The 57,671-nt window shown below is 63.5% G+C and carries 47 protein-coding genes and 1 pseudogene (2 of these 48 running past the window's edge); 22 read left to right on the top strand and 26 right to left on the bottom strand.

The window, feature by feature from the left end; all coding sequences use genetic code 11:
• From HV765_RS05230 to HV765_RS05215, 4 genes are all read right to left on the bottom strand, one after another.
• Positions 1-864, bottom strand: the 5' portion of a protein-coding gene (locus tag HV765_RS05230) for a porin (RefSeq protein WP_054421839.1). It extends 207 nt beyond the left edge of the window; the window shows 864 of its 1,071 coding nt (coding positions 1-864); its start codon is at positions 862-864; the stop codon falls past the left edge of the window.
• 350 nt (positions 865-1,214) lie between these two features.
• A complete protein-coding gene (locus HV765_RS05225) occupies positions 1,215-2,516 on the bottom strand; it encodes a TRAP transporter large permease (protein WP_054421841.1) in 1,302 nt (433 codons plus the stop codon).
• Entirely contained in the window at positions 2,509-3,009 is a 501-nt protein-coding gene (locus HV765_RS05220) for a TRAP transporter small permease (RefSeq protein WP_175169027.1), read from the bottom strand. The genes HV765_RS05225 and HV765_RS05220 overlap by 8 nt, the downstream gene beginning before the upstream one ends.
• A 7-nt stretch (positions 3,010-3,016) precedes the next feature.
• Complete coding sequence (locus HV765_RS05215) at positions 3,017-3,991, bottom strand: TRAP transporter substrate-binding protein (protein WP_054421845.1); 975 nt, start codon at positions 3,989-3,991, stop codon at positions 3,017-3,019.
• Between the two features lie 279 nt (positions 3,992-4,270).
• Between HV765_RS05215 and nudC the strand changes: the two genes are divergently transcribed.
• The 3 genes from nudC (at position 4,271) to HV765_RS05200 (ending at position 9,396) form a co-directional block, all read left to right on the top strand.
• A complete protein-coding gene (nudC, locus tag HV765_RS05210; RefSeq protein WP_054421846.1) occupies positions 4,271-5,041 on the top strand; it encodes an NAD(+) diphosphatase in 771 nt (256 codons plus the stop codon).
• Between the two features lie 137 nt (positions 5,042-5,178).
• Positions 5,179-5,688: a winged helix DNA-binding protein gene (locus HV765_RS05205; protein WP_054421848.1), complete on the top strand. Its 510-nt coding sequence runs from the start codon at positions 5,179-5,181 to the stop codon at positions 5,686-5,688.
• A gap of 81 nt (positions 5,689-5,769) precedes the next feature.
• Positions 5,770-9,396, top strand: a complete 3,627-nt coding sequence (locus tag HV765_RS05200) for a hydantoinase B/oxoprolinase family protein (protein WP_175169026.1) — start codon at positions 5,770-5,772, stop codon at positions 9,394-9,396.
• Between the two features lie 57 nt (positions 9,397-9,453).
• Here the strand turns inward: HV765_RS05200 and HV765_RS05195 are convergent, their stop codons facing one another.
• Positions 9,454-10,488 (bottom strand): C45 family autoproteolytic acyltransferase/hydrolase, encoded by a 1,035-nt coding sequence (locus HV765_RS05195; RefSeq protein WP_175169025.1) that lies wholly within the window; start codon positions 10,486-10,488, stop codon positions 9,454-9,456.
• Between the two features lie 168 nt (positions 10,489-10,656).
• Between HV765_RS05195 and glnH the strand changes: the two genes are divergently transcribed.
• From glnH to glnQ, 3 genes are all read left to right on the top strand, one after another.
• Positions 10,657-11,409 (top strand): glutamine ABC transporter substrate-binding protein GlnH, encoded by a 753-nt coding sequence (gene glnH, locus HV765_RS05190; protein ID WP_054421854.1) that lies wholly within the window; start codon positions 10,657-10,659, stop codon positions 11,407-11,409.
• Between the two features lie 83 nt (positions 11,410-11,492).
• On the top strand, positions 11,493-12,149 hold the full coding sequence (gene glnP / locus HV765_RS05185; protein WP_054421856.1) for a glutamine ABC transporter permease GlnP: 657 nt from the start codon (positions 11,493-11,495) through the stop codon (positions 12,147-12,149).
• Positions 12,146-12,874, top strand: coding sequence for a glutamine ABC transporter ATP-binding protein GlnQ (glnQ, locus tag HV765_RS05180; protein WP_082386948.1), 729 nt, complete (start codon positions 12,146-12,148; stop codon positions 12,872-12,874). Before glnP ends, glnQ begins: the two co-directional genes overlap by 4 nt.
• Positions 12,875-12,949: 75 nt before the next feature.
• Here glnQ and HV765_RS05175 read toward each other — a convergent pair whose 3' ends face one another.
• The 4 genes from HV765_RS05175 to HV765_RS05160 form a co-directional block, all read right to left on the bottom strand.
• A complete protein-coding gene (locus HV765_RS05175) occupies positions 12,950-14,161 on the bottom strand; it encodes an aminotransferase class I/II-fold pyridoxal phosphate-dependent enzyme (RefSeq protein WP_175169024.1) in 1,212 nt (403 codons plus the stop codon).
• Positions 14,158-15,840 carry a hydantoinase B/oxoprolinase family protein gene (locus HV765_RS05170; RefSeq protein WP_054421860.1) on the bottom strand — a complete coding sequence of 561 codons (1,683 nt, stop codon included), beginning with the start codon at positions 15,838-15,840 and terminating at the stop codon, positions 14,158-14,160. The genes HV765_RS05175 and HV765_RS05170 overlap by 4 nt, the downstream gene beginning before the upstream one ends.
• Before the next feature lie 10 nt (positions 15,841-15,850).
• Positions 15,851-17,950: a hydantoinase/oxoprolinase family protein gene (locus HV765_RS05165; protein ID WP_175169023.1), complete on the bottom strand. Its 2,100-nt coding sequence runs from the start codon at positions 17,948-17,950 to the stop codon at positions 15,851-15,853.
• A gap of 194 nt (positions 17,951-18,144) precedes the next feature.
• Positions 18,145-18,864: a FadR/GntR family transcriptional regulator gene (locus tag HV765_RS05160; RefSeq protein WP_054421862.1), complete on the bottom strand. Its 720-nt coding sequence runs from the start codon at positions 18,862-18,864 to the stop codon at positions 18,145-18,147.
• Between the two features lie 340 nt (positions 18,865-19,204).
• On the opposite strand from HV765_RS05160, the gene HV765_RS05155 reads away from it, so the two are divergent.
• The 3 genes from HV765_RS05155 (at position 19,205) to HV765_RS05145 (ending at position 22,157) form a co-directional block, all read left to right on the top strand.
• Positions 19,205-20,215 carry a TRAP transporter substrate-binding protein gene (locus tag HV765_RS05155; protein WP_175169022.1) on the top strand — a complete coding sequence of 337 codons (1,011 nt, stop codon included), beginning with the start codon at positions 19,205-19,207 and terminating at the stop codon, positions 20,213-20,215.
• A gap of 57 nt (positions 20,216-20,272) precedes the next feature.
• A complete protein-coding gene (locus HV765_RS05150; protein ID WP_206543665.1) occupies positions 20,273-20,782 on the top strand; it encodes a TRAP transporter small permease in 510 nt (169 codons plus the stop codon).
• A gap of 61 nt (positions 20,783-20,843) precedes the next feature.
• Positions 20,844-22,157: a TRAP transporter large permease gene (locus HV765_RS05145; protein ID WP_054421863.1), complete on the top strand. Its 1,314-nt coding sequence runs from the start codon at positions 20,844-20,846 to the stop codon at positions 22,155-22,157.
• A gap of 100 nt (positions 22,158-22,257) precedes the next feature.
• Here the strand turns inward: HV765_RS05145 and HV765_RS05140 are convergent, their stop codons facing one another.
• The 5 genes from HV765_RS05140 to HV765_RS05120 form a co-directional block, all read right to left on the bottom strand.
• Positions 22,258-24,552, bottom strand: coding sequence for a RelA/SpoT family protein (locus HV765_RS05140; RefSeq protein WP_054421865.1), 2,295 nt, complete (start codon positions 24,550-24,552; stop codon positions 22,258-22,260).
• Between the two features lie 22 nt (positions 24,553-24,574).
• Positions 24,575-24,778, bottom strand: a complete 204-nt coding sequence (gene rpoZ / locus HV765_RS05135) for a DNA-directed RNA polymerase subunit omega (RefSeq protein ID WP_006219679.1) — start codon at positions 24,776-24,778, stop codon at positions 24,575-24,577.
• A 44-nt stretch (positions 24,779-24,822) separates the two neighbouring features.
• Positions 24,823-25,455: a guanylate kinase gene (gmk, locus tag HV765_RS05130; RefSeq protein WP_082386951.1), complete on the bottom strand. Its 633-nt coding sequence runs from the start codon at positions 25,453-25,455 to the stop codon at positions 24,823-24,825.
• A 116-nt stretch (positions 25,456-25,571) separates the two neighbouring features.
• Positions 25,572-26,501 (bottom strand): c-type cytochrome, encoded by a 930-nt coding sequence (locus HV765_RS05125; RefSeq protein ID WP_175169021.1) that lies wholly within the window; start codon positions 26,499-26,501, stop codon positions 25,572-25,574.
• A complete protein-coding gene (locus HV765_RS05120; RefSeq protein ID WP_054421871.1) occupies positions 26,498-27,199 on the bottom strand; it encodes a c-type cytochrome in 702 nt (233 codons plus the stop codon). Before HV765_RS05120 ends, HV765_RS05125 begins: the two co-directional genes overlap by 4 nt.
• A gap of 229 nt (positions 27,200-27,428) precedes the next feature.
• On the opposite strand from HV765_RS05120, the gene HV765_RS05115 reads away from it, so the two are divergent.
• On the top strand, positions 27,429-28,199 hold the full coding sequence (locus tag HV765_RS05115; protein WP_054421873.1) for an SDR family oxidoreductase: 771 nt from the start codon (positions 27,429-27,431) through the stop codon (positions 28,197-28,199).
• Between the two features lie 110 nt (positions 28,200-28,309).
• Here HV765_RS05115 and HV765_RS05110 read toward each other — a convergent pair whose 3' ends face one another.
• The 3 genes from HV765_RS05110 to HV765_RS05100 all read right to left on the bottom strand — a co-directional run bounded on the left by HV765_RS05110 (position 28,310) and on the right by HV765_RS05100 (position 31,701).
• The gene (locus HV765_RS05110) at positions 28,310-28,909 is read right to left on the bottom strand and encodes a C40 family peptidase (protein WP_054421875.1); all 600 of its coding nucleotides are present in this window, start codon (positions 28,907-28,909) and stop codon (positions 28,310-28,312) included.
• 217 nt (positions 28,910-29,126) lie between these two features.
• The gene (locus HV765_RS05105; RefSeq protein ID WP_175169020.1) at positions 29,127-31,286 is read right to left on the bottom strand and encodes a TonB-dependent receptor; all 2,160 of its coding nucleotides are present in this window, start codon (positions 31,284-31,286) and stop codon (positions 29,127-29,129) included.
• A gap of 61 nt (positions 31,287-31,347) precedes the next feature.
• The gene (locus HV765_RS05100; RefSeq protein WP_175169019.1) at positions 31,348-31,701 is read right to left on the bottom strand and encodes a hypothetical protein; all 354 of its coding nucleotides are present in this window, start codon (positions 31,699-31,701) and stop codon (positions 31,348-31,350) included.
• Between the two features lie 153 nt (positions 31,702-31,854).
• Here HV765_RS05100 and HV765_RS05095 point away from each other — a divergent pair, with 153 nt between their 5' ends.
• Together HV765_RS05095 and HV765_RS05090 are read left to right on the top strand one after the other, a co-directional pair.
• The gene (locus HV765_RS05095; RefSeq protein ID WP_391567747.1) at positions 31,855-33,354 is read left to right on the top strand and encodes an AMP nucleosidase; all 1,500 of its coding nucleotides are present in this window, start codon (positions 31,855-31,857) and stop codon (positions 33,352-33,354) included.
• A gap of 131 nt (positions 33,355-33,485) precedes the next feature.
• Complete coding sequence (locus HV765_RS05090; RefSeq protein ID WP_254600452.1) at positions 33,486-35,048, top strand: amino acid permease; 1,563 nt, start codon at positions 33,486-33,488, stop codon at positions 35,046-35,048.
• Between the two features lie 84 nt (positions 35,049-35,132).
• Here the strand turns inward: HV765_RS05090 and HV765_RS05085 are convergent, their stop codons facing one another.
• Both HV765_RS05085 and HV765_RS05080 read right to left on the bottom strand, forming a co-directional pair.
• Entirely contained in the window at positions 35,133-36,050 is a 918-nt protein-coding gene (locus HV765_RS05085) for a LysR family transcriptional regulator (RefSeq protein WP_175169018.1), read from the bottom strand.
• Between the two features lie 145 nt (positions 36,051-36,195).
• Complete coding sequence (locus HV765_RS05080; RefSeq protein WP_175169017.1) at positions 36,196-37,128, bottom strand: YicC/YloC family endoribonuclease; 933 nt, start codon at positions 37,126-37,128, stop codon at positions 36,196-36,198.
• Between the two features lie 109 nt (positions 37,129-37,237).
• Between HV765_RS05080 and rph the strand changes: the two genes are divergently transcribed.
• A complete protein-coding gene (rph, locus tag HV765_RS05075; protein WP_054421880.1) occupies positions 37,238-37,972 on the top strand; it encodes a ribonuclease PH in 735 nt (244 codons plus the stop codon).
• Between the two features lie 99 nt (positions 37,973-38,071).
• Here the strand turns inward: rph and HV765_RS05070 are convergent, their stop codons facing one another.
• Both HV765_RS05070 and HV765_RS05065 read right to left on the bottom strand, forming a co-directional pair.
• Positions 38,072-39,454 carry an MmgE/PrpD family protein gene (locus HV765_RS05070; RefSeq protein WP_175169016.1) on the bottom strand — a complete coding sequence of 461 codons (1,383 nt, stop codon included), beginning with the start codon at positions 39,452-39,454 and terminating at the stop codon, positions 38,072-38,074.
• Positions 39,455-39,471: 17 nt separating this feature from the next.
• Positions 39,472-40,632, bottom strand: coding sequence for an acyl-CoA dehydrogenase family protein (locus HV765_RS05065; RefSeq protein WP_054421889.1), 1,161 nt, complete (start codon positions 40,630-40,632; stop codon positions 39,472-39,474).
• Between the two features lie 222 nt (positions 40,633-40,854).
• On the opposite strand from HV765_RS05065, the pseudogene HV765_RS05060 reads away from it, so the two are divergent.
• Positions 40,855-42,294 (top strand): annotated as a pseudogene (locus HV765_RS05060) (methyl-accepting chemotaxis protein); the annotation flags it as partial.
• A 165-nt stretch (positions 42,295-42,459) separates the two neighbouring features.
• Here HV765_RS05060 and HV765_RS05055 read toward each other — a convergent pair.
• A complete protein-coding gene (locus tag HV765_RS05055; protein WP_254600451.1) occupies positions 42,460-44,313 on the bottom strand; it encodes an EAL domain-containing protein in 1,854 nt (617 codons plus the stop codon).
• A gap of 258 nt (positions 44,314-44,571) precedes the next feature.
• Between HV765_RS05055 and rdgB the strand changes: the two genes are divergently transcribed.
• The 5 genes from rdgB (at position 44,572) to ntrC (ending at position 50,798) form a co-directional block, all read left to right on the top strand.
• A complete protein-coding gene (gene rdgB, locus HV765_RS05050; protein ID WP_175169015.1) occupies positions 44,572-45,195 on the top strand; it encodes an RdgB/HAM1 family non-canonical purine NTP pyrophosphatase in 624 nt (207 codons plus the stop codon).
• Positions 45,196-45,231: 36 nt separating this feature from the next.
• Positions 45,232-46,452, top strand: coding sequence for a radical SAM family heme chaperone HemW (gene hemW / locus HV765_RS05045; RefSeq protein ID WP_175169014.1), 1,221 nt, complete (start codon positions 45,232-45,234; stop codon positions 46,450-46,452).
• Positions 46,453-46,636: 184 nt separating this feature from the next.
• Complete coding sequence (gene glnA / locus HV765_RS05040; protein WP_054421897.1) at positions 46,637-48,049, top strand: type I glutamate--ammonia ligase; 1,413 nt, start codon at positions 46,637-46,639, stop codon at positions 48,047-48,049.
• Between the two features lie 191 nt (positions 48,050-48,240).
• Positions 48,241-49,305, top strand: coding sequence for a nitrogen regulation protein NR(II) (gene glnL / locus HV765_RS05035; RefSeq protein ID WP_046804936.1), 1,065 nt, complete (start codon positions 48,241-48,243; stop codon positions 49,303-49,305).
• A complete protein-coding gene (gene ntrC, locus HV765_RS05030; protein ID WP_175169013.1) occupies positions 49,305-50,798 on the top strand; it encodes a nitrogen regulation protein NR(I) in 1,494 nt (497 codons plus the stop codon). The genes glnL and ntrC overlap by 1 nt, the downstream gene beginning before the upstream one ends.
• A 100-nt stretch (positions 50,799-50,898) precedes the next feature.
• Here the strand turns inward: ntrC and HV765_RS05025 are convergent, their stop codons facing one another.
• Complete coding sequence (locus tag HV765_RS05025) at positions 50,899-51,813, bottom strand: LysR family transcriptional regulator (RefSeq protein WP_175169012.1); 915 nt, start codon at positions 51,811-51,813, stop codon at positions 50,899-50,901.
• 171 nt (positions 51,814-51,984) lie between these two features.
• Here HV765_RS05025 and HV765_RS05020 point away from each other — a divergent pair, with 171 nt between their 5' ends.
• From HV765_RS05020 to HV765_RS05010, 3 genes are all read left to right on the top strand, one after another.
• Positions 51,985-52,683: a pirin family protein gene (locus HV765_RS05020; protein ID WP_175169011.1), complete on the top strand. Its 699-nt coding sequence runs from the start codon at positions 51,985-51,987 to the stop codon at positions 52,681-52,683.
• Positions 52,684-52,792: 109 nt separating this feature from the next.
• Positions 52,793-53,698, top strand: coding sequence for a pirin family protein (locus HV765_RS05015; protein WP_175169010.1), 906 nt, complete (start codon positions 52,793-52,795; stop codon positions 53,696-53,698).
• A gap of 85 nt (positions 53,699-53,783) precedes the next feature.
• Complete coding sequence (locus HV765_RS05010) at positions 53,784-54,761, top strand: Bug family tripartite tricarboxylate transporter substrate binding protein (RefSeq protein ID WP_175169009.1); 978 nt, start codon at positions 53,784-53,786, stop codon at positions 54,759-54,761.
• A 108-nt stretch (positions 54,762-54,869) separates the two neighbouring features.
• On the opposite strand, the gene HV765_RS05005 is transcribed toward HV765_RS05010, so the two are convergent.
• The 3 genes from HV765_RS05005 to HV765_RS04995 form a co-directional block, all read right to left on the bottom strand.
• Positions 54,870-55,646, bottom strand: a complete 777-nt coding sequence (locus HV765_RS05005) for an ABC transporter ATP-binding protein (RefSeq protein WP_175169008.1) — start codon at positions 55,644-55,646, stop codon at positions 54,870-54,872.
• Positions 55,647-55,651: 5 nt separating this feature from the next.
• Positions 55,652-57,322, bottom strand: a complete 1,671-nt coding sequence (locus tag HV765_RS05000; RefSeq protein ID WP_054421912.1) for an ABC transporter permease — start codon at positions 57,320-57,322, stop codon at positions 55,652-55,654.
• A gap of 116 nt (positions 57,323-57,438) precedes the next feature.
• Positions 57,439-57,671 carry the 3' portion of a Fe(3+) ABC transporter substrate-binding protein gene (locus HV765_RS04995; RefSeq protein ID WP_054421913.1) on the bottom strand. It continues 811 nt past the right edge of the window, so the window shows 233 of its 1,044 coding nt (coding positions 812-1,044); its start codon lies beyond the right edge, outside the window; the stop codon is at positions 57,439-57,441.

The raw sequence follows: 57,671 nt of genomic DNA, 5'->3' as shown, positions 1-57,671 counted from the left end.
ACCGGCGCCGGTGATGGCCCAGCGCGGGGTGGCTTGCCACGTCACGCCGGCGAAATAGCCGTTGTCTTTGCGGTCCAGGCTGGCGGTGGTGGTGCCGCCCATGACGGCGTTGACCCAACCCGTTTCATCGCGGCCGTTGTAGTAGCCGGCGAACACCTTGGCGCTATCGAACTGGTAGGACGCGTTCAAGTTCCACACGCGCTGGCGCAGGTCGGAATTGCCGCCGTCATAGGTCTGCTGGTACGCCGCGCCCAGGCCGAGCTTGCCGACCATGTAGCGCAGGCTGGCGCCGTATTGCTGGCCGGCCTTGTGGTCTTCCCAGCTTTCGCCGTTCGCCCACGACAACGCCAGCGACAGGTCGCCAATGGTGTTGGCGTACTTGGTCATGTTGTTGGTGCGCACGCGCGACATGGCGGCGGGCAGCCAGGCGTTCTGGTCGTAGTTGCCGACGGTCAGCGGGTCGAAGTAGTCGGCCAGCAGGTCGAACATCGGCGTGTTCTGCAGACCCAAGGTCAACTGGCCGATGTTGCCGCCGTCCAGGCCAACGTAGGCCAGGCGGCCAAACGTCTTGCCGGTGGCCGACGAATTGCCGTTCTGCATGTTGAAGCCGTTTTCCAGGCGGAAGAAGGCACGGTTGCCGTTGCCCAGGTCTTCCGAGCCGCGCAGGCCCCAACGGCTGTTGGAGATAGCACCGTTTTCCATCGAGACGCGGCTGCCGTCCTGGCCAACGCTGCCGGCGCTGGTGCTCAGGTAGCGGATGCTGACGTCGGCAATGCCGTAGAGCGTGACGCTGGTTTCGGCGGAAGCGGCGCCGGCTGCCAAGCCGAGACCGGCTGCGGCGAGCGTAAGGGTGATGCGTTTCACTGAGGACTCCTCCTGTGTAGCTGTTTTTGGTTGCTCCAGGCTTGTGGCCCGGTCTGTTGCGCCTGGCGGATCGTCGGACGCTGGGCCTTTGCACCGACGCTTTGAATAAGCGAGGGGTCCGGAGCGTAGGCCCAATAGCGGTAATTGCAGGGTCGACTGCGCCAAAGTGGTGCAACGGATTAGCGCCAGGGGATTCTAAAAAAGTTACGGGTTGTGTAGTACCAATTTTTTTTTGGCGTTTTCCCTGGTTTACAGATCCTCAAAACCGCGCCGTGTGCGGAACAATGGCGCGATTGTTCCAAAAAAAACCCCGGTCCAGGACCGGGGTTTGTGGGTGTTGCCCAAGCGCTTTACAGCGTCATGTGCAAAGGCAGCCACGTTGCAATGCCGGGCACCACATAAAGCAGCAGCACGGCAAGAATCATCAGGAAAAACATGGGCAGCGAGGCGCGCGCAATGTAAGGCAGCTCGCGTCCGCTCATGCCCGACAGCACGAACAGGTTGAAGCCGACAGGCGGCGTGATCTGTGCCATTTCCACCACGAAAACGATGAAGATGCCGAACCAGATCAGGTCGATACCGGCCGCTTGCACGGTCGGCAGCAGCACGCCCATGGTCAGCACGACAATCGAAATGCCATCCAGGAAGCAGCCCAGCACGATGAAGAACACCATCAGCGCCATGATCAGGCCGAACTGCGACAAGCCCAGTCCGCCGATCCATTCCGCCAGCGCGCGCGGCAGGCCGATATAGCCCATCGCCAGCGTCAGGAACTGCGCACCCGCCAGAATCAGCGCAATCATGCAGTACAGGCGCGTCGCGCCCAGCAGCGATTGTTTGAACGTTGAGAGGTTTAGCGAGCCTTGCAGGCCGGACAGGATCAGCGCACCCACCACACCCACCGCCGCCGCTTCCGTGGCGGTGGCGATACCGGTATAGATTGAACCCAGCACGGCGCCAATCAGCAGCATCACGGGAATCAGGTGCCGCGATTGCGACAGCTTCTGCATGAACGACATGCCGGGGTCCGCCTTGGGCACCTGGCCAGGGTTGCGGATCGCCCACCACGCGATATAGCCCATGAACAGCAAGGCAAGCAGAATGCCCGGCACGATGCCGGCGATGAAGAGCTTGGCAATCGACACGTCTGCCGCCACGCCGTAGACGATCATGATGATCGATGGCGGAATCAGCAGGCCCAGCGTACCGGCGCCCGACAGCGTGCCCAGGATCTTATCCTCGGGGTAGCCACGGCGCGTCAGTTCGGGGATGGTCATCTTGCCAACCGTTGCGCAGGTGGCGGCTGACGAGCCCGACACGGCCGCAAAAATGGCGCAGCCGATCACGTTCGTGTGCAGCAGCCGGCCCGGCAGGCGGTTCAGCCAGGGCGCCAGGCCCTTGAACAGATCCTCTGACAAGCGGGTGCGGAACAGGATTTCGCCCATCCACAGGAACAAGGGAAGGGCGGTCAGCGTCCAGCTGGACGACGCGCCCCAGATCGTGACGGCCATGGCGTCGCCCGCCGGGCGGCTGGAGAAAATCTCCATGCCGATCCAGGCCGTGCCTGCCAGCGTCAGGCCAACCCAGACTCCGCAGCCCAGCAGCGCAAAGATCGAGACGACCAATAGGGTAATGACGAGAAGTTCATTCATGGGTTTGCTGCGAAGTAGCGGCGGACAGGCCGCGCGCACGCCGGACCAGTTCGTCGATAAGAGCGATCAGGAACAAGACCGTACCCACCGCCATCGTGATCTGGGGAATCCAGAGCGGCGTGGCGTCGTTGGACGTGGAGATGTCGTTGAACAGCCAGGAGTCATACGTCAGCTTGACGCTGAAGAAGGCGAAGGCGGCGGCGAGCAGGCAGCCGACCGCCAAGGCGAAAATGTCCAGCCGGCGGCTGCCAGCGGGGGACAGCGAATTCAACAGCAGCGTCACGCGGATGTGTTCGCCGTGCTTGAACGTGCTGGCCAGCGCCAGGAAGCCTGCGGCGGCCATGAAGTACCCGGCGTAGGCGTCGGTGCCCGGAATATTGAAGCTGAGCTGGCGGGCGATGATCGCCGCCAGCACCGACACCAGCACGCCAATCGTGCACAAGCCGGCCAACAGGCCGGCCGCGCCGTAAAGACCATCTAGAAAGCGGCGCATGGCGATATCACTGCTTCTTATAGGCATCGATCATGGCTTGGCCGTCGGCGCCCGCCTTCTTCAGCCAGTCATCAAGCATGCGCTTGCCGATAACCGACAGGCCTTCCTTCAATTCCACGGTGGGCTTGATGGTTTCCATGCCGTTCTTGGCCAGCTCTTCCTGATACCACTTGTTCTTTTCCTGCGACAGCTTCCAGCCGCGTTCCTCGGCTTGCGCACCGGCCTTCTTCAAGGCGGCTTGGGTCGCGGGGTCCAGCGCATCGAAGGCCTTCTTGTTCACGATGATGGCGTTCTTGGGCAGCCAGGCCTGCGTGTCGTAGAACTTCTTGATGTATTCGTAGGTCTTGGTGTCGTAGCCGGTGGAGGCCGACGACATGTACGAGTCGATCACGCCCGTTGCCAGCGCCTGCGCCAATTCAGCCTGCTGCACCGTCACCGGTTGCGCGCCGACCAGTTCGGCAATCTTGGCCGTGACGGGGCTGTACGCGCGCCACTTCAGGCCCTTCATGTCGCTGATCTGCTTGATGTCCTTGTTGGCGAAAATGCCTTGGGGTGGCCACGCCACGGCGTACAGCAGCGTCATGCCTTGCGAAGCCAGCTTCTTTTCCAGGAACGGCTTTTGCGCTTGATACAGCTTGAACGACGCTTCGTAGCCGGTGGCCAGGAAGGGCAGGCCGTCCAATTCGTAGATCGGGTCTTCGTTGGCGAAGTTGGTCAGCAGGATTTCGCCGATCTGCGCCTGGTTGCCTTGCACGGCGCGCTTGATTTCCGGCGCCTTGTACAAGGACGCGTTGTTGTGCAGCTGAATCTTCAGCTTGCCTTCAGACAGCGTGTCGACGTCCTTGATGAAGGTCGTCAGGTTCTCAACGTGGAAGTTGCTTGCCGGGTAGGCACTGGGCAGATCCCATTTGGTTTGAGCCTGTGCGCCCGCGCTGAACGCCAGGATGATGCTGCCAGCCAGCAGCGAGATTTTCTTGTACATGGATGGGTCCTTCTTTGCGAATGATGAAGACGGGTTGTGCCCGATAGGCATTGCGAAAGAGACTGCTGCGCGCGTGACGCGCTGCCGAAAAGCCGTCACATTCTATGTTGCTGTGCGGTAACAGGGCGCGGGAAATCGCGTGTTTACGGGTAATTCCTAGGAACGTCTGTTGTTCATTGGTTGAAGGTTCAAAGTTCACGGTAACCCTCGCGGGGACACATTCAAGCGCACATTTTTCTTCTAACATTGCGAAGTCAAAAACGCAGTGCAGAGGCCCTTGTGAATTTCGTTTTCCGCCGTGATGAATTGCTGGTCGAAGAAGCGTCCAGCGTGTTGCCGGATACGGCGTTGTGCGAACGCATCGGCTTGGCGCCCGCCGCCTTGCAACGTGTGTCCATGACCCCGGATTCGCCGTACCGCACCGTGCACGTCGAGCCCGGCATCGAAGCGCCCGAGGGTTACGCATTCAAGAAGCTGCGTTCCTTGTTTGGTGTGTTCGACGACGAACGCATGGCGCTGGCGGGCCGGGCGTATCAGATTTCGGAATGGGCGCGCACGCACCGCTTTTGCGGCGCTTGCGGCACGCCCACCGAACGCGTGTCGCACGAGTTCTGTCTGCGTTGCCCGTCTTGCGGTTTTTCGGCATACCCGCGCATTTCGCCTGCGATGATGGTGCTGATCCGCAAGGGCGACAGCATTCTGCTTGCCAAACACACCACCACCGCCACGGCGCGCTACACGGCGCTGGCGGGTTTCGTCGAACCCGGCGAAAGCATCGAGCAGACCGTGCACCGCGAAGTCTATGAAGAGGTCGGTCTGAAGGTCGGCAACCTTCAATACTTTGGCAGCCAGTCGTGGCCGTTCCCGCATTCGCTGATGGTGGCGTTCACCGCCGACTACGTATCGGGCGATATCCGCGTGCAGGAAGACGAAATTGCCGACGCGCGCTGGTTCGGCCCGGGCGACCCGATGCCCGACATCGCGCCGCGCATCTCGATTGCGGGCTGGCTCATCGGCGCCAACCTGCCGATGGGCTGGTCGGTGCCTTAAGCGCGCGCAAACGCCGCAAAACGCTAGGGGTATTCCCTCGAAAGAGGGCATTTCGGCCGTCTTCGACTAATTTTGTATGGATGAAGTATTCATAAATTATTAGTATTTCGCTCAGATAATTTTGGCGAAAGCGTGTCATGAGCCCTACGTTGATTGCCTCGTCCGCCCACTTGGCGGGCGGTAGCGCGCCCGATCTTTCCGAAGTTGAATTCGGGCTGATGATCGCCAGCCATGCCTTTGACCGCTGGACCGTGCGCTGCATGGCCGCGGCCGGGCTGCCCGACCTGACACCGACAGACGTGATGGTGTTTCACCACGTCTATCACCGGCAGCGCGCCAAGAAGCTGGCCGATATCTGCTTCACCCTTAACGTCGAAGACACCCACATCGTCAGCTACGCGCTGAAGAAGCTGGAGCGCCTGGGCGTGGTCAAGGGCGAACGCAGCAGCAAGGAAGTGTTCTACAGCGTCACGCCCGAAGGTGCCGCCGTGCTGAAGCGCTATGGCGACATCCGCGAGCAATGCCTCACCGCCGGCCTTGATGGGCCGGGCGGGGGCGGGCTGGATTTCAGCCGCCAGCTGGCGCACACCTTGCGCGCATTGTCCGGCCTATACGACCAGGCGGCCCGGGCGGCAACCTCTCTCTGATTCCCATTCGGGCACGGCCCCGTTTACCTGCAACTGACCGCGGCGCGACGCGTCGTGGCCGTTCGTTCTCAAGGACTACGCATGAAGAAGTGGCAATTCTGGATTGATCGTGGGGGTACCTTTACCGACATCGTGGCGCGCCGCCCCGATGGCACGACGACGACGGCGAAGATGCTGTCCGAGAATCCCGAGCAGTACCGTGACGCAGCGGTTGCCGGCATCCGCAAGCTGCTGGGCGTGGCGCCGGGCGAGCCCGTACCTGCCGACCTGGTCGAATGCGTGAAGATGGGCACGACGGTTGCCACCAACGCCTTGCTGGAACGCAAAGGCGAGCGCACGTTGCTGGTGACGACGCGTGGCTTTCGCGACGGCCTGCGCATTGCGTATCAGAACCGGCCGCGCCTGTTCGACCGCAACGTCATGCTGCCCGAAATGCTCTACGAGTCGGTCGTTGAAGCCGATGAGCGGGTGGCGGCCGATGGCGAAGTCATCCGCGACCTGGACGAAGCGGGCCTGCGCGCCGGCATGCAGTCGGCCTATGACAGCGGCATCCGCGCGGTTGCCATTGTGTTCATGCACGCCTGGCACGCCACGGCGCACGAACAGCGCGCCGCCCGCATCGCACGCGAAGTGGGCTTCACGCAGGTGTCGGCCTCGCACGAGGTCAGCCCCCTGATCAAATTCGTGTCGCGTGGCGACACGACGGTGGTCGACGCGTACCTGTCGCCCATTCTGAAGCGCTATGTGGACCAGGTGGCGGGCGAATTGCCGGGTATCCGCCTGATGTTCATGCAATCCAGCGGCGGCTTGACCGACGCGCATCGCTTCCGCGGCAAGGATGCCATTCTGTCTGGCCCGGCCGGCGGTATCGTCGGCATGGTGCGGACCAGCGAAATCGCCGGGTTCCCGAAGGTAATCGGCTTTGACATGGGCGGCACGTCTACCGACGTATCGCACTACGCGGGCGAATTCGAACGCGAATTCGAAACGCAAGTCGCAGGCGTGCGCATGCGCGCACCGATGATGAGCATTCACACGGTGGCGGCGGGCGGCGGGTCGATCCTGCATTTTGACGGCGCACGCTTGCGCGTCGGCCCCGATTCGGCGGGCGCCAACCCTGGCCCCGCCTGCTATCGCCGTGGCGGCCCGCTCGCCGTGACCGACTGCAACGTGCTGTTGGGCAAGATCCAGCCCGACTTCTTCCCGAAGGTGTTTGGCCCCGACGCCAATGAAGCGCTGGACCGTGATGCCGTCGTGGAACGCTTCTCGGCCATGGCCGACGAAGTGCGCGCCGCCACCGGCCGCGAGATGACGTCGGAACAACTGGCCGAAGGCTTTCTGGAAATCGCCGTGGGCAACATGGCCGAGGCCATCAAGCGCATCTCGGTGCAGCGCGGCCACGACGTCACTGAATATGCGCTGACCGTGTTCGGCGGCGCGGGCGGGCAGCACGCCTGCCTGGTGGCCGACGCCTTGGGCATGACCACCGTCTTCGCGCATCCGCTGGGCGGCGTGTTGTCGGCTTATGGCATGGGCTTGGCGGACCAGACGGACATGCGTCAGAAGACCGTTGAAAAGGTGCTGGACGCCGACTTGATGGGCGTGTTGCAAGACGAACTGGACACGCTCGCCGGCCAGGCCGTGGGCGAATTGCGCCGTCAGCACGTGCCCGAAGCCGACATCAGCGTGCAGCGCCGTCTGCATCTGAAGTATCGCGGCACGGACACGGCGCTGGAAGTGGCGTTTTCCGATCTGGATCAGGCGCGCCGCGACTTCGAATCCGCCTATCGCCAGCGCTATTCGTTCCTGATGCCCAACCGCGAACTGGTGGTGGAAACCATTTCGGTGGAAGCCACGGGTGGCGGCGAGCGCGTGAGCGAAGCCAGCGTCTCGCGCACCCGCGAGGGCGCCTTGGCGCCGCGCCGCGTGGTCAGCATGTACAGCGCGGGCGAGTGGCGCGACACGCCCTTGTATGTGCGCGAAGACATGGCGGGCGGTGACGTGGTGGCAGGCCCCGCCATCATTTCCGAGCCCAACCAGACGACCGTGGTTGAACCCGGCTGGCAGGCGGAATTGACGCAGCAGGATCACTTTGTGATCCGCCGCGTGGAAGAGCGTGCCGAACGCCGTGTGGTCGGGACGCAGGCGGACCCCGTCATGCTCGAGGTGTTCAACAACCTCTTCATGTCGATCGCTGAACAGATGGGCTACCGCCTGCAAAACACGGCGTACTCGGTCAACATCAAGGAACGCCTGGATTTCTCGTGCGCCATCTTTGATGCCCAGGCCCGCCTGATCGCCAACGCGCCGCACATGCCGGTGCACTTGGGGTCGATGGGCGAATCGGTGCGCACGGTCATGAACGCCAACGCCGGCCGCATGATGCCGGGCGACGCGTACGTGGTGAACGACCCGTATCACGGCGGCACGCACTTGCCTGACGTCACCGTCATCACGCCGGTGTTCGACCATGCCGGACGCGAGATCCTGTTCTATGTGGGCTCGCGCGGCCATCACGCCGATATCGGCGGCACCACACCGGGCTCCATGCCGCCGGATTCCAAGACGGTGGAAGACGAAGGCGTGCTGTTCACCAACTTCCAGCTGGTGAAGAACGGCGAATTCCGTGACCAGGCCGCGCGTGACATTCTGGGTTCGGGCCGCTGGCCCGCGCGCAATCCGGATCAGAACATTGCCGACATGCATGCGCAGATCGCCGCCAACGAAAAGGGCGTGCAAGAGCTGTTGCGCATGTGCGACCACTTTGGTCTGGATGTGGTGCGCGCCTACATGGGACACGTGCAAGACAACGCCGAAGAGGCCGTGCGCCGCGTCATCTCGGTGCTGAAAGACGGCAGCTACGAGTACCCGCTGGACAACGGCGCGGTGATTCGTGTGGCGGTAACCGTGGATACGCAGGCGCGCAGCGCGGTGGTGGACTTCACCGGCACGTCGGCGCAGCTGGACAACAACTTCAACGCACCCGGCGCCATCGCCGTGGCGGCGGTGTTGTATGTGTTCCGCACGATGGTCAATGACGACATCCCGCTGAACGATGGTTGCCTGGTGCCGCTGTCCATCATCGTGCCGGAAGGCTCGATGCTGCGCCCGAACCCGCCGGCCTCGGTGGTGGCGGGCAACGTGGAAACGTCCATGTGCATCGTCAACGCGCTGTATGGCGCGCTGGGCGTGCTGGCGGCCAGCCAGGGCACGATGAACAACTTCACGTTCGGCAACGCGCGCCACCAGTACTACGAAACCATCTCGGGCGGTACGGGCGCAGGCCCGGTGCGCATCGACGCGGCAGGCCCGCATGACGAAGGTTTCGCTGGCACGTCGGTGGTGCAAGCCCACATGACGAATTCGCGCCTGACGGACCCCGAAGTGCTGGAGTTCCGTTTCCCGGTGCGCCTGGAATCCTACGAGATCCGCAAGGGCTCGGGCGGCGCCGGCCGGTATCCGGGCGGCGAGGGCGGTGTGCGCCGCATTCGCTTCCTGGAAGACATGACGGCCGCCATCCTGTCCAACAACCGCCGCTTCGCACCGTTCGGTTTGGCGGGCGGGCAACCCGGCGCGATGGGCCGCAACACGATCGAACGCGTTGACGGCACGGTCCAGGAGCTGGGTCCGCAAGATAGCGCCCAACTGCATCCGGGCGACATCTTCGTGATCGAAACCCCGGGCGGCGGCGGCTACGGCGCGGCGTAATCCGCGCAGTCGCTTGCGGTCATCATCCAAAAGGCCCGTCTGATCAGGCGGGCCTTTTCAATCCGGGTCCGACATCACATCCAGCGCGATATCGGCCATGGTCTTGCGGTCATATACCCGCAAGGTCACTTCCTCATCCCGAATCTCGAACACCGCCGTCGCCAGCGTGTTTTCGCCGTCGGGGTCCTTCTCGTCCGTACGCAAGATGGGCAACGCGCCCAACTTATCGTGCAGCGCCGCCAGCAAATCGCTGCTTCCCGTTTCGGGCGACCACCCGTCTACGATCCCTTCGATCCGGTTCTGCCGCTCACGCGACGATTCGGTGATGATCTGCGCTTGCCCCCGGGTCTTGCCATGCACCATGTGGTTCGCATGCCCATACCGCGTGCCGATTTCCAGCACCGACACACTGCCGGGCGTGACTTCAGCGCTGATCAATCGGGGCTCTGTCGCGCTGCCCAAGGTGTGATGAAACCCCCCTGAATGTGGCAGATCCTGCAATAGCGAAATCGCCTGATCCAGCGTCGTGCAGTCCAACACCGCGCGCGCCAAAAACATACGCGGCACGCCGGGATGGCGTTGCCGCGTGCGCAGGTTGTTGATGGTTTGAACGAGACCGGCGCGGTTGGCGCCGAACGTATGGCCGGGTAATGAGCCCGGGTAATAGAAGCTGAGATAGCCGGGTCCGTCTTCCAGCGCCACGTCCACCAGGTGGCAGCGGCCATACAGATACGGGTCGCCGTCTTCGTTGTGGCCAATCCAGCGGGAGCCATCCGCCGCTTTCAATGCCACGGTGGTGCAGCCGTCTGTGGTGCTGTGCAGCAAGTCGCCCCGGCAATTCCACAGCAGCACGTCTTCGATCGGCATGCGTAAGCCGTCGGCCAGCCCTTCGAGTTCTTCCCAGATCTCTGGCAGCGCGGCTTGCGCCTGCTGGCCCAGTTCGGCCACATAAGGGTGGCCGCGCCAGCGGCGCAACGCATCCCACGTGCTGCTTTGATTCAAATACACCGACATCAGCGGCCGCGCCAACTTGCCCAGCGCCTGACCCACCTGACGCCGGTTTCCGGCAATGCGTACATATTTGTAGGGCATGGGGATTCTCCGGGGTGTCATGGGGATTGTAATTTTTCTAAGCTCTGCCGGGTGGGGACGGATGCAGTAAGATCGCCAGTAAGTTGCACCGGAGACCCCGGCGCAACCCAGGAATCATGCCCCTACAACAACCCCGGGGTGCCGGACGGTCCCCAAGAGGAGAGTTTCATGATCAAACGTAAAGTCGCCGCCGCCTTGGTCGGCCTGTCCGTGGCCATGTTTGGCGCCGCCTCCGGCGCCCAGGCCCAAGGCAAGGAATTGGTGGTGGCCACCGATACCGCTTTCGTGCCGTTCGAATTCAAGCAGGGTAATACCTATGTGGGGTTCGACATTGATCTCTGGGCAGCGGTCGCCAAGGAACTCAACCTGAAGTACAAGCTTCAGCCGATGGACTTCAACGGCATCATCCCCGGCCTGCAAACGAAGAACATCGACGCCGCGCTGGCGGGCATCACGATTCGCGACGACCGCAAGAAGGTCATCGACTTCTCTGACCCGTACTACGAAAGCGGGCTGGCCATTCTGGTCGGCGACAAGAACACCGACATCAAAGACGCCAAGTCGCTCTCCGGCAAGACGGTCGCCGTCAAGACCGGCACCGCCACGGTCGACTTCCTGAAGGCCCAGGTGCCGGACGCCAAGCTCAAGCTGTTCCCGAACATCGACAACGCCTACCTTGAACTGGCCACCGGCCGCGTCGATGCCGCCGTGCACGACACGCCCAACGTCCAGTACTACGCCAATACGGCGGGCAAGGGCCGCGTGAAGGTGGTGGGCTCGGTCAAGAGCGGCGACTTCTACGGCATCGCTTTCCCCAAGGGCAGCGAACTCGTTCCGCAAGTGAACAAGGCGCTGGCCACCCTGAAGGCCAACGGCCAGTACGACGCCATCTACGAAAAGTGGTTCGGCAAGAAGCCGTAAGCTGACGGATTCTGCTGTGCATTCGGGGCCGTCCGGTGGACGGTCCCGCCATTGCAAGGCGCAATGGCGCCAGAGGGGGAATCGTGGAGTTTGACTGGACCGTTATTGAAGGCGCGTTACCCAATCTGCTTGAGGGTACGCTGATGACCATCAAGATCACGTTCTGGGGTTTGTTCGGCGGCTTTCTATTGGGGGCGCTGTCGGGCGTCACTCGCGCTTACGGGCACCCCATCTTGTCGGGCATCGCGCAGGTCTATGTGGCGATCATCCGTGGCACTCCGATCGTCGTGCAGGTGATGTTCATCTACTTCGCCTTGCCGCTCTTGGCCAACATACGCGTGGATGCGGAATGGGCCGCCATCGTTACCCTCATCATCAATTCGGGCGCCTACATTTCCGAAATCGTGCGCGGCGCGCTGCTGTCCGTGCACAAGGGCTTGAAGGAAGCCGGGCAGGCGATGGGGCTTCCCTTTCACAAGATCCTGTTCCACATCATCGGGCCGGTGGCGTTTCGCCGCATGATCCCGCCGCTGGGCAACCAGTGCATCATCAGCCTGAAAGATTCCTCGCTGTTCATCGTGATCGGCGTGGCCGAGCTGACGCGTCAGGGCCAGGAAATCATGGCCAGCAACTTTCGCGCCGTTGAAATCTGGTCCGCTGTCGCGATCATCTACCTGATCCTGACGGGGCTGATGGCGTTGAGCCTGCACCTGGTGGAAAAGAGGATGCGCATACTATGAGCATGGTTGAATTTCACAACGTCACCAAGCACTTCGGCGAGTCCATGGTGCTGAACGGCATCTCGCTGAACATCGATGCGGGCGAAGTCGTGGTGGTGGTCGGCCCCTCGGGGTCCGGCAAATCCACCTTCCTGCGTTGCATCAACGTGCTGGAAACCATCAATGATGGCGACTTGCTGGTCGACGGCCTGAGCGTCAAGGGCGATGCCGCGCAAGTGCGCGAGATCCGCCGTGAAGCGGGCATGGTGTTTCAGCAGTTCAACCTGTTTCCGCAGATGACCGCGCTGGAAAACGTCATGTTCGGCCCCGTGCACACGCGCGGACAAGGGCGCGACGAATCCCGCGAGCTGGCCAAGGCGCTGCTGAACAAGGTGGGCTTGGCCGAACGCATGAACCACTATCCGGCCGAACTTTCCGGCGGGCAGCAGCAGCGCGTGGCCATTGCCCGGGCGCTGGCCATCAAGCCCAAACTGATGCTGTTCGATGAACCCACGTCGGCGCTGGACCCGGAGCTGCGCCACGAAGTGCTGAAGGTGATGCGCGACCTGGCGGAAGAAGGCATGACGATGGTCGTCGTCACGCATGAAATGGAATTTGCCCGCAAGGTGGGCAGCCGCTTGATCTTTATCGATGCGGGCAAGATTGCGCACGATGGCCCGCCCGCCGAACTGCTTAGCAATCCGCCCAGCCAGCGCTTGAAGGATTTCCTGCAACACGTGAAGTGATGCGCTCGCGCACATGAAAAAGCCCTGTATCTCGATGGATACAGGGCTTTTGCCTGAGGGCCGCGACGATGCGCGTCAGGCAGGCTGCAACGCCTTCACCGCCGTTTCGATGGCCGCCAACGCCTCGGATAAGGCTTCACGGCTGGCGGCGAACGACAGGCGGAAGTAGGGCGACATGCCGAACGCCGCGCCCGGCACCACCGCCACGCCACCGCTTTCCAGCAGATACGTCGCCACGTCCACATCCGTGTGCAGCACCTTGCCGTCAGGCGTCTTTTTGCCGATCAGGGCCGAACATTCGGGATACGCATAGAACGCGCCCAGCGGCGCCTGCGCCAGCGTCAGCCCGTTGATACGGCGCAGCCCCGCAACGGTCAGTTCGCCGCGCGCCTGATATTCTGCACGGCTGGTGGTGACGAAGTCCTGCGGGCCGTCCAGCGCCTGGATGGCCGCGGCTTGCGACACGCCGCTGGCGCTGGTGGTGCTTTGCGACTCCAGCTTGTTCAACGCCGCGATCAGCCCGCGCGGCCCGGCCGCATAGCCTAAACGCCAGCCGGTCATCGCGTAGGCTTTGGACACCCCGTTGATGATCAGCAGCCGCTCGCGCAATTGCGGGCATGCTTTTCCGAACGACACGAAGGGCGCATCGCTTAACAGCACGTGCTCATAGATCTCGTCAGAGATGATCAGCACGTCCGGGTGCGCATCCAGCACGCGGCCCAGCGCTTGCAGCTCGGCTTCGCTATACAGCGCGCCCGTCGGGTTGCACGGCGAATTCAGAATGAACCAGCGCGTGCGCGGCGTGATGGCCGCTTCCAATTGGGCGGGCGTCAGCTTGAAGCCTTGCGAAGGCGGGCAGGGCAGCACGACGGGCACGCCGCCGTGCAGGCTGACCATGTCGCTGTACGACACCCAGTACGGCGCGGGAATCACGACTTCGTCGCCGGCTTCCAAGGTGGCGAGCCAGGCGTTGAACAGCAGTTGCTTGGCGCCATTGGCCACCGTGATTTCATCCGCCGCATAGTCCAGCCCGTTTTCCCGCTTGAACTTGCGGACGATGGCGGCGCGCAGCTCCGGGCTGCCGGCAGGCACGGTATAGCGCGTCCAGCCCTGGCGCATGGCCTCGGTGGCGGCGTGCTGAATGTGGTCTGGCGTGTTGAAGTCGGGTTCGCCGACGCTTAAGTCGATGATCTTGCGGCCTTCCGCGCGTAGCGCGCGGGCCCGCGCCGACACCGCCATGCTGGGCGAGGTCGGCAGATCCCGGGTTCGTTGATTCTCATACTTCATTGGGTTGCCTCGGTGTTGAGCTGTTCGGGCGTCAAGCCGTAGTGCTTCAGCAGGCCCGCTTCGTCGATGTAGCCATTGGCCAGGTCATGGCGCAACGCATCTCGGTCCCGCTTGGCGGGCGCGCCGAAGCCGCCTCCGCCAGGAAGTTCCAGCACCAGGCGCTCGCCGGGCGGCACATGCTGCGTGCCTTTGCCGCGCAACACCGTGCCGTCGCTCAGCGACACCTTGCCCGGTTCGCCTGACAAGCCGCCGGCGCGGCCGCGTGCGGGGTTGCCGATGCGGTCGAACATGGCGTTGAAGCGGAAGACGTAGCCTTCGCGTGGGCCCAATTCCATCACCTGGCCCAAGCCGCCGCGGTATTGGCCGGCGCCGCTGGAGTGTTCACGCAGTTCCTTGCGCCAGACGACAATCGGGCCGGTCTGTTCGGTGGCTTCGGCCGACATGGCGTGCACGCCGCTGGGAAACGCGGTGGACGACAGGCCGTCCAGCGTCGGGCGTGCGCCCGTGCCGCCGCTGTTGAACATCAGGATTTCGGCGGGAGGCAAACCAGAATCGGCTTGTGCGGGGCGCGCACTGACGTGCAGGTTCCACAGCGCGCCCGAGCCCTCGGCGGGTATGCGTTCCGGCAGGAAGTGGTGCAGGGCGCCCAGTACCAGATCGGGCACAAAGTGGCCCAGCACGTGGCGCACGGCGACCGGGCTGGGGCGCTGCGCATTCAAGATGCAACCTTCGGGGGCGGCCACCGAGAACGGCGCGAGCGATGCGGTGTTGTTGGGCACCTCGGGGGCAATCACGCATTTCAAGCCGTAGCACGCGTAGGCCTTGGCGTAGGCCAGCGGCACGTTGATGCCATACGTGCTGGCGGGCGACGTGCCGGCAAAATCAGCCAGCAGGCCGTCGCTGCCTACCTCCAGTTCCACCTTCAACGTCACCGGCTGGTCGTAGCCGTCCAAGGTCATTTCGTTTTTGTACTTGCCGCGCGGCAGCGCCGCGATGCGTTCCAGTGTGGCGGCCAGACTGCGTTCCAGGATGAAGCCGCCGATGCCTTCCAGATCGCTCAGCTCGAACTCGTCCATCATCTCCATCAGGCGGCGATGGCCGGTGTCGTTGCACGCGGCCAGGGCGTACAGGTCGCCCACCACCTTGTCGGATTCGCGCACGTTGTTGCGCAGAATGTTGACCAGATCGCGATTGATGTCGCCACGCACGGCGAACTTCATGATCGGCACGCAAATGCCTTCCTCGTAGACTTCGCGCGCATCCGGGCCGAAGCCGCGTCCGCCCACGTCGACCACGTGCGCCGTGGCGGCGAAGTAGCCAATCAGCTGTCCGTCACGAAACGACGGCGTGACGACGGTGAAGTCGTGCAGGTGGCCTGTGCCTTTCCAGGGGTCGTTGGTCAGGTAGACGTCGCCTTCGAAGATGTTCTCCGGGCCGATGTCGGCAATGAAGGTGGGCACGGCGTCGGCCATCGTGTTGACGTGGCCCGGCGTGCCAGTGACGGCCTGGGCCAGCATGCGCCCCTGTTGGTCGAAAATGCCCGCGGACAAGTCACCCGCTTCGCGCACGCTGGTGCTGAATGCGGTGCGGATCAGCGCCAGGGCTTGTTCTTCCACGACCGAGATCAGGCGGTTCCACATGACTTGCATGTGGATGTTCTTCAGGTTGTCGGTGCTCATGGCCGGCTCCTTAAGCGGTGGCGGCGGCGCGCTTGCTCGACACGAGCAGGCAGCCGTCGGCTTGGACGATGGCTTCGAAAGACGACGTGATCAGCGTGGACGTTTCACGTTCCACCACAATCGCCGGCCCCGCGATACGCGCGCCGGCCGCCAGGCCTTCGCGCTCGACGATGGCCGCATCGACCATTTCGCGCAGCTTCGCGTCAAAGATGCGGCGCTGCCCCACGGCGGGCGCGTCGGCATTGGCCTTGACCAGCGTCAGGCGCTGCACGGGCGGCAGCGGCGAGCTGGCTTTGACGGCCCAGCTGATGGCTTCGATATCCAGGCCGTCAATTGGGCGCCCGAAGTAGCGGGTATACGCGGCTTCGAAGTCGTCACGCAGTTGTGCCACGTCTTGCTCCGAGAACTGCGTCGTGCGCAGCATCACGGGAATTTCCCAGCCCTGGCCCACATAGCGCATATAGACCTTGGCTTCGACAACCGGCGTCTCGCGTGAATCGCCTTGCAGCGCGAAGGTCATCGCTTCGTCCTGCAATTGCGCCAGCAGGTGGTTGACGGCGGCGCAATCAAAGCGGGTCAGCCGGAAGTTGGCGCTGCGTACGCTTTCATAGCCAAACGGCGAACGCAAAAAGCCAATGGCGGAGCCCACGCCCGCGCCGGGCGGCACCAGGAAGCGGTCGATGCCGGTTTTCTCGCACAAGCGCGCTGCGTGCAGCGGGCCTGCGCCGCCAAAGGTGATCATTGTGTACTTGGAAATTTCGCGGCCGCTTTCCACGGTGTGCACGCGCGCCGCGTTGCTCATGTTCTCGTCAACGACTTCGGCAATGCCGTAGGCGCCGTCTTGCGCCGAGAGTTCAAGCGGCTGTGCGACTTCATTCAGCACCGCAGTCTGGGCGAATTCGGTGGATAGCGAGATCGACCCGCCCGCGAAATTGTCGGGGTCCAGGCGGCCGAGCAGCAGGTCGGCATCGGTGACGGTGGGCAGATTGCCGCCGCGGCGGTAGCAGGCGGGGCCGGGTTCGGACCCTGCGCTATGCGGGCCGACGCGAATTTGGCGCATGACGTCCAGCCCGGCAATCGACCCGCCGCCCGCGCCAATCTCCACCATTTCCACAACCGGAATGGAAATCGGCATGCCGCTGCCTTTCTTGAAGCGGTAGGTGCGCGCGACTTCGAACGTGTTGGCGGTCTTGGGCGTTTGCTCGTCGATCAGGCAGATCTTGGCGGTGGTGCCGCCCATGTCGAAGGACAGCACAGAATCCAGCGCGTAGCGCGCGGCAATGTGCGCCGCGAAAATCGCGCCGCCGGCGGGGCCGGATTCCACCAGCCGCACGGGAAAGCGCGATGCGCTGTCCACTGAAATGATGCCGCCGCCAGAGTGCATGATGAAGACGGGGCAATCGGCGCCGGCTTCATGAATCTTCCTCACCAGCCGGTCCAGATAGGACTGCATCAGCGGGCGCACGTAAGCGTTGGCGCAGACGGTGTTGAAGCGTTCGAATTCACGCAGCTGGGGCGAGACTTCGGACGAGATCGAAATCGACACATCCGGCAGGCGGCGGCTGAGCACCTCGCGCATGCGCTGTTCGTGCGCGTCGTTCACATAGGCGTGGATGAAACCGATGGCCACGCTGTCGTAGCCGCCGGCTTCGATTTGCTCGGCCAGTGCTTGCATGTCGGCATCCGACGGGGCGATCAGCACACCGCCCGCGGCGTCGATGCGTTCGCGCAGCGTCAGGCGGTCGCGCCTGTCGATCAGCGCCGGGGGCAGCTTGATGTCCAGGTCATATTGTTCGAAGCGGCTTTCCGAGCGCATTTCCAGCACGTCGCGAAAGCCTTCGGTCGTGATGAAGGCGGTGTGCGCGCCGCGCCGTTCGATCAGGGCGTTGGTGGCCAGCGTGGTGCCGTGGATGATGATGCCGATGTCCGACAAGGCGATGCTGGCGTCTTTGGCCACGTCGCGCAGCCCCTGGACGATGGCGCGCTCGGGCGCTTCGTAGTCCGTCAGAACTTTTGTTGAATACAGCTTGCCGGCGATTTCAAGAGCCACATCGGTGAAGGTGCCCCCGATATCGACCCCCACGCGTGCTTTCTGTTGCGGTGTTGACACTGCTTTCTCCTGGAAAAACAAGGAAATACGGCCATGGCGCCGGGTGCGAGATTCCCGGGCTGGATGGCAAGAGCAGACACTAAAGCGGCGATACGTATGATGGGGGTTGTCATACAGGTGGTCAATCAGGGATTTTCCGGCAGCCGAAAAAAAACAGCCTTGCGGCCGTTTGCAGGGGTGTCGGGTGCGGGGCTTCAGCGCTTGGCCGCCAACTGCTTGCGATAGCGCGCCACGCTTTCCCCAAGGTGCCGCGCCATGGCGGCCCGCGCGGCGCCCGGGTCGCCACGCATGATGGCGGCCATGATCACGCCGTGCTCGCGCGCGGTGCGTTTTTCGTAGTCGCGCAGCTCTTGTTCGGACTTGCCGCCGTGCTTGATCTTCAGATCCAGCATGACGTCTTTGACCGCGGATTCAAGCAGATGCGCGAAGTGGGGGTTGTTCGATGCGCGCGCAATCGCCAGATGGAAATTGAAGTCTGCCTGCACGGCAGCGGCGCGGTCGCTTTCGGCGGCATTGAACTCGTCGAAGGCCTGGACGATATCGGCCATATTGGCCGGCGTGCGGCGTTCTGCGGCCAGCCCAGCGGCTTCCACTTCAAGGCCGACCCGCACTTCCATGATGTGCAGCGCCCAGCGGCTGTCCGCCGGGGGCTGGATGTCGAAGCTGATGGGCGGGTCATGATCTTCCGTGACGAACACCCCCAGCCCGGGGCTGCTGACCACCCGGCCGCCCAAACGCAGCGACGCCATGGCTTCGCGGATAACGGTGCGGCTGACCTTGAATTCCTTGCACAGCGCCTGCTCGGAAGGCAGCCGTTGCCCGGGCCGGTAAACCTGCGTATCCAGCCGTTCGGATAGCGTCTGGATCACGACGTCAGTCAAGCGTGTGCGGGGCTTCTTGGGCGTGTTGTTCAAATCGCGGATTCCGTGTTGGATCGAGGGGCGAACCTTCCGTCTGGGTAAGGCGGATGTCTCGCATTGTAGGTGGCCCAAGGTTGTCATATGGGTGCGTGTAATCCCTATGCCTGGGTATGCCGTTCATGGTGGTGCGCCAATTCGCCATTATGCTGCTAATACGCACTATATGCGGGCTAAGTGCAGTGCATAAGTGTCTAAAACTGCACCATCTTGGAGGCCGTAATTTTGAGTTGTATGACGGCACCTGTATGAATACAATGAACTGCGAGTCGCGTTCAGCGCGCTAAACGGCAGCTTGGAAACAGTATCTTCGTCAGACCACTACAAGGGGATTTCCATGCAGTTCTTACGCAAGCTCTTGGTGACGGCGGCCTGCGCCTGCCCGATGGTTGCGGCCTCTGCCGCCACGACATGGACCATGGCTTCCGGTTATCCGGAAAGCAGTTTCTTCACGCAAAACATTCGTCAGTTCATCAAGGAAGTCGAAACCGAAAGCCAAGGCCGGCTGAAGGTGGACTTGCGCTCCAACGACACGCTGGTCAAGCACGACGCCATCAAGCGCGCCGTGCAAGCCGGGCAGATCCAGGCCGGTGAAATCCGCTTGGGCGTCTATGGCAACGAAAATCCGATGTACATCCTGGATGGCTTGCCGAACATTTCCGCGAACTACGAAGAAGCCGCGTTGCTGACTGAAGCGCAGAAGCCGTACTTCGACAAGCTGCTGGGCAAGAACGGCTTGCGCGCCATCACCTATGTGGCGTGGCCAGGGCAGGGCTTCTTCACCAAGACGCCCGTTTCCGCACCTGCCGATTTCAAGGGCAAGAAGCTGCGCATCTATTCGCAGCCGACGCAGAAGATGGGCCAGATGCTGGGCTTCCAGGCGACCATTTTGCCCTTTGCCGAAGTGGCGCAAGCGTTTGCTACCGGCTTGATCGACTCGCTGTTCACCAGCGCGCAAACCGGTATCGACACCCAGGTGTGGGACAACTGCAAGTACTTCATGTACACGGGCACGCTGCACAACAAGAACGTCGTCATCATCAACGAACGGGCGTTCCGTGCGTTGGAGCCAGATGTGCAGAAGATCGTTCTGGCGGCTGGCGAACGCGCCACCAAGCGCGGCTTTGAAATGAGCCGCAAGGCGGGCGAAGACACCGTCGAGACGTTGCGCAAGAACGGCATCACCGTGACCCAGGCCGGCCCGGAAGTGCAGAAGGCCTTGGCCGACGTGGGCCAGGCCATGGTCGCCGATTGGCGCAAGAGCGCCAGCCCCGACGAGCAGAAGGTGTTGGACAACTATCTGGCGGCCAAGGCTGCCCAGGCGCCAGCCAAGACGGCCGCCAACTAGCGGCTGGCGGGGCCGCGCGCCCCGCCTTTTCTGCATCTTCGGGAGCGGTACAAGATCATGTTGAGAAAATTTCTTGACGGCCTCTACACGCTTAGCGGCGTGCTGGCCGCGGCATTTCTGGCGGGCATCGCCATCAGCATCATCGCGCAGATCATCGGCCGCGCGCTGGGCTATACGGTGGACTCCACCGAAATCTCGGGGCTGTTCATGGCGGCCTCCACCTTCCTGGGCCTGGCCTACACCTTCCGCGACGGCGGCCACATTCGCGTCGGCCTGATCGTCAGCCGCCTGACCGGCGGAACGCGCAAAGTGGTTGAACTCTGGTGCTGCCTATCCACCGCGCTGTTGATGGGCTACATCGCGTGGCAGGCCGTGCTGTTCGCGTGGCAGTCCTTCGAGTTCGATGACATCAGCCCCGGGCTGCTTGCCATTCCGTTCTGGATTCCGCAATCGGCATTGGCGGCGGGGCTTGTGATCCTGACGATTGCACTGCTTGACGCGGCCCTTGCCGTCGCACGCGGCGAAGAGCCGGGCTACGACAAGAACAGCGAGGCGGCGTTGGAATAACGCGCCGGGCGACATGGCTGGTTGCGTTGCGCCGGCCTTCACTTCCTATGCAGGAACAAGCATGGATCAATATTCGACTCTGATCGCATCCGGGGCGTTGCTGGTGGTATTGCTGGTGCTGTTGGCCAGCGGCGTCTGGGTGGCGATTTCGTTGTTGGCGATGGGCGTGGTGGGCTTGGCGGTGTTCACCGACGCGCCCGTGGGATCGCTGATCGTTTCTTCAATGTGGGACGCGAGCTGGGGCTGGCCGATGACGGCCTTGCCGCTGTTCATCTGGATGGGCGAAATTCTGTTTCGCACGCGGCTGTCTGAAGACATGTTCAAAGGCTTGGGGCCGTGGGTCAGCTGGCTGCCCGGGCGCTTGCTGCACGTGAACATTCTGGGCTGCGGCATCATGGCGGCGGTGGCGGGGTCGTCCGCCGTAACGTGTGCAACGGTTGCGCGCATGAGCCTGCCCGAGCTGAAGAAGCGCGGGTATGACGAAGGCATGATGATCGGCACGTTGGCGGGTTCCGGCACGCTGGGGCTGATGATTCCGCCGTCGATTATCATGATCGTCTACGGCGTCACGGCCCAGCAATCGGTGGCGCGTTTGTTCATGGCGGGCATTCTGCCGGGGCTGCTGCTGATCGCGTTGTTCATGGGCTACGTCATCGTGTGGTCGCTGCTGAACCCGTCCAAGGTGCCGCCGCGTGATCCGGCGCTGAGCTTCGGCGCCAAGCTGTGGAACTCGCGCCGGCTGATCCCGGTGGGCCTGCTGATTGCGGCGGTCATTGGCGTCATCTACGGGGGCTTGGCGACGCCGACGGAAGCGGCAACGGTGGGTGTCGTCGGCGCGATGGTGCTGGCCAAGCTGGGCGGCACGTTGTCGCTGAAAAGCCTGGGCGAAAGCCTGATGTCGGCGATGAAGATCTCTTGCATGATCTCGTTCATCGTGGCGTGCGCGGCGGTGTTGTCGATCTCGGTGGGCTTCTTGAACATTCCGCAGGTGTTGGCGGCCAAGGTCGAAAGCATGGCGCTGTCGCCCTATATGTTGCTGGCGGTGCTGACGGCGTTCTTCCTGGTGCTCGGCTGCTTCCTGGAAGGCATTTCGATTCTGGTGCTGAGCAGCGCGGTGATTCTGCCGATGGTGCAGGCTGCGGGTATCGACCTGATCTGGTTCGGGATCTATATCGTCATCATCATCGAGATTGCGCAGATCACGCCGCCACTGGGGTTCAACCTGTTTGTGCTGCAATCCATGACGGGCAGGGATATTTGGCAGGTCACCAAGGCGTCGATTCCCTTTTGCCTGCTGCTGGTGATCGCGATCGGGCTTATCACGGTCTTCCCGGGCATCGTGACGTACCTGCCGAATTTGATGTCACAGCGTTAACGCTGTTCGCCACCTCATAACGCTGTTTGTCACGTCATAAAAAAGGGCGCCCCGCGAGTTTCCTCGCGGGGCGCTTTTTTTGGTGCCGATCAGAGCAAGATCAGCCTTTGACGCGGACGATCTTCTGCACTTGCGGCACGTGCCGGATGGCGCGGATGACTTGCGCCAGATGCTTGCGGCTGTCGACCTGAATGGTCAGGTGCAAGGACACGGTGGACACGGCATCGTCGTGCATCGTGACGTGCATGATGTTGGCATCCGCCGCGGTGACTTCCGCCGCCAGACGCCCCAGCACGCCACGTTCGTTGCGCGTGATGATGTCCAGGCGCGTGGCCAGGTGTTTGGCGGTGTGCGCGTCCCAACCCACGTTGATCCAGCGTTCCGGCTCGCGCAGGCGCTGGCGCAGGGCGACGGGGCAGTCGGCGGTGTGTACCACCAGACCATGGCCCATGCGCATGCCGGCAACGATAGGGTCGCCGGGCAGGGGGCCGCAGCAAGGCGCCAACTGCACAGCCTGGCCTTCATTGCCCTGGATCAGAATGGGTGCGCTGCGCGCCGACGTCAGCTCGTCCACCGCGGCAGCGGTGGTGGCGACAAGCTGATGCTCAGGCGCGAAACGCCGTGCGACCACGGCCGCCAAACGCTTGCCCAAGCCGATATCAGCCAGGATTTCCTCGCGTGAGCTGGCGCCGGTGCTGCGCGCAAGCTTTTGCCAAGCGGGGTCGTCGGTGGCCGGCATCGGCATGTGCAGTTCTTGCAATGCCTGGCTAAGCAAGCGCTCGCCAAACGCCACCGATTCTTCGTACTTGACGGTACGCAGATAGTGGCGAATTTCGGAACGCGCGCGGCCGGTGCGCACATAGTTAAGCCATTGCGCGTTCGGACGCGACGCCGGCGACGTGACGATTTCAACGGTGTCGCCGCTATTGAGTTCGGTGCGCAACGGCACGAACTCGCCATTGATCTTTGCCGCCACCGCCTGGTTGCCGATGTCGGTGTGAATCGCATAGGCGAAGTCCACCGGGGTGGCGCCACGAGGCAGCGAAATGATCTTGCCGCGCGGCGTGAACACGTAGACCGCGTCCGGGAACAGATCGACTTTGACGTGCTCGAGGAATTCGCCGGAATCGCCCGTCTGGCTTTGAATGTCCAGCAGCGATTGCAGCCATTGGTGCGTGCGCTTTTGCAGGTCGTTCAACGTCAGGTCGGCGCCCTTGTACAGCCAGTGCGACGCCACGCCTTCTTCGGCCACATGATGCATGTCGCGCGTGCGGAACTGGAATTCCACCGGCGTGCCGTAGGGGCCGACGAGCGTCGTGTGCAGGGACTGATAGCCGTTCACCTTGGGGATGGCGATGTAGTCCTTGAACTTGCCCGGCACCGGACGATAGAGCTGGTGCAGCGTGCCCAGCGCCAGATAGCATTCCGGCAGCGTGTGCACGATGACGCGGAAACCGTAGATATCCAGCACGTCGGAAAACGACTTCTTCTGGTCAACCATCTTGCGATAGATGCCATAAAGCGTTTTCTCGCGGCCGGTGACTTCGGCTTCGATGCCGGCAGCGGGCAATGACGCCCGCACCGAATCGGCGATTTTGGTGATGACCTCGCGGCGGTTGCCGCGCGCGGCCAGCACGGCCTTGTACAGCACCTGATAGCGGTTCGGATGCATCGCCGCAAAACACAAGTCTTGCAGCTCGCGGAACAGCAGGTTCAGGCCGAGCCGGTGCGCGATGGGCGCGTAGATGTCCAGCGTTTCGCGGGCGATGCGCCGGCGTTTTTCGGGATTGACCGCGTCCAGCGTGCGCATATTGTGCAGGCGGTCGGCCAGCTTGATGAGGATGACGCGCACGTCGCGCGCCATCGCCAACAGCATCTTGCGGAAACTCTCAGCTTGCTGCTCGGCCTTGGTGGCGAAGTCCAGGCGGTCCAATTTGGACAGCCCGTCGACCAGCTCGGCCACTTCAGGGCCGAAGCGTTCCGCCAGCTCGTGCTTGGCAATGCCCTGGTCTTCCATGACGTCATGGAGCAGGGCGGCCGACAACGCGTTGACGTCGAGCTTCCAGCCTGCGCAGATTTCAGTGACGGCGATGGGATGCGAGATGTAGGGCGAACCGCTGGCGCGGAATTGGCCCAGATGCGCCTGATCCGCGAAGCGATAGGCTTCGCGCACGCGCTCTACATCTTTCTTGTCGAGATAGCTGCCGATGATTTCGGTCAGCGGCGCCAGCGATGCAACCGGCGAAGCGGTTGCGTCCGCCGCTTCTTGCGCGGCGACGGACGGTGGCGTAGGGAGATTTTTGTCTTTCTTGCCCGTGCGGCGCCCAAGACGGGAGCCGGCACGTAGTGCGGCAAGCAGACCAGATGAAGCGTACTTCAGCCCGGGAAAAGCCATGCTTGCCGCCCCCCGGAGACTATCAGGTGGGAACTTTACGCAGCATTTCCACGCCGGTTAGGCCGCCCGCGATTTCGCGCAGAGCAGTGACCGTGGGCTTGTCTTTGCTGTCCAGGCGCGGGGCATGGCCTTGCGCCAACTCGCGGGCGCGATACGTCGCGGCCAGCGTGAGCTTGAAACGGTTAGGGATTTGATTCAGACAGTCTTCGACAGTAATGCGAGCCATTAGGACACCTGGTGCTGATGGATGATAGGGAGAATGCGTTCGGCTCAGTGTTCGGCCGGGATACCCAGTTGTGCGAACAACTCGGCATGGCGGGCGGCCTGAGACGAAAAGCGCAGCCTTGCGGAACTGACGATTTGCATCAGTTCCGACAAGGCCACGCTAAATTCTTGATTAATAATAACATATTCGCATTCAGGCGCGTGGGCGATTTCGCCGCCCGCAGCCATGAGCCGGCGCGCGATCACTTGGGGCGCATCCTGGCCCCGCGCCTTCAACCGGCTTTCGAGTTCTTCGATCGACGGGGGCAGCACGAAAATGCCGATGGCGGCGGGGAAGCGCTGCTTCACCTGACGCGCGCCTTGCCAATCGATCTCGAGCAATACGTCGCGGCCCTCGCGGGTAGCCAGGTCGATGCGGTCGCGCGGCGTGCCGTAGAAATTGCCGTGGACTTCCGCCCATTCCAGCAGGTTCTGCTCGTCGCGCATGCGCTTGAACTCGTCAACTGACACGAAACGGTATTCACGGCCGTCTTCTTCGCCCGGACGAGGCGCGCGCGTGGTGCAGGAAATGGAGAGTTCGATGGAGGGGTCTTGCTGGAGCAAGGCCTTCACCAGGCTGGATTTGCCCGCGCCGCTGGGCGCGACGACCATGAAGACGTTTCCGGGGTTGGCGTACATGAAGTTGACCGGCGTGTGATGCTAAGACCGGAAGTCTAGCAAATCGCGCGGCGCGGCAGGGGGAAAACCCGCTGTCCGGCCGCGCGATTTTTATGTGGCTGAGCGGGCGAACCCCGTCAGCCAGCGGGTTTGGCCGCGGTTTGAAGCAGCTTTCCGCCAGGCGGCGGCGCATCGCTGCCGAGCAGGTGGCCGTTGACCTCGATGCCGTACAGCGAGTCGTCCGAGTCGTGATATTTCTCTCGGGTGGTCGCCACTGAATCCTTGTAACGCGGGTCTTGCGGGCGTTCATGCGCGTTCATGAAGTAGGCCACGTCCCAGGCTTCCTGGTCGCTCAGCATGCCGGCTTGGCCCAGCGGCATATTGGCTTTGATGAAGCCGGCCGCGTTGCCAATCTGGTGCATGCCCGCGCCCCAGTTGAATGAGTCGGCGCCCCACAGCGCGGGAAAGACCCAGTGTTTGCCGTTCTTCTGGCCCTGGCCCTCGGCGCCGTGGCACACCGCACAGTACTGCGCATAGACCTCGCTGCCGCGCACGTAGTCGGCCTTTTGCGCGGGCGCCGGCAGCTTGCGGTAACCCTGGCCTTCCAGCACGACGCCCGTTGGCGCTTTGCTGGCCAGCCAGAACATATAGCTTTGCAGCGCCGTCAACGTCGGGTCGTCAGCAGCAGGCGCCTTGCCGTTCATGCTGAACCGAAAGCACCCTTGCAACCGTTCGGCCAGCGTGTTGACGTGCTCGTTCTTGGCGCGATAGGCGGGGTACAGCACATAGGCCGCCCACATGGGCGCGGAGTCCGGCCGGCGGCCGGCGTCCAGATGGCAACTGGCGCAGGTGAGATCGTTGCCAACGAACTTGCCCGCCTTTTGCGGCGTGTGCAGGAAGATTTGCTCGCCTTGCCGGACGATCTTGCCGAATTCAGTGTCGGGCAAGGACGCGGCGGAGGGCGGGGTGAAAGCGGGGCGGGGCTCGGCGGCAAAGGCCGGCGCGGTGCAGGCAATCATGGCTGCAATACAGGCCGTGCCTGGACGGAAGCGGGGAAGGCGGATCATGGCTTGGCTCCGTCCGTGGAAGGGGTTTGCGCGGCAAGCAGGTCGGCGGCTTTGGGCAGGCCGGCGTAGTAGGCGGAGACGGCGTCGATGTCGGCGTCGGACAGACGGGTGGCGACCGCGGGCATCAGCCCCAATGGTCCCGGCGGCCGTTGCCCTTGCTGCCATGCGCGCAATTGGCCCGCGATATACGCCGCAGGCTGTCCGGCCAGACTGGGGAAATTCTGGCCGACGCCGATGCCGCCAGGTCCGTGGCACTGATTACAGGCTGGGACGTTTTTGTCCCAGGCGCCGCGTGTGGCCAGCCACGCGCCCGTGTCGGCGGGCTTGACGGGATGCATGGCCGTGGCGGCCAGCCGGTCAATGTTCAACGGCGAGGGCAAGCTGGCGTAGTAGCTCGCCACGGCTTGTTGCTGCGCGGGGTCCAGCGCTTTGGCGGTTGCCGCCATCACCGGGCTGACACGCGAACCGTTGGCCATGGCTTCGAGTTGTTCTGACAGGTATTTGGCGCCCAGGCCGGCCAATTGCGGGAAGCCGGCGGCGGGGTTGCCTTCGCCCTGCGCACCATGGCAGGTGATACAGGCCGGCGCGCCGTTCGCGCCTTGCGTGCTGATCTGTTTGCCATCTGGCGCGCCTTGGGCGCTAGCGCCTGTGGCGAACAAGGCGCTGAGCACCAGCGCGGGGAGGGACCGTGGGGTCATGGCTTGCCTGCTCCGATTTGTTATTTGATTTTGGGTAATAAGCTAATGCCCACAAATTATATAAAGACTTGTGACAGATCAACGCGAAATCCGCCGCTGGATGGTGCACATCCGCGTTTCTTTTGCTTGCGAGTAGCGGGAACATTTGTGTCTTTGCTGGAAGGTTTGCTTGCAGCATCGCCGGAATGATTGCGGTAGCATCTCGCCGATTGATAACAAGGAGAATCCGATGCATTCGAACGAGATCGAGCCACCGCGCGTGGCGTTGGTAACCGGGGCCGGTACCGGAATTGGGCGTGCAGTGGCGCTGGAGTTGCTGGCGCAGGGCTATCGCGTCGTGTTGGCGGGGCGCCGTCGCGAGCCCCTGGAAGCGACCCGGACGGCAGCCGGCGAAGATGGTGTGCGCGCCTTGGTGGTGCCCACCGATGTGTCCGACGAAAATGCCGTTCGCGATCTGTTCGACACGGCGCAGCGTGAATACGGGCGCCTGGATGTGCTGTTCAATAATGCCGGCCGTGGCGCACCCGCCATGCCGATCGAAGAACTGCCGGTGGCGGTGTGGCGCGAAGTCGTCGACACCAACCTGACCGGCATGTTCCTGTGCGCCCAAGCCGCCATCCGCGTGATGAAGGCGCAGACGCCGCAAGGCGGCCGCATCATCAACAACGGTTCGATTTCGGCGCACGCACCGCGCCCGTTCTCTATTGCCTACACCGCCACCAAGCACGCGGTGACCGGGCTGACCAAGTCGATTTCACTGGATTGCCGGCCCTACAACATTGCTTGCGGGCAGATCGATATCGGCAACGCCGCGACCGATATGACCGAGCGCATGGCGGCGGGCATTCTGCAAGCGGATGGCAGCACCAAGGTTGAGCCGCGCATGGATGTGGCGCACGTCGCGCAAGCGGTTGCCGCCATGGCCCGCCTGCCGCTGGAAGCCAACGTGCAGTTCATGACGATCATGGCGACGAACATGCCCTTCGTGGGCCGGGGCTGAACGCGCGAAAGCCTGCCTGGGAATGTTCCCTTGGCAGGCTTCGATGCCCCCATCGCAAGGCGCCCGGCAGGCGCCTTTTTTTTCGCCGCGACGACAGCCTGGACGACGCTTTAAGGCGTAGCTTGAGCCAGCATCTGGCCCGGCTGTTGCGTATCCAGGTAACGCCGCGCGCCGACATAGCGCTTGGTCCAATAGGGGTTCTTCATTTCGTCGACGCGCACCTTGGTGCCGCGGCGCGGCGCGTGGACGAATTTGTTCTGGCCGATGTAGATGCCAACGTGCGACGTGACACCACGGCCGCGCGTGGCGAAGAACACCAGGTCGCCAGGACGCAGCTGGTTCTTGTTCGACACGGATTGCCCTTCGCTGCGCTGCGCGCGCGCGGTGCGGGGCAGTTCCAGGCCGGCGATTTCGCGGAATACATACAGCACCAGGCCGCTGCAATCGAAGCCTTCGGCGTCGTCGCCACCCCAGCTGTACGGGGTGCCGATGGCGTCCAGGCCGGCTTGCACGACACGTTCACGCAATGTGGGAACGGTGGGCTCTTGCGCCAGGCGCAGGCCGCTGAGCGACGGGCGGGCTTGCTCTGAGGGAATGGATGCCTGGGCGGCGCCGGGTATCCAGGAGAGGGTCAGGGCCAGAATGGGCGCTGACAGAAATACGGGAATGCTGAAATTGGCAATTCGGACTTTTCGCGTGGGCGGCGTCATTACGTCACTTCAAGAATCGGAGTGGGCGGCATGGCTTTGCCTGAGGGGGCAAGCCGGCGGAAAGGGGCGTTGCCAGGGCGTAATAAGCCCTGGAAGCTGCCAAATTATAGTGGAATAAAGTTTCATTACATTTGTAGTGCAATGCAGCATTATTCGGCCGATTTCGTTACGCCGCCCCTAGGGAGCGACGTAACGGACGCAGCAAAAATCGTCGGGATCAGAAGCTGCCGCGCAAACCGACCATCACGGCGCGCCCGCCTTCTGGGGCAATATCGCGCAAGACGGAGGTGGCGTAGCGGATGTCCTGATTCGTGAGGTTGATGCCGCGCACGTAGGCTTGCCATTGCACGCCGGTCATCTTGAACCGGTAGCCGGCATTGGCGTCCAGGCTGTAGTAGCCCGCCGTTGACGTGTCGTTTGCCGGATGGTCATGCTGGGCGAACGCCTTGGACACGCTGACCCCGGCGCTGAACGGCCCGTACCCGTAGTCCAGCGCCACGCGCAGGCGCAGCGGAGGAATGCGTGGCAGCGACCGGCCCGTGTCGCGGTTGCGAGAGACCGTGTAGTCGCCCGACAGCCCCAGGTCCAGCGCATGGCCATCGCGTTGCAGGATGCGCGTCACGTTTTCCGCTTCCAGCCCGTAGAGCCGGGCCGAGACACCCTGGTAGCGCGCTTCTGGCAGCGCGCCGTCGCTGCTGGCGGCGACGACATCGCCATCATCATTGCGATAGCGCCCGGTGTTGGTTTCCGCCAGGTAATTGGCGAAGCTGCTGTAGAAGACGCCCACGCTGCCGTGATCGGTGTCGTTCTTGTATCGCAATGACAAGTCGCCCGACCAGGCGCGTTCCTCGCCCAGATTCTGGTCGCCGACCAGGTATTGGCCGGTCGCCGCGTGGGGGCCGTTGGCGTACAGCTCGTAGAACGTGGGCGCGCGTTCGGTGTAGGCGGCGTTGGCGGCCAGCGACCACAGCGGCGTCAGCTTGTAGATGCCGCCCAGCGAAAAGCTGCCTGCATTGAAGCTGCGGCGGCCGGAATCGTCAAAGCGGTCGTTGCCGCCCGCGGCCGGGCTTAAACGCGTGTGGTCCATGCGGGCGCCAGCCGACAAGGTGAGCCGATCGGTCAGCGTCCATTCTTCCAAAGCGAACAGGGCGGCGGAATCGGTGTCGGTGGTGGGCACCAGCGCTTCGTCGCCCAAGGCCGAAAAGCGCGTCTGGCCCAGTTGCAGGCCAACGACCCCATGCAGCGGCCCGATGTCGGCGTGGCGGGCTTCGATGCGCGCTTCATAGCCCCGGTTCTTGATGATCGTGCCCGTTTCGCCGTCTTCGATTTCCTTGTGCTGGTAATCGGTATAGGCGAAGTTCAGCTTGACGCTGGTGAACAGGCCATCCAGGTCGCGCAGCTCGCCTGCCAGGCCGACGCGTTCCTGGTGCATTTTGATGCGCACGTCCGATTCGGCAACCGAACCATAGTTGGCGTCGTAGCCGCTGTAAGACAAACCACCGTAGCCATGTTCCCCCGTCCACGACATCCCAATTGCGCCGCCGCTGGCTTCACCGTCGCTATTGGGCAAGCGGCCTTGGGGCTGATCGGCGTCCGGGCCGTCTTCGGCGCGTTGCTGCGCGGTGCGGGCATAGCGGGGGATGCGCAGCGTGCCGGTCTTGCGGCCGAACACGTCGGCGTGCAGGGCGAAGGTGCCGTCGCCGCCTTCCAGTTGCACGGCGCCGTTGCGGTCATTATTGGCGCCGCCGTAGCTGCCGCCCACATCGCCATGGATGCCGTCGATGGGTTCGGTGGGAATGCGGTTGTCCAAGGTGTTGACGACCCCGCCGATGGCATTGCCGCCATAGAGCAATACAGCAGGGCCGCGCAGAATTTCGACGCGGTTGGTCGACAGCGGATCTTGCGGCACGGCATGGTCAAACGATAGCGAAGAGGCGTCCAGCGTGCCCACGCCGTTGTTCAGCAGGCGGATGCGGTCGCCGTCCAGCCCCCGGATGATGGGGCGGCCCACCATGGGGCCGTAGCTGGTGGTGGACACGCCGGGCAAGCCGTTCAGCGTTTCGCCCAAATTGGAGCCGCGCCGCAAGTCCAGCGCCTGGCCTTGCAGCACGCTGGTGGGTGAGGCCAGCGCGTCGCTGCCCAGCGGGTTCGCGGTGATGACGACGGGCGATAGCGTTGTTGTGTCGGAAGCGGACTGCGCGTGAGCCGTCGCTAGGAAGACAAAGGGCAGGGCAATGGGTAGCGCAATGGGCAGCGCAGAGGGCAGCGCAGAGGGCAGCACGACGCGCAAGGCGGACAAGCAGGCAAGCACGACGGGGCGCAAACCAAAGACGCGCAGCGGCACGCCTGCCCGGGCGGGGAAGGTGGGGAAATTCATAGTGGGAATCCAGGGCGCCGGCTCAAGGCCGGCAGATAGAAATCAGGGAAGACGACGGATTTCAGCCCTGGACGGGCGGGGCGCGGGATTGAAACCAGGTGCTGCCGATGGCGATGGCGCCGGCTGGCAAAGGGCGCGCTGGGTGTGCGTGGGGGGCGTCGCCCACCGCCCATTCGAACGCAGACGGTAGCGTGGCGTCCAGCAAGTCCCAGAGCTGGCACAGGTCGCAATGCCCCAACTTTTCATGGGGATGGGCATCGTCCTGACTGGCCGCGGGAGGTTCGCCCAGATGCGTCAACGCATGGTGCAGGCTGCCCACCGGGGACAGCAGCAGGCAAAGGCACAGCCAAGCCAGCACGCCCCATCGCGTCAAGCGCGGCGGGGTGTTGCGGCGGTGGCCTGGCGAAAACGGCATGGAGCAGGGCGGGACGAAAAACAGAAAAACGGAATGATATATTGTTTCCTTATCATTGGCGACGCTGGCGTACCCGAAGCGTGCCCGAATATGGCACTTCATGATTCGCCGCCTCGGGCATAATCGGCAGACAAGAAAGCGGAGTAAAGCTCAATGATGAATGCAGTTCACCCCTTGTCTTCGATGAACCGGCCCGACGCGCTGCCCTTTGAGCCCTTCCAAGACGCCCGCGCCGCGGTCGACCGGCTGGCCGAAATCTACGCGCGCAATACGGCCTTTCTGCGGGCGGCCTTCCGTGAAGTGCTGAAGGGTTCCGGCAACGGCCGTGAACGCGCCCGCGCTTACTACCCGGCCATCCGCATCGTGGTTGAAACGTACGACCCGATCGATACGCGCCTGTCCTACGGCCATGTGGCCGAACCCGGCATCTACCAGACCACCATCACCCAACCCGAACTGTTCCGCGATTACCTGATCGAGCAGGTCGGCCAGTTATTGCAGAACCACCGCGTTGCCGTGGAAGTCGGCGAATCCGATTCCCCCATCCCCTTGCACTTTGCCTTCCCCGAAGGCGCCTATGTCGAAGGCGAACACCTGGAAGCGCTGAAGCGCCCCTTGCGCGACCTTTTCGATGTGCCCGACCTGGCCGTCACCGACGACGCCATCGTCAACGGATCGTGGCGCGGCAAGGAGGGCGAGCCCAAGCCATTGGCCCCGTTTACTGCGCAGCGCGTGGATTACTCGCTGCACCGCTTGCAGCACTACACATCCACCGCGCCTGCGCATTTCCAGAATTTCGTCCTGTTCACGAACTACCAGTTCTATGTCGACGAGTTCTGCGCCCGGGCGCGCGCGCTGATGGCCAGCGGCAACGAAGACTACGAAATGCTGGTCGAGCCGGGCAACCGCATCACGCGCCGGGGTGAAAGCGGCCCAGGCGACGAAGCCCATGCCACGCGCCTGCCGCAAATGCCCGCGTACCACCTGGTGCGTGGCGACCATTCCGGCATCACGCTCGTCAATATCGGCGTGGGGCCGTCAAACGCCAAGACCATCACCGACCACATCGCCGTGCTGCGTCCGCATGCGTGGCTGATGCTGGGCCATTGCGCCGGCCTGCGAGACTCCCAGCGGCTGGGCGACTACGTGCTGGCGCATGGTTATGTGCGCGAAGACCACGTGCTGGATGCCGACCTGCCCACCTGGGTGCCCGTGCCGGCGCTGGCTGAAGTGCAGGTGGCGCTGGAACAGGCGGTGGAAGAAGTGGCCGGCCTGTCGGGCTGGGATCTGAAGCGCATCATGCGCACAGGCACCGTCGCCACCATCGACAACCGCAACTGGGAATTGCGCGATCACGTTGAACTGGTCGAGCGTTTCGCGCAGTCGCGCGCCATTGCGCTGGACATGGAATCCGCCACCATCGCGGCCAACGGGTTCCGCTTCCGCGTGCCGTATGGCACCTTGCTTTGCGTGTCTGACAAACCCCTGCACGGCGAATTGAAGCTGCCGGGCATGGCCAGCGTGTTCTATCGCCGGCAGGTCAACCAGCATCTGGAAATTGGTATCCGGGCGCTGGAACGGCTGCGCGACATGCCGCCGGAACGCCTGCATTCGCGCAAGCTGCGCACCTTCATGGAAACAGCGTTTCAATAAACGCTGATGCGTCCCCCGAGCCCCGTCATTTTTCGTGACGGGGCCGTTTGCGCTATCCTCGCGCGTTGTTTGGTAATCCCGAGGCTGCGCGCGCCGGTTCGCGCGGGGCCTTTCATGACGTTAAGGAATGCATGTTGTCTCCATCGGAACACGATGACCGCCGCGCGGGCGGCGCGCACGCGACGAAGGCGCAAGCGCCTTCCGAACTGCGCCGCACCTTGTCGGCGCGCCACCTGACGATGATCGCCGTGGGCGGGTCCATCGGGACCGGCCTGTTCGTGGCATCCGGCGCGACGATCGCCAAGGCGGGCCCCGGCGGCGCGCTGCTGGGCTACGTGCTGATCGGCATCATGGTCTATTTCCTGATGACCAGCCTGGGCGAACTCGCCGCCGCCATGCCGGTATCGGGCTCGTTTTCGACCTACGGCGCACGCTACGTGGAAGACGGCTTCGGCTTCGCGCTGGGCTGGAACTATTGGTACAACTGGGCCGTTACGGTCGCGGTCGATCTGGTGGCGGCGCAGCTTGTCATGGCGTACTGGTTCCCCGACGTGCCGGGCTTCTACTGGAGCGCCTTGTTCCTGGCCATTACCTTTGGCCTGAACGCCATGTCGGCGCGCGGTTTCGGCGAAGCCGAATTCTGGTTCGCGCTGATCAAGGTGGTGGCCGTGCTGGGCTTTGTGGCGATGGGCGTGATGATGCTGCTGGGCATCATTCGCGGGGGCGAAACCGGTGGCGTCGCCAACTGGACCGTAGGCGATGCGCCATTTGCGGGCGGCTTCGCGGCCTTGATCGGCGTGGCCATGGTGGTGGGTTTTTCGTTCCAGGGCACCGAGCTGATCGGCATCGCCGCTGGCGAATCCAAAGACCCGGCCCGCAACCTGCCGCGTGCGGTGCGTCAGGTGTTCTGGCGCATTTTGCTGTTCTACGTGATGGCCATCCTGGTGATCGGCCTGTTGATTCCCTATACGGACCCCCACTTGCTGCGCAACGATGTCGAGGACATCAGCGTCAGCCCGTTCGCGCTCATTTTCGAACGCGCCGGCCTGCTGGGGGCGGCGTCAGTCATGAATGCCGTGGTGCTGACATCCGTGCTGTCGGCGGGCAACTCCGGCATGTATGCCGCGACGCGGATGCTCTACAGCCTGGCGCGCGATGGCAAGGCGCCGCGCATTTTTGGCCGTATTTCGCGTAATGGCGTGCCGCTGTGGGCGCTGTTGGCGACGACGGTCGTCGCGGCGCTGTGCTTCTTCACGTTCATCTTCAGCCCGAACGCCGTGTACATCTGGCTGTTGAATACATCCGGCATGACGGGCTTCATCGCCTGGTTGGGCATCGCGATCAGCCACTACCGTTTCCGTCGTGGCTATGTGAAGCAAGGCCATAACCTGGCGGACTTGCCCTATGTGTCGCCGTTCTTCCCGTTCGGCCCCATCTTCGCTTTTGTGCTGTGCCTGATCATCACGCTGGGCCAGAACTACCAGGCGTTCCTGCAAGACCGGATCGATTGGGGCGGCGTCGTCGCCACCTACATTGGCATTCCGTTGTTCCTGCTGATCTGGCTGGGATACCGGCTGACGCGCGGGTCGCGCTTTGTCAGCTATCGCGACATGCGCTTCCCGGATGCGCGCGCCCGTAGCCAGTATCTGGATTCCGCATTGCGCGGCGAACCCGCAGCCGGCGAGGCCCGTTAAGCCGAGGCCCGCTAGCCAAGGCCCGCTAATCCGAGGCCCTTAAAGCCTGGCCCGTTAAAGCGCGGCCCTTTAAGGCGAGGCCCGTTAAGCGTGCGCCTGCGGCACGTCCGCGGGCGTGCGGCACTGCCCCAGTATCCAGGCCCCAAACTCACGCACCAGCGGGGCTTGGGCCAGGGACTGGGGGTAGACGAAGTAATACGCGTCGGTGCTGTTCAGGGCCTGCGGGAATAGCTGGATCAATTCACCGCTGCTGAGCTCGCGCTCCACCAGGAAGCGGGGCAGCAGGGCAGCGCCCAACCCCGATGCGGCGGCTTGTGCCAGCATCGCCACCTGCTCGAATTGCGGGCCGCGCAGGGCCTGCGCGGTGTTCGCCCCATGTTGTTCCAGCCACGACGCCCATTGCGCTGCGCGCGACATCTGGTGCAGCAGCACGACGCCGCTCAGGTCGGCAATCTGCCGGATGCGATGCAGCCGTTGAAGCGCGGGGCTGCACACCACGATGACTTCTTCATGCATCAGGTATTCGCAGACCGCGCCGGCCCAGTCGGGTGCGCCAAAGTGTATGGCCGCATCGAAGGGTTCTTTGGAAAATTCGAAAGGCAGCGTGCGCGAGGTGAAATTGATGGTGACCTCGGGCTTGAGCGCCATGAAATCCCCCAAGCGCGGAATCAACCAGCGCGTGCCCAGGGTGGGCAGCACCGCCAGATTGAGTTCATCGCGCTGCGTGCAAGCCATGGTGCGGCGCGTGGCGTCGGACAATTGGTGCAGCAGAATGCGGACTTCAGCGGCATAAGCCCGGCCGGCTTCGCTGAGTACGACGCGTTGGCGCACGCGATGGAACATCGTGACGCCCAACTGCGTTTCAAGTTGATGGATCTGGCGTGAGACAGCGCTTTGCGTCAAGTGCAGCTCATCCGCCGCGCGGGATACGCTGTTGCGCCGCGCGACTGCCTCGAAGGCGAGCAGGTTGGCGACGGGCGGCAGAAAGGTCTTGCGGAACATGGCGATTCCTGATTAGTCGAACCCTAAAATAAACCCGCCATGACACCACGCTGCGAACGTTCGACGAATAGGAAAAGTCTGGAATGCAACGAGGGCCGCGATAGCGGCCCTCGTTTGTCACGAATGTGTCAGAAACGCCCGCGCATTACTCGATGTTTTGCGCCTGTTCACGCATCTGCTCAATAAGCAGTTTCAAGTCCATGGCGGCGCGGGTGACTTCCATGCTGCCGGCCTTGGAACCCAGCGTGTTGGCTTCGCGGTTCATTTCCTGGAACAGGAAGTCCAGGCGCTTGCCTGCGCTGCCCGCGTTCTTCTTGCCTGACACGGCCTTGCCGCCGCCGTCCGTCAGCAGGTGACGCAGTTCTTCAAGGTGCGAGCGCAGGCGCGACAACTCTTCGGCCACATCAATGCGCAGCGCAAACAAGTTGGCTTCCTGCGACAAGCGCTCGGACAACTCCGTGCCCGAAATATGCGTGAAGCCGCCGGGGAAGGCGGATTCCACGCTTTCGCGCAGTTTCGCGGCCAGCTTGTCGCGATGGTCGGCCAGCAGCTGGGGCAGGTGGGTTTGCACGATATCGACGACACGCGCGACACCGTCCGCGCATTCACGCATCATTTCGGCCAGGCGGTCGCCTTCGCGTGCGCGGCCTTCCTGCAATTGCGTCAGCGCTTGCTGGGCCGCTTGCAGGCAAGCGGCGCCCCAGATCTGCGGGTCCAGCGCGTCGTTGCCGCGTTGGCCGGGCCAATTGAACAACTCCACCAGACGGGGCGGGGCGATATCGGGGACGATGCGGCGCGCGGCTTGCAGTTGTTCCGCCAGGCTTTCCAGCCAGGTCGGGTCCAGCTTGGACAGGTCGGTGCTGGCGTTGCGCGTGAACGAAACCCGGATCTCGACCTTGCCGCGCGCCAGGTTGGCGGTCAGCAATTCGCGCAAGGGCGTTTCCACGTGCCGCAATTCATCGGGCAGGCGGAAGTACAGGTCAAGAAAGCGGCTGTTGACGCTGCGCAGTTCGATGGCAAGCGTGCCTTGTTCTAGGTCTGCTCGGGCGTTGCCGAAGGCGGTCATGCTGCGAATCATGATGTGCGTTTCCTGGTGATATATCGCGGCAGGATACTCCAAGCGGCGATTTCCTGCGGCGCCACCCCGTACAATGCCGCGAATCAATGTTCCTGTCTGGAGTCTGCCTGTGACCACACTGCCCACCATCGCCCGTCCGTCCGGCCGCGCTGTTGATGAATTGCGCCCGTTCAGCCTGGAGCGCGGCTTCACGCGCTACGCCGAAGGGTCGGTGCTGGTGAAGGCCGGCAACACCCACGTGCTGTGCACGGCCAGCGTGCTTGAAAAAGTGCCGCCTTTTCTGAAGGGCAAGGGCGAAGGCTGGGTCACGGCGGAATACGGCATGCTGCCGCGCGCCACACACACGCGCGGCGACCGCGAAGCCGCACGCGGCAAGCAAAGTGGCCGCACGCAGGAAATCCAGCGCCTGATCGGCCGCAGCCTGCGCGCCGTGTTCGATATGAAGGCGCTGGGCGAACGCACGCTGCATCTGGACTGCGACGTGTTGCAAGCCGATGGCGGCACGCGCTGCGCCAGTATCACCGGCGCATGGGTCGCAGCGGCTGACGCCGTGGCGTTGCTGATGAAGCGTGGCGACCTGGCCGTGAATCCGATCCGCGACGCGGTGGCTGCGGTGTCGGTGGGCCTGGTGCAAGGCCGTTCGGTACTGGATTTGGATTACGCCGAAGACTCGGCCTGCGACGCCGATGTGAACGTCATCATGACGGGCAGCGGCGCCTTTGTTGAAGTGCAAGGCACCGGCGAGGGCGCGACCTTCACGCGTGCTGAATTGGACACGATGCTGGTGCTGGCCGAAGGCGGTATTGCCAGCCTGGTTCGGGCGCAGCGCGCAGCATTGGTCTGACGCATGCGTTGAACCTGACCACGCGGCGTTTTCTCGCCCAATGACAAACAGCCGCGGAAAAGCGGCTGTTTGTCATTGCGTGTCAGCAAAAGCGTATCGTCACGCGCCCTTGTGCGCCAGCAACATCCCCACCTTCTGTACCTGCTCAAGCCCCCAGATCGTGTCGATCAGGCCGCGCAGTTCCTGTTCCGTTGCCGCATCCGCGTAACGGCCCAGGCTGAGCGTCTTGTCTTCGATCTCGGCACGGCTGAGCGTGTTGCCGGGGTCGCCCTTCGGTTCGTCCACGCGGCCGTGCAGCGTGCGGCCGTCGCGCGTGGTGACGGTGACCTTGCCAATCCAGCGCTGCGGATAGGCACTGTCGACTTCCGGGTCCAGCACCATGTCGACCTTGCCGCGAAACGCCGCAACGGCCGGGTCGTCCAACCCCGCATCGAACTCGGCAAGCCCAGCGCGGCCTTTGCGCGCGATCAGCGCCAGCACCGTGCCCATCGAAAACTTGGACTGATGCACCGTCTGCGGGTTGACGACCGGCCCCAGCACGTCGATGGCGCCCTGATGCACGTGGGCCACCACGCGTTCCACATCGGCTTCCGTCAGCTTGTTGTCGCGCAGCGCTTGTTGCAGCGCGTCGGCGGCGGGGTGCGTGTGGCGACACGACGCATGGAACTTGAACGAGGTCTCGGCCAGCGCCCAGCGTTCGCCCAGGCGGTCGCACAGCTTGGACGGGTCGGCATCGGTGGACATGCCGGCCGCCATGCCTTGCGGGCCTTCCAGAATGTGGCGTGCGCCGGTGAAGCCTTCGCGTGCCAGATAGGCTGCGGTGATGCCGTCAGCGGCGGCTTTCGCCGTGTGCAGTTGCTTGGAGTCGGCGGCGTCACGCAAAAATTCCCACAGGCCGGCGGCCTGCGTGCCGGCGGAACCCAGCGCGTGCAGCATCTGCTCGGGCGTCAGCTTCAACAAGCGGCCCACCGTCACGGCAGCGGCCAGCGTGCCCGCCGTGCCCGTCGTGTGGAAGATTTTGTAGTGCGAACGGCCCAGGAATTCACCAACGCGGATACCCACTTCGTACCCGGCGACGGCGGCCACGAGCAGGTCGCGGCCCGAGCTGCCCAGCGCCTGCGCCACCGCCAGTGCGGGCGGGAAGACGACCGCGGCGGGATGGAACACCGAGCCGTTATGAACGTCGTCCTGTTCCACCACGTGCGCGGCGGCGGCATTGACCATGGCGGCAAACAGGGGGCTGGTGCGGCGGCGCGTGATCAGCACTTCGCTTGGGCCTTCCGTGGGGCCCATCGCTGCCGCGTAGCGGTCGATGGCTTGCACGGCGCGCGCCGAGGCGCCCGCCAGAATCGACGCCAGGCAGTCCAACAGCAAATCTTCGGCGCGGCGCAATACCGGCGCGGGGATATCTTCGTAGCGCAAGTTCGCGGCAAAGGCCGCAAGGCCGGCGCTAAGGTGGGGCGTATCTTGAGTAGCGGTCATGAGCGGATGGCCTGGTGTCAGAAGGAACGGGGCAAGCCCAGGATGTGTTCGGCGACGTAGGACAGGATCAGGTTGGTGGAGATGGGCGCCACCTGATACAGCCGGGTCTCGCGGAACTTGCGTTCGACGTCGTACTCGGTGGCAAAGCCAAAGCCGCCATGGAATTGCAGGCAGGCGTTGGCGGCTTCCCACGATGCGTCGGCGGCCAGCAGCTTGGCCATGTTGGCTTGCGCGCCGCAAGGCTCGTGCGCGTCAAACAGGCGGCACGCTTCATAGCGCATCAGGCTGGCGGCTTCCACGTTGATGTGGGCGCGCGCAATGGGGAATTGCACGCCCTGGTTCTGGCCGATCGGGCGGCCGAACACCATGCGTTCCTTGGCGTAGGCGGTGACCTTGTCCACGAACCAGTAGCCGTCGCCGATGCACTCGGCGGCAATCAGCGTGCGTTCGGCGTTCAGGCCGTCAAGAATGTATTTGAAGCCTTTGCCTTCTTCGCCGATCAGGTTTTCGACCGGAATTTCCAGGTTGTCGAAGAACAGCTCGTTGGTCTCGTGGTTGACCATGTTCGGAATCGGGCGGATCGCCATGCCGTGTTTCACTGCATGATGCAGGTCCACCAGGAAGATCGACATGCCTTCGGACTTGCGCGTGACCTGGTCCAGCGGCGTGGTGCGCGCCAGCAGAATCATCAGGTCGGAATGCTGCACGCGCGAAATCCAGACCTTTTGGCCATTGATGACGTAGCGGTCGCCACGGCGCACGGCGGTGGTCTTGATCTTGGTGGTGTCGGTGCCGGTGGTGGGCTCGGTGACGCCCATGGATTGCAGGCGCAATTCGCCGGCCGCAATGCGCGGCAGATATTCGCGTTTCTGCGCTTCGGAACCATGGCGCAGCAGCGTGCCCATGTTGTACATCTGGCCGTGGCAGGCGCCCGAGTTGCCGCCGCTGCGGTTGATTTCTTCCATGATGACGGAGGCTTCCGTCAGGCCCAGACCCGAGCCGCCGTATTCCTGCGGAATCAGTGCAGCCAGCCAGCCGGCCTCGGTCAACGCGCGGACAAAGTCTTCGGGATAGCCGCGTTCTTCGTCGATCTTGCGGAAATACTCGGAGGGGAATTGGGCGCAAAGGTCGCGCACGGCTTCGCGGATGTCCTGATAAGCGTGAGAGGCGTTGGGCATAGGGCTGCTGATATGAGGTAAGTAAGGGTTCGGTACAGCATCGAATGTGCCGCAAGGGCGCGGCCCTGCCAATTCACAATTCCTTAATACGGGGTTCCTGTTCGCAAAAGCGCAGTTTCATGACCGGCGTTCGTCATGGCGGCGGCCAGGTTGTGTCAAGAAATTGCCAAACTGCGTGTCCATAATCCGTAGCACTGCGCCCAGGCGCCAGGCTACACACGGATGGATATGCGTAAAAATCTCAGGGTCACCACGGCGGTTTCCGCCATTCTGGCGTTGTTTGTGGTGCTGTTCGCAGTAGCGGCCGCTGCCGGCATCGCCGTCCTGCGCGACAACCGCGCCGACATCGAGGCCTTGGGCCGGGGCAGCATCGAACGGGCCAGCGACCTGGCCGACATGACCAGCCGCTTGTTCCAGGCGCGCGCCGCGCTGACGGACGCCAAGACCGGCATGGAAGGCGGCCTGGAAGACGCGCGCAATCAATCCCTGGCGCAAGCGGATGCGCTGTTGAAGCAAGCCGCAGCCAGCCTGGCGCGGCTGCGCGGCAACCCGGACACGAGCGAGCAGGGCGGGCCGTTGTTTGAACAGGTGCTGACGGCTTACACCGCGTTTGCCGACCAGACACTGGCCCCCATGCAAAAGGCCATCCAGGGCTGGAACGGGATCGAAGTGAATCGGCTGGTGGACAAGGCGCTGCCCGTGAGCGGTGCGGCGTATGTGAAGCAAGCGGACGCTTATCAGACCTATTCGCGTGACCAGGGCCAGGCGGCCGTGGCGGACGCCAGCCAAACGCTGGAGCGCGTGATTCTCGTGGCGGCAGGTGTGCTGGGGCTGGTGCTGTTGCTGGCCGTGTTGATCCGCCTGGCGTTTCGCCGCAGCATTCTGCGTCCGTTGAACGAAGCCGGTGCGCACTTCGACCGCATCGCCGACGGCGACCTGACCGGCGCCATCGCCACGCGCGGCGACAACGAAATCGGCGTGCTGTATTCCGCCATGCGCCGCATGCAGACGGGCCTGTCGGCGGCGGTGGCCTCGGTACGCCATGGCGTTGAAGAAATCCACACGGGCTCGGGCGAAATCGCTGCGGGCGGGGCAGACATGTCCGACCGTACCGCGCGCCAGGCCGGTTCGCTGCAAGAGGCCGCCGCCAATATGACGCAACTGGCGCACACGGTGCAGATGACGGCAGGCAATGCCGACCTGGCCAGCCGGCAGGCCGAAAGCGCCACCCAACTGGCGCAACGCGGCGGGCAAGCGGTGGATGAGGTCGTGCAAAGCATGCAGGGCATTGCCGACAGCGCGCGCCGCATCGGCGAGATCGTGGGCGTGGTCGACAGCATTGCCTTTCAAACCAACATCCTGGCGCTGAACGCGGCGGTGGAAGCGGCGCGCGCCGGCGAACAAGGCAAAGGCTTTGCCGTCGTGGCGGGCGAAGTGCGCTCGCTGGCGCAGCGTAGCGCGCAGGCCGCCAAAGAAATCAAGGGCTTGATCGAAGACTCGGCCGCGCGCGTCGAGGCGGGCGTGCGTCAGGTGAACCTGGCGGGCGACACCATGCGCGACATGGTGGTGTCGGTGGACCGCGTGACGCAGATCGTGGCCGAAATTTCCAGCGCCACGGCCGAACAGGCGGCGGGCATTGCGTCGGTGAATGACGCGGTGGCCGACATCGAACGGTCCACGCAGGAAAACGCCGCCATGGTCGAGCAGACTGCGGCCGCCGCTGCCGCGCTGGAAATCCAGGCGCAAGGCCTGCGCCGTGCCGTGGCGGTGTTTCAGATTGCGCAGGCTGCGCAGAATGCGGCTGCCGTGCACGCGGCAGCCGGCCAGTCAGTCGCTCAATTGGGGCAGGGCGCCGCCGGTGTAGCGTTCGGCCACCAGCGACAGGTTCCCATGCTTGACCTTGTGCTTGACATGCGCGGCAGCCGACGCGATGTCCTCCGGGCGGATGCGCTCGCATAACGACGGGGTGACGGTCAGCGCGCCCACGCCTAAGGTCACGAAGGGAAAGAAGCGCGGCACGCCGTAACGGTCTTCGGCTTCGATGCCCCCGTTATGGCGGCCCTGATCGTCGTACAGGTCGGTGGCCTGCTCGTTGAATTCCGCGATGATGCGCTGCACGCGATCCATCCAGTCGGCGCTGCGGAACAGCACCACGAAGTCATCGCCGCCCACGTGGCCCACGAAGTCGCGCAGCGGATCGCAGTGGTGCTTGATGACTTCGGCCGTCAACATGATCATGTCGTCGCCGCGCCAGTAGCCGTAGACGTCGTTGAACGGCTTGAAGTTGTTCAGGTCGCCGTAGCAGATGGTGAAGTCGGCCGCGTCTTCCAGCAGGGTGGCGATGTGCCGGCTGATGGGGATGTTGCCGGGCAAGGACGTCAGCGGGTTGGCATAGCGCGCGGCCTCGATACGCATTTCGGTCACCGAGCGCACCAGCGTTTCACCCGTGGCCAGGCCGTCGTAACGGCCGTCGCGCGTAATGATCAGGCCGTCCATCAGGTAGCGCTGGTCTTCCGAGATCAGCACGTGGCTCAACTGGTCGATGGACACATTCAGGTCCACCAGCACCGGTTCGGCGTTCATGAACGTCGAGCAGGCGTCGCGGCCGAAGAGCTCGCGGGTATAACGCTGCGCGTAGTGTTCGGAAAAATCGCGGCGGTTGATGATGCCCACCGGCCGGTTGTCGGCATCGACGACCGCCACCGCGTGCATGGTCTTGTGTTCGATGAACAAGCGATGCACGTCGTCGTTGGTGTGCTTGTTCAGCAGCGCGGCGGGCGCCTCCACGCGCAGGCTGGCTGCGGTACCGCCGGCCGCCCGTTGCGACAGCGGCGCGGTGCTGCGCACGCGCAATGAATCGCGCAGCGGCGGCGTCAGCTCGGTCAACGTCGTTTCTTCGGGGCGGCCCAGCAGCCAGCCTTGGGCATAGCGGATGTCCAGCTCGCGCACCATGGCCAGGTCTTCGGCGGTCTCGATGCCTTCAGCGACAATCGCCGTGCCCAGGTGTTGGGCCACCTTCAGAATGGCGCGCACCATGCTTTGCTTGCGGTCATCCTTGCCGATGCCGTCAAAGAAGTAGCGGTCGATTTTCACCAGGTCGGGCTGCATTTCCGACCACAGCTGCAGATTCGAATTGCCCACGCCGTAGTCGTCCAGCGCGATGCGCATGCCGTGCTCGCGCAGGCAGGCAAACGCGTTGCCCAGTTCGCCCATGTGTTCGGACAGCGGATCTTGTTCGGTCAGTTCAACGATGATGCTGGACGGCTCCAGCGCGCAATCCTTGAGCAGCCGCATGGGCATGTCGCTGCCCCATAGCGTCCAGTAATGGATCAGCGCGGAGCCAGACAAATTCAGGAACAGCTTGCCGGTGGCCTCGTTATCCTGAAACCCCTGGGCGCCCGCCCGAAAGCTGGCCAGTTCCAATTGGGGGTGCAGACCGCGCCGGCGGGCTTCAGCGAACAGGGCGTCCGGGTAGTGCAGGGCGGTATCGGCCGGGCCGCGAATCAGGCTTTCGTGGCCGTAGATTCGGCTATGCGACAAATCGACCACGGGCTGGTAGCGCGGCCGCAACAACCCTTCGCGCAGAATGCCGGCCAAGCCGATGGATGCGGGCGCATCGCCCGTTGAAGATTGGGGCGCGCGGGCCGCAGCTGGCCGGGGCATAGCGTGAAGTGAGGTCATCGCCGAGGGCGTTCAGATACGATCAGTGACAAGATTGGCCATATTGACAACAAAATATGTCTGCGTTGTTGCCGCTCACGCGACGCGCAATCTTCCGGCGGGTGTTACATAGCTGTCAACCTACTTGTTGACCTTGCCTGTCTTCGGACTCATTGACCTTGCGCGTTTTCCGGACTTGGGGCTCTTGCCCATCCCCCTTGCAAGGTCATGCCCCAAACACCCGCCGCGCGCAGGGCCACGCCCTATACAATTTGCGCTATGACTTCCCCCAAGATTCCCGAATCCCTGCGCCGCATCGTGCTGGCGTCCAACAATGCCGGCAAGTTGCGTGAGTTTTCCGCTTTGTTTGCTCCCCTGGGTATTGAGCTGGTGCCCCAAGGCGAACTCGGCGTGCCGGAAGCCGAAGAGCCGCACGTGACCTTCGTTGAAAACGCGCTGACCAAGGCGCGCCACGCCAGCCGCCTGACCGGGCTGCCCGCGCTGGCCGATGATTCCGGCCTGTGCGTGGCCGCGCTGAACGGCGCGCCCGGCGTCTATTCGGCTCGCTACGCCAAGATGCATGGCGGCGAAAAATCCGATCAAGCCAATAACGCGTTGTTGGTGCAGCACCTGGCCAACGTGGCCGACCGCCGCGCCTGGTATGTGGCCGTGTTGGTGCTGGTCCGTTCCGAAAACGACCCGTGCCCGATCATTGGCGAAGGCCTGTGGCACGGCGAGATCATTGATCAGCCCGAAGGCGCCAACGGTTTTGGCTACGATCCGCATTTCTATCTGCCCGACATGGCGCTCACCGCCGCGTCGCTCGACCCCGAAGAAAAAAACCGGGTCAGCCATCGCGCCCGCGCCTTGCGCGAGCTGCTGAGCAAGCTCAGCCAGGCTTGAGGGGCGCGCCCGCCGCGTCCGCCCCAGGAAACCCGCATGTCCATCATCATTCCCATCCGCAACGACATGGGCGCGCCTGCCTCGCGCCTGCGCGTGCCGGCCGGCGCCACGCTGTCGAGCCTGCCGCCGCTCTCTATCTATGTGCACGTGCCGTGGTGTGTGCGCAAGTGCCCGTATTGCGATTTCAATTCCCACGCCGCGCCGGGTGAAATTCCCGAACGCGCCTATCTCGATGCGCTGCGCAGCGATCTTGAGCAGGCGCTGCCGTCCATCTGGGGCCGCCAGGTCGTGTCGGTATTTATTGGCGGCGGCACGCCCAGCCTGTTGTCGTCTGCCGGCCTGGACGAACTGCTCGCCATGCTGCGCGCCTGTCTGAACGTATGGCCCGACGCCGAAATCACCATGGAAGCCAACCCCGGCACCGCCGAGGCCAGCCGGTTCCGTGACTATGCGGCCAGCGGCGTCACGCGTTTCTCGTTGGGCATCCAGAGTTTCGACGACGCCCAGCTGAAGAAGCTGGGGCGCATCCACGATTCGGCGCAAGCCCGCGCCGCCATCGACATGGCGCAACAGGCGGTATCGCGCGTGAACCTGGACATGATGTTCGCCTTGCCGGGGCAGACGCTGGACGCCTGCGTGGCAGACCTGCGCGAAGCCATCTCGTTTGGCACCGAGCATTTGTCGCTGTATCACCTGACGATGGAGCCGAACACCGTCTTCGCCAAGTTTCCGCCCGAAGATCTGCCCGACGACGACACCAGCGCCGCCATGCAGGACGCCGTCGAGGCCGAACTGGCGGCTGCCGGCCTGGCGCGCTATGAAGTGTCGGCCTACGCCAAGCCCGGCGCCCGCTGCCGGCACAACGTGAACTACTGGGAATTTGGCGACTACCTGGGCATTGGCCCCGGCGCGCACGGCAAACTGTCATTCCATGACCGTATCGTGCGCGAGGCGCGCTTGCGCAACCCCGACTCCTGGATGCAAGCCGCGATGGCGCGTGACGGCAGTCACGTATCGGAAAGCCGGCAGGTCGGCCCTGACGAGCTGCCGTTCGAATTCATGCTGAACGCGCTGCGGTTGAAAGACGGTATGCCCAGCACCGCGTTCAATGAGCGCACTGGTTTGTCGCTGGCGGCCATTGCGCACCAATTGGAGGCAGCCTCTAAACGGGGCTTGCTGGACGCTGATCCCACCCGCCTGAAGGCCACGCCATTGGGTTGGCGGTTCCTGAATGACCTTCAGGAAATGTTCCTGTAGTGGTGCAGCACCAAACTGGGGCAATCATGCCCCACTATTTGCACCAAAGTGGTGCTACATTTTTCCATGACCGTGCGGCTTTCCCCGGGGAATCCCGGGGTAAAAACCTGGCACGCTTATTGCTTCCCTCTTTTATGCCAGTCGAGCGGCAAAGCCCTCGACCCTTTTATCTAATGGAGATGACATGGCAAGCCCGAAAGACGTCCTGAAACAGATCGCCGATAACGAAGTCAAATTCGTGGATTTCCGCTTTACCGATACGGTTGGCCGTGAGCATCACGTGTCCGTGCCCACCAGCCAGATCGACGAAGACAAGCTGGAAAGCGGCCAGGCTTTCGACGGTTCGTCGATCCCGGGTTGGAAGGGTATTGAAGCTTCCGACATGCTGCTCATCCCCGATTGCTCCACCGGCAACCTGGACCCGTTCCGCGAAGAGCCGACCCTGATCCTGTCGTGCGACGTTGTCGAGCCGTCGGACCTGAAGGGCTATGACCGCGACCCGCGTTCGCTGGCCAAGCGCGCCGAAGCCTACCTGAAGTCCTCCGGCCTGGGCGACACCGCCTACTTTGGTCCGGAACCCGAATTCTTCGTGTTCGACGGCGTGACCTGGAACACCGACATGTCGGGCACGTTCGTCAAGATCAAGTCCGAAGAAGCCTCGTGGTCGACCGGCCTGGAATTCGAAGGCGGCAACACCGGCCATCGTCCCGCAGTCAAGGGCGGCTACTTCCCCGTTCCCCCGGTTGATTCGTTCCAGGACATGCGCTCGGAAATGTGCCTGTTGATGGAACAAATGGGCGTGCCGGTTGAAGTGCACCACCATGAAGTGGCTGGCGCTGGCCAGCTGGAAATCGGCACCAAGTTCAGCACGCTGGTTCAGCGCGCCGACTGGACGCAGATCGTCAAGTACGTCGTGCACAACGTGGCCCACGCCTACGGCAAGACCGCCACGTTCATGCCCAAGCCCATCGTTGGCGACAACGGTTCCGGCATGCACGTGCACCAATCCATCTGGAAGGATGGCCAAAACCTGTTCGCAGGTAACGGCTACGCCGGCCTGTCGGAATTCGCGCTGTACTACATCGGCGGCATCATCAAGCACGCCCGCGCCCTGAACGCCATCACCAACCCGGGCACGAACTCGTACAAGCGTCTGGTTCCGCACTACGAAGCCCCGGTCAAGCTGGCTTACTCGGCCCGCAACCGTTCGGCCTCGATCCGCATTCCGTACGTCGGCAACCCGAAGGGCCGCCGCGTCGAAGCGCGTTTCCCGGACCCCCTGGCCAACCCGTACCTGGCTTTCTCGGCCCTGATGATGGCCGGCCTGGACGGCGTCCAGAACAAGATCCACCCGGGCGATCCGGCCGACAAGAACCTGTACGACCTGCCGCCGGAAGAAGACGCAAAGATCCCGACCGTGTGCTCCTCGCTGGAACAAGCGCTGGAAGCCCTGGACGCGGACCGCGAATTCCTGACCCGTGGCGGCGTGTTCAGCAACGACATGCTCAACGCCTACATCGACCTGAAGATGGGCGATGTGAATCGTCTGCGCATGACGACGCACCCGGTCGAATTCGACATGTACTACAGCCTCTGATCGTTTAGAGGCTGTGGCGGGGGGGAGCGCGATGATGTAGGCAGAAACCAGGGCCCACACCACGCGCACCACCAGGTCGCGGCTCGACGGTTTGTCCGCCAGGCGATGCCTGGCGGGCAGGGCGCCGGGTTCCGGCGCCGCCGTCGCGGGCGCGTTCCGCTTTCCCCCCTGTCATTCGGGTACGTTGAAAAATGAATGTAGAAGCTCTCGATCTGCTTGCCACGTCCGTTTTCCTGGTCAACGAGCGCGGTCACATTGAGTACGCCAACGCTGCCGCCGAGGATTTGTTCGGCCGCTCGCGCAAGCAACTCTGCGGGCACTCCGCCGCCACGCTGTTCGACACCCCAGAAAACATCCAGTCCTCCATCGACCGCGCCGCCGCCGGCAGGTACGCCGACGTCAGGCAATTAGCCTCGTTGCGCCGCGCCGCCGAGTCCGTCGAAGTCGCCGTCACCACGGTGGGGCTGACCGGCCAACGCTGGCCGGTACTGATCGAAACGCGTGAGATCGAGCAGCGCGTGCTGGCCGACCGCAACCATCGGCTGGTTGATGAAATCGAAGCGCACCGCGAGCTGTTGCGCAACCTTGCACATGAAGTGAAAAACCCCTTGGGCGGTTTGCGCGGCGCCGCGCAATTGCTTGAAGCCGAGCTGCCCAGTGCGGCGCTGGCCGAATACACCCAGGTCATTATTTCCGAAGCCGACCGCTTGCAGGCGCTGGTGGACCGCTTGAGCGGCCCGCAACGTGTGCCGCTGAATGCCCGGCCGGTGAACATCCACGAAATTTGCGAGCGCGTTTGCGCGCTGATTCAGGCCGAGTTCCGCAACGACGTCACGATTTTGCGCGACTACGACGCCTCGGTGCCTGACTTGAAGGGCGACGCTGCCCGCTTGATGCAGGCCGTGCTGAACGTGGCGCGCAACGCCGCGCAAGAACTCGTCGCGCGGCCGCAAGGCCCGCAGACGGAACCCGGCGTGGTCACCTTGCGCACCCGGGTTGCGCGCCAAGTCATGCTGGCGCACCGGCAACACCGGCTGGCGCTGGTGCTGTCCATTATTGATAACGGTCCCGGCGTGCCGGACCATATCCGTGACCGCATTTTCCACCCGCTGGTCACAGCCAGGGCCGGCGGTACCGGGCTGGGCTTGAGCCTGGCCCAGGACTTCGTGCAGCAGCACGGCGGCATCATCGAATTTGAATCCCGACCCGGGCGTACCGAGTTTCGCCTGGTCCTACCGATGGAGCCCGCACACTGATGAAACCCGTATGGATCGTCGACGACGACCAGGCCATCCGCTGGGTCCTCGAAAAGGCCCTGGCCCGCGCTGGTGTCCCCACCCGCAGTTTCTCCCAATCGGCTGACGTGCTGGAAGCGCTGTCGCGCGAAACGCCCGTCGCATTGGTGTCCGATATCCGCATGCCTGGCGGCAATGGTTTGGAGCTGTTGCGCCAGTTGAAAGAACGGCATCCCGGCTTGCCGGTCATTGTGATGACCGCGTTCGCCGACCTGGACAGCACCGTGTCCGCCTTCCAGGGCGGCGCGTTTGATTACCTGGCCAAGCCGTTCGACGTGAACGAAGCGGTGGCGCTGATCCAGCGCGCCATGCAGGAATCCGCGCAGCCCGAAACGCCCGAAGGGCAGGGCGAGTCCGCGCAGAACAACGAACGCTGGATGATGACGCAGTCGTCCTCCACCGCGATGCAGGAAGTGTTCCGCGCCATTGGCCGCCTGGCGCAGTCGAAAGTCACGGTGTTGATCACCGGGGAATCGGGCACGGGCAAGGAATTGGTGGCGCGTGCGTTGCACGGCCACGGCGTGCGCGCCAGCGGCCCCTTCGTGGCGCTGAACGCGGCGGCCATTCCGCGTGATCTGCTCGAAGCCGAATTGTTCGGCCACGAGCGGGGCGCGTTTACCGGCGCCAACAACTTGCGCCGCGGCCGCTTCGAGGAAGCCCACGGCGGCACGCTGTTCCTGGATGAAATCGGCGACATGCCGATTGAATTGCAGACGCGTTTGCTGCGTGTGCTGGCCGAAGGCAGCTTCTATCGCGTGGGCGGCGCACAGCCGGTGCGCGTGGACGTGCGCATCGTGGCCGCTACCCACCAGCCGCTTGAGCAGCGCGTTGAACAGGGCTTGTTCCGCGAAGACTTGTTCCACCGCCTGAACGTCATCCGCCTGCGCCTGCCGCCTTTGCGTGAGCGCGTGGAAGACATTCCAGCCCTGGCTCAGCATTTCCTGACCGCCAGCGCCCGCACGCTGGGCGTGCCGGTCAAACGTTTGACGCCGGATGCGTTGGCCGTGCTGACGAAGTTCGACTTCCCCGGCAACGTGCGCCAGCTGGAGAACTTCTGCCATTGGCTGACGGTGATGGCGCCCGGCCAGACGGTAGACCGCCAGGATCTGCCACCGGAAATTCGTGCGCTGGAGCATCAGCAGCAAGCCGGGTCGGCGCCGCTGCGTCCGGTGGCGTCCGTGCCCAGCATCGGTACGGTTGTGCAGGCATCATCGGTTGTCGACGACGGCGCGCCACGCAACTGGCAAGATTCGTTGCTGCGCGATGCACAGTACCGCTTGGAACGCGGTGAGCCGGCAGTGATGGCGACGCTGACCCGCCAGTTTGAAAAGATCCTGCTGCAAAGCGCGCTGGACGCCAGCCGCGGCCGCCGCGTGGAAGCCGCATCGCGTTTAGGGATTGGGCGCAATACGATCACGCGCAAACTGCGCGAATTGGGGATCGAGGACGAGTGATAGATGGGGCGCGCGCGGTGCGCATCCCATTCCTATGGGATGACATGGCGCGCTCCACCCACCGCAAGAAAGCAAGCAAGCAACCCGCGCGCGAAACCCATCACCCCATCCCCAACAAACTCTCACATAACCGCGGCGATTTCAGCTTCTGCAGCCACCACTTCAGCGCTTCCCCCGGCGCTTCGGCGCGCCAGGCATACGCCACGTGTTCTGTCAGCGCCATGCCCTCATCCGTGTCGCACACTACCAGCAAGCCCTGCGATAAGTACGGCGCGGCCATCGTCAGCGGCAGATAGCCGCAACCCAGCCCGCGCACCTGCGCTTCGATCTTTGCCTGCATCGACGGCATCACCAGCGTGGGTTGATCCGCCAGAATCCCGCGCGATTGCGGCGGCAAATTTCGTGACGTATCGGCCACCACCACCGCGCAGTACTTTGTGATGTCCGCGCGGCTGAGCGGCTGCGGCAGCGACGCCAGGGGATGATGCGCCGCCACGCAGAAACCGAATTGCGTGGTGCCAATAGCCTGCGAACGATACGGCCCGGTCGGCTCTGCATGCGCGCCCGCACCAATGACCAGATCCGCACGGTTGGACGTCAGCGCATCCCAATTTCCGCTTAGCACTTCGCTGGAAAACCGCAGCGTGGTCGCGCTTTCAAGCGTTTGAAATTCATCGATCAAGTCATAGAGCGGCCGCCAGGGCAGCACGGCGCTGACTGCGATGCGCAGTTCCACTTCCCAGCCCGTTGCGATACGTTTGACGCGGCAAGCCAGGTCGTCTAACGATTGCAGAACATGGCGCCCGTCCTTCAACAACGCTTCACCCGCAGGCGTCAGCAGCGCGCGGTGGCCAGAGCGGTCAAACAGCAACACGTCCAGCCCGTCTTCCAGCTTGCGGATGGAATAGGTCACGGCCGAGGGCACTTTGCCCAGTTCGCGGGCCGCTTTGGCGAAGCTGCCGTGGCGGGCGATGGCGTCGACAAGAATCAGCAGTTCAGGGGTGATCGGTTGCATGGAAGAGGGGTGTTCAAAAAATTTGAATGAACTCGTCAAAATATAGCGCCAAACGCAGGGTTCGGCACGCGCAGAATATCACTCATGCCAGGGATGCAGCGAAACAAGCAGGACAAAAGCCTGAAGCGTTGCACCCGACAATCATTCATATTATTGAAACAGGAGTCCACAATGCTTACGATTCGCCGCGCTGCCGAACGAGGTCACGCCAACCATGGGTGGCTCGATTCGTTTCACACCTTTTCGTTTGCCAACTACTACGACCCGGCTCACATGGGCTTTGGCGCGCTGCGCGTGATCAATGACGACCGCATCGCCGCCGGCCGCGGTTTCGGCACCCACGGCCACCGGGACATGGAGATCATCACCTATGTGCTGGACGGCGCGATTGCGCACAAGGACAGCATGGGCAGCGGCTCGACCATCCAGCCCGGCAACGTGCAGCGGATGAGCGCGGGACGCGGCGTGATGCACTCCGAGTTCAACCCGCTGCCGGATACCGAAACGCACATGCTGCAAATCTGGATCGAGCCCGACGTGACTGGCATTGCCCCGGAATACGAAGAGCGTAGCTTCAGCGATGCGCAAAAGCGTGGCCGTCTGCAAGCGCTGGTGTCGCCCGATGGTGAAGATGGTTCGATGAAGATCCATCAAGATGCGCGGCTGTATGGCGGTCTGTTCGATGGTGACGAATCCGCCACGCTGAACCTGGCGGCCGGCCGCCGTTCCTGGATCCATGTGGCCCGCGGCAGCATCGTCGTCAACGGCACCGAGCTGTCCACCGGCGACGCCGTGGCGATCACGGACGAAAGCCGTGTCGAGCTGTCGGGTGGCAAGCAGGCCGAAGTGCTGGTGTTTGACTTGGCGTAAGCCCACGTGCCGGGCGGATACGATCCGCCCGGCACGATTGCGTTTTGGCCATCTGGCCGTGACTGAGATTTAAGATGGCCGTTGGCCTATTCATGCGGAGCGCTACAACATGTCTACCTTGTCCGAAGCAGGCGAAAACCAAATCGAAACCATTGTGGTGCCGCGCACCAGCGACCTGGGCGGTTTCTCCGTCCGGCGCGCCATTCCGTCGGCGCAGCGCCGCAGCGTCGGGCCGTTCGTATTCCTGGACCACATGGGGCCGGCGGATTTTGATATCGGTTCGGGCATTGACGTGCGTCCGCACCCGCATATCGGGCTGTCCACCGTCACGTATCTGTATGAAGGGTCGATGGTGCACCGCGACGGCGTGGGCCATACGCAAACCATCCTGCCGGGCGAAGTGAATTGGATGACGGCGGGCCGTGGCATCGTCCACTCGGAACGTTCGTCGCCGGAAAGCCGGCTTGCGCCGCAGCGCCTCTGTGGCCTGCAGATTTGGGTGGGCCTGCCCAAGCAGCACGAAGAAACGGACCCGGGCTTCACGCATTACGGTTTGGACGCGCAGCCGGTGATTGAAGGCGAGGGCGTGCGCGCGCAGGTCGTGGCGGGTTCGCTGTTTGGCAAGACGTCGTCGGTGAAGACGCTGTCGCCGCTGTTTTATGGCGACCTGCAATTGCGAGCGGGCGCCACCACCGTTCTGCCGGCCGAATTCGAAGAACGCGCCGCGTATCTGGCGCAAGGCACGGTCGAGATCGATGGGCAAGAATTTGAAAGCGGCCGCCTGGTGGTTTTCGCGCCGGGCCGCCCGGTGCAGATCCGCGCCAAGACGGCCGCGCGCTTTGCGTTGATTGGCGGCGAACCCTTGGACGGCCCGCGCTTTGTCTGGTGGAACTTCGTGTCCAGCAGCAAGGACCGCATCGAACAGGCCAAGCAAGACTGGCAGCGCACCCGCTTCGATCAGGTGGTGCCGGGCGATGAAACCGAGTTCATTCCGCTGCCCGAAGCCCGGGCGTAATGATGCCGCGTTAATCTGCTGCCGCGCGCGCTCGCGCGGCAGTATCATGCGCCTCCAAACCTTCATAACAACAGGATGGAGACTCATGCACCGCCACACGTTCAACCTTGCGCGCGGCCTGGCCGCGCTTGCGCTTATTCAAGGCGCATCCACCGCGCTTGCCGCCGGTTACCCGGCCAAGCCCATCACCTTTATCGTGCCCTATACGGCAGGCGGCACCACCGATCTGGTGGCGCGCACGGCCGGGCAGAAAGTGGCCGAAAAACTGGGCCAGCCCGTCATCGTTGAAAACCGCCCCGGCGCGGGCGGCAACATCGGCATGGACGCCGTGGCCAAGGCCGCGCCGGACGGCTACACGATCGGCTTTGGCGCGATTTCGACCAATGCGCTCAATCCCTTCGTCTACCCGAAGATGCCGTTTGACCCCACGAAGGATTTCACGGGCGTCAGCATGTTGGGCGCGTCGTCGGTCGTGCTGGAAACCGGCCCCGCGCTGAAGGTGGACAGCGTCAAGGACCTGGTCGCCTACGCCAAGCAGCATCCCGGCACCTCGTTCGGCACGCCCGGCACGGGCACGTCCATGCATTTGGCGGGCGTCATGTTCGACCAGCTGACGGGCGCAGGCATGCAGCACATTCCGTACAAAGGCAGCGCGCAAGCGTTGAACGATTTGTTGGGCGGGCACTTGCCCGTGATGTTCGACAACCTACCTGCATCGCTGCCGCACATCAAGGCGGGCAAAGTGCATCCGTTGGCGGTCACGGGCAGCAAGCGCGCACCGGCTTTGCCGGATGTGCCCACGCTGGCTGAGCTGGGTTACTCGGGTGCAGTTGTAGACCCGTGGTTTGCGGTGTATGGCCCGGCGAACATGTCGCCAGAGGCCACGCGCGCGTTGAGCGAGGCCTTCCAATGGGCGCTGGCGCTGCCCGAAGTGAAAGACAAGCTGGAGCAGGCGGGCTTCATGCCCTACGGGTCCAGCCCGGAAGAAGTTCAGCGCTTGACCGCCAGCCAGTACGAGTCGTTCAAGGCCCTGTCGCAGAAGGTGAAGCTGTCGGCGGACTGATGCCGCCAAGGCATGAACACACACACGAATTGAATTGCCCCCGGAACTTGGACCTGGATCAAACGTTCGGGGGGCAGTTCAAATCGCAGATTCGCAATTGCTGACTCTCTAGCGGCCGCGGGCAAACGCTTGCTCGCGCCGTTCTTCCAACGCTTCGCGGCGGATGAAGTCGCGCACGAAATCGCTGCGGGGATGATGGTGCAGGTTGTAAGGCGTATCCCATTGCGCGATGCAACCCTTGCTCATCACCCCGATGCGGTCCGCAATGGCGAACGCTTCGGCCTGGTTGTGCGTGACCAGGATGGCGGTGTGGCCGGTGGTCTTGAGGATGTCGCGCACTTCGAATGCCAAACGTTCACGCGTGTCCACATCCAGATTCGAAAACGGTTCGTCCAGCAGCAAGAGATCGGGCGAGGGCGCCAAGGCCCGCGCCAGCGCCACGCGCTGTTGCTGCCCGCCCGAAATCTCATGCGGATAACTGTTGGCCGCATGGGCCAAGCCCACCAGCGTCAGCATTTCGTCGACGCGGCGAGCGCGCTCGGGGCGCGCCAGCTTACGCAGCCCGAAGGCCACGTTCAGCGCCACCGTCAGGTGGGGGAACAGCGCGTAGTCCTGGAACATCATGCCCACGCGGCGCAATTCCGGCGCAACTTGTTCGGTCGGCGACGAGATGACCGTGCCATCCAGCAGGATGCGCCCGGCGCGCACGGGCTCAAAGCCGGCGATGGCGCGCAGCACGGTGGTCTTGCCGCAGCCGGATTCGCCCAGCAGGCAGCCGATGTGGCCGGCCGGCAAGCCCAGTGACAAATCCTGCACCACGGGTTTCAGCCCGGCGGGCGTCTCGTAGGCGAGGGAAAGGCGGTCGATTTCTAACAGATCGGGCACGATGATCAATGTCCCATTTTCAGATTGGTGCGCGCCAGCAAGATGACGGGCAAGAGGCCGGCCAGCACGATCGCAAGCGCCGCGACGGCGCCTTCCTCGTACGTGCCGCGCGCGGCTTCGGCGTAGAGCCACGTCGCCAGCGTGTCGAAATTCATGGGGCGCAGCAGCAGCGTTGCCGGCAATTCCTTCATGGCGTCCACGAACACCAGCAGCGCGCTGGCGGCCAGCGCGGGCCGCAACAGCGGCAGGTGAACGCGGCGCAGGGTGCCGGCAGAGCTTTCGCCCAACAGGCGCGAGGCCTGTTCAAGCGACGGCGGAATGCGCGCCAGCCCGGCTTCCAGCGCGCCAGTGGAAATGGCCAGAAAGCGAATCACATAAGCGCAGACCAGCGCAGCCATTGAACCCATCAGGAACAGGCCCGTGCCGCCGAATACTTTGGCCACAGCGGTGTCGATCCACACGAAGGGGGTCAACAGCCCGATGGCCAGCACGGTGCCGGGCACCGCGTAGCCCAAGCTGGCGATACGCGCGCAGGCACGCGCCGGGTTGAAGCTGGCGCTTTCGCGCAAGGTGCGCCCGGCCCAAGCCACAATCAGCCCGCAAATCAAGGTGACGATGGTGGCGCTGAACGCCACGATCAGCGTGTTGCTCAAGCCGTTGATCAACTGGTCCGACACGCCGCCCACCAGGTGCAGGCGCTTGTAGGTTTCATAGATCAGGTACGCGGCAGGGGCGACGAAACCGATCACCACGGGAATCCAGCCCAGCAAGGCGGCAATGCCTGCCGCAACACCATGCAGGCGGCGCGGCTGCATCGGGCGCATGCGCTGCGTGTTGGCATAGCGTTGGCGTTTGCGGCCATGGCGTTCCAGCATGATCAGGCCGATCACAATCGCCAGCATCGTCAGCGCAATCTGCGCCGCGCCCGCCAGATCCGATCGCGTGACCCACGTGGTGTAGACCGACACCGTCAACGTCTGCACGCCCAGAAATTCGGACGCGCCGATATCGTTCAGCGTTTCCAGCAACGCCAGGCTGACGCCCACGACAATGGCGGGCCGCGCCAAGGGCAGGGCGACGCGGAAGAAGACGGCCACCCGGCCAGCGCCCAAGGTGCGCGCGGCTTCAAGCAGGCTGGCCGCTTGCGTCATGAACATGACGCGGGTGCTCAGGTAAACGTACGGATACAGCACGAAGCCCAGCACGAAGATCGCGCCGTAGATGGACCGCAGATCAGGCAAGCGGAACTGGCGCGGGCTGTCATAGCCCAGCAGCGCGCGGATGGCGGTCTGGATCGGGCCGATGGGGTGCAGCAGGTCCAGGTAGGCAAACGCGATGATGTAGGTTGGCACTGCCAGCGGCAGCAGCAGCGCCCAGGTCAGGATGCGGCGGGTCGGGAAGTCGTAAGCGGTGACCAGCCAGGCGGCCCCCGTGCCCAGCAACGTCACCATCACGCCCACGCCGGCCAGCAGCATTGCGGTGTTGGCCAGTGCGTGGGGCAACACGTAGGTCGCCAGATGCTGCCAGTGGGCCAATTCGCCGCCCAGCGCCCACCAGGCCAGCGTCAGCACCGGGGCCAGGACGGCCAGCGCAATCAGTCCAGCGCCTGTCAGCCAGCCAGCGCCTCGTTCAGTCCAGCGCAAACGCAGCGGCCGGGGCAAAGATTCAGTGTGCATGCTTCAAGGTCGATTGCATCAATGGCAAGGCCTGTTCCCTTCAAAGGAAGGGAACAGGCCCAATACTGCCTCATGGTTGCGTCACGCCAAGGGGCGTGACGCGCGCCACGGGTCGATCAGTTGTCGAAGCCGACCTTGTCCACCAATTCGCTGGCTTGCTTGCGATGCTTGGCGATCTCGGTCAGGGGCAGCGGATCAACCTTCAATTCGCCAAAGCTGGCGATGACGGGGTCTAGCTTCACGCCCTTGCGGACGGGGTATTCGTAGTTGGCTTGGGCGTACAGCGCTTGGGCGGGTTCCGACACCAGGAAGTCCAGCAGCTTGATGGCGTTGGCCTTGTGCGGCGCGT

Source organism: Achromobacter kerstersii (assembly GCF_902859595.1).
GTDB classification, from domain to species: Bacteria; Pseudomonadota; Gammaproteobacteria; order Burkholderiales; family Burkholderiaceae_B; genus Achromobacter; species Achromobacter kerstersii.
Note: the sequence above shows the minus strand (reverse complement) of the source record. Positions and strands in the feature narration are given on the sequence as shown.

What these genes read in the sequence shown, in the direction of transcription:
- HV765_RS05225 (WP_054421841.1), bottom strand. Translation starts at nt 2,516, where the DNA reads ATGAATGAACTTCTCGTCATTACCCTATTGGTCGTCTCGATCTTTGCG.
- HV765_RS05220 (WP_175169027.1), bottom strand. Translation starts at nt 3,009, where the DNA reads ATGCGCCGCTTTCTAGATGGTCTTTACGGCGCGGCCGGCCTGTTGGCC.
- HV765_RS05215 (WP_054421845.1), bottom strand. Translation starts at nt 3,991, where the DNA reads ATGTACAAGAAAATCTCGCTGCTGGCTGGCAGCATCATCCTGGCGTTC.
- HV765_RS05205 (WP_054421848.1), top strand. Translation starts at nt 5,179, where the DNA reads ATGAGCCCTACGTTGATTGCCTCGTCCGCCCACTTGGCGGGCGGTAGC.
- HV765_RS05200 (WP_175169026.1), top strand. Translation starts at nt 5,770, where the DNA reads ATGAAGAAGTGGCAATTCTGGATTGATCGTGGGGGTACCTTTACCGAC.
- HV765_RS05195 (WP_175169025.1), bottom strand. Translation starts at nt 10,488, where the DNA reads ATGCCCTACAAATATGTACGCATTGCCGGAAACCGGCGTCAGGTGGGT.
- glnH (WP_054421854.1), top strand. Translation starts at nt 10,657, where the DNA reads ATGATCAAACGTAAAGTCGCCGCCGCCTTGGTCGGCCTGTCCGTGGCC.
- glnQ (WP_082386948.1), top strand. Translation starts at nt 12,146, where the DNA reads ATGAGCATGGTTGAATTTCACAACGTCACCAAGCACTTCGGCGAGTCC.
- HV765_RS05175 (WP_175169024.1), bottom strand. Translation starts at nt 14,161, where the DNA reads ATGAAGTATGAGAATCAACGAACCCGGGATCTGCCGACCTCGCCCAGC.
- HV765_RS05170 (WP_054421860.1), bottom strand. Translation starts at nt 15,840, where the DNA reads ATGAGCACCGACAACCTGAAGAACATCCACATGCAAGTCATGTGGAAC.
- HV765_RS05155 (WP_175169022.1), top strand. Translation starts at nt 19,205, where the DNA reads ATGCAGTTCTTACGCAAGCTCTTGGTGACGGCGGCCTGCGCCTGCCCG.
- HV765_RS05150 (WP_206543665.1), top strand. Translation starts at nt 20,273, where the DNA reads ATGTTGAGAAAATTTCTTGACGGCCTCTACACGCTTAGCGGCGTGCTG.
- HV765_RS05145 (WP_054421863.1), top strand. Translation starts at nt 20,844, where the DNA reads ATGGATCAATATTCGACTCTGATCGCATCCGGGGCGTTGCTGGTGGTA.
- HV765_RS05140 (WP_054421865.1), bottom strand. Translation starts at nt 24,552, where the DNA reads ATGGCTTTTCCCGGGCTGAAGTACGCTTCATCTGGTCTGCTTGCCGCA.
- rpoZ (WP_006219679.1), bottom strand. Translation starts at nt 24,778, where the DNA reads ATGGCTCGCATTACTGTCGAAGACTGTCTGAATCAAATCCCTAACCGT.
- gmk (WP_082386951.1), bottom strand. Translation starts at nt 25,455, where the DNA reads ATGTACGCCAACCCCGGAAACGTCTTCATGGTCGTCGCGCCCAGCGGC.
- HV765_RS05125 (WP_175169021.1), bottom strand. Translation starts at nt 26,501, where the DNA reads ATGATCCGCCTTCCCCGCTTCCGTCCAGGCACGGCCTGTATTGCAGCC.
- HV765_RS05120 (WP_054421871.1), bottom strand. Translation starts at nt 27,199, where the DNA reads ATGACCCCACGGTCCCTCCCCGCGCTGGTGCTCAGCGCCTTGTTCGCC.
- HV765_RS05115 (WP_054421873.1), top strand. Translation starts at nt 27,429, where the DNA reads ATGCATTCGAACGAGATCGAGCCACCGCGCGTGGCGTTGGTAACCGGG.
- HV765_RS05110 (WP_054421875.1), bottom strand. Translation starts at nt 28,909, where the DNA reads ATGACGCCGCCCACGCGAAAAGTCCGAATTGCCAATTTCAGCATTCCC.
- HV765_RS05105 (WP_175169020.1), bottom strand. Translation starts at nt 31,286, where the DNA reads ATGAATTTCCCCACCTTCCCCGCCCGGGCAGGCGTGCCGCTGCGCGTC.
- HV765_RS05100 (WP_175169019.1), bottom strand. Translation starts at nt 31,701, where the DNA reads ATGCCGTTTTCGCCAGGCCACCGCCGCAACACCCCGCCGCGCTTGACG.
- HV765_RS05095 (WP_391567747.1), top strand. Translation starts at nt 31,855, where the DNA reads ATGATGAATGCAGTTCACCCCTTGTCTTCGATGAACCGGCCCGACGCG.
- HV765_RS05090 (WP_254600452.1), top strand. Translation starts at nt 33,486, where the DNA reads ATGTTGTCTCCATCGGAACACGATGACCGCCGCGCGGGCGGCGCGCAC.
- HV765_RS05085 (WP_175169018.1), bottom strand. Translation starts at nt 36,050, where the DNA reads ATGTTCCGCAAGACCTTTCTGCCGCCCGTCGCCAACCTGCTCGCCTTC.
- HV765_RS05080 (WP_175169017.1), bottom strand. Translation starts at nt 37,128, where the DNA reads ATGATTCGCAGCATGACCGCCTTCGGCAACGCCCGAGCAGACCTAGAA.
- HV765_RS05070 (WP_175169016.1), bottom strand. Translation starts at nt 39,454, where the DNA reads ATGACCGCTACTCAAGATACGCCCCACCTTAGCGCCGGCCTTGCGGCC.
- HV765_RS05065 (WP_054421889.1), bottom strand. Translation starts at nt 40,632, where the DNA reads ATGCCCAACGCCTCTCACGCTTATCAGGACATCCGCGAAGCCGTGCGC.
- HV765_RS05055 (WP_254600451.1), bottom strand. Translation starts at nt 44,313, where the DNA reads ATGACCTCACTTCACGCTATGCCCCGGCCAGCTGCGGCCCGCGCGCCC.
- rdgB (WP_175169015.1), top strand. Translation starts at nt 44,572, where the DNA reads ATGACTTCCCCCAAGATTCCCGAATCCCTGCGCCGCATCGTGCTGGCG.
- hemW (WP_175169014.1), top strand. Translation starts at nt 45,232, where the DNA reads ATGTCCATCATCATTCCCATCCGCAACGACATGGGCGCGCCTGCCTCG.
- glnA (WP_054421897.1), top strand. Translation starts at nt 46,637, where the DNA reads ATGGCAAGCCCGAAAGACGTCCTGAAACAGATCGCCGATAACGAAGTC.
- glnL (WP_046804936.1), top strand. Translation starts at nt 48,241, where the DNA reads ATGAATGTAGAAGCTCTCGATCTGCTTGCCACGTCCGTTTTCCTGGTC.
- ntrC (WP_175169013.1), top strand. Translation starts at nt 49,305, where the DNA reads ATGAAACCCGTATGGATCGTCGACGACGACCAGGCCATCCGCTGGGTC.
- HV765_RS05025 (WP_175169012.1), bottom strand. Translation starts at nt 51,813, where the DNA reads ATGCAACCGATCACCCCTGAACTGCTGATTCTTGTCGACGCCATCGCC.
- HV765_RS05020 (WP_175169011.1), top strand. Translation starts at nt 51,985, where the DNA reads ATGCTTACGATTCGCCGCGCTGCCGAACGAGGTCACGCCAACCATGGG.
- HV765_RS05015 (WP_175169010.1), top strand. Translation starts at nt 52,793, where the DNA reads ATGTCTACCTTGTCCGAAGCAGGCGAAAACCAAATCGAAACCATTGTG.
- HV765_RS05010 (WP_175169009.1), top strand. Translation starts at nt 53,784, where the DNA reads ATGCACCGCCACACGTTCAACCTTGCGCGCGGCCTGGCCGCGCTTGCG.
- HV765_RS05000 (WP_054421912.1), bottom strand. Translation starts at nt 57,322, where the DNA reads ATGCACACTGAATCTTTGCCCCGGCCGCTGCGTTTGCGCTGGACTGAA.